Below are 57,671 nucleotides of genomic sequence, written 5' to 3' on the forward strand. Positions count from 1 at the left end.
AGAGCGACCAGGGACGACGAACACGCCGTGTCCACCGTCACCGCGGGACCTTCCAGCCCCAGCACGTACGACACCCGCCCCGACAGCACCGACGCGGTGATGCCGGTCGTCAGATGGCCGTCGGACTCCTCGGGCCGGTCGAGCATGAGCGCGAGGTAGTCCTGGCCGTTGGTACCGGTGAACACGCCGGTACGGCTGCCGCGCAGCGCGCCCGGGTCGATGCCCGCACGTTCCAGTGCCTCCCAGGAGGTCTCCAGCAGCAGCCGCTGCTGGGGGTCCATGGTCGTGGCCTCGCGGGGCGATATGTCGAAGAACGTGGAGTCGAACAGCGGTGCGTCGTAGAGGAACGCTCCCTGGCGGGCGTACGTGGTGCCGACGCCGCCCGCCGCGTCGAGGACACCGTCGAGGTCCCAGCCGCGGTCGGCGGGGAAGTCGGCGACGGTGTCGCGGCCCTCGGTGAGCAGCCGCCAGAACTCCTCGGGCGTGTCCGCACCGCCGGGAAAGCGGCAGCCGAGACCGACGATCGCGACGGGCTCCTGGCGGCTCGTCTCGACGTCATGAAGACGCTTGCGGGTCTGGCGGAGGTCCGCCGTCACCCTTTTCAGGTAGTCCCGCAGCTTCTCTTCATTGCTCGCCATCGTGCTCCACTTCCTCGCGAAAACGCCGTGAACGGTCCCGTCGCCCGAGCCGGGTGGTCAGATCCCGAATTCCTTGTCGATCAGGTCGAACATCTCGTCGTCCGTAGCCCCGTCCAGTTCCGCGATCGCGTCGTCCGTCTCGTCGGCGGCGTCGGCGCCGGTCCACATCGCCAGCAGTCCGCGCAGCTTCGCCGTGATCTCCGGGTGGGTCTCGCCGCCGGCTCCGGCCTCGGCCGCGAGGACCTCCGCAAGCCGGTCGATCTCGGCGACGACCCCGGACTTCGCGGTCAGGCCGTCGTCGGAGCCGACCAGTTCGGCGCCCAGATGGCGTGCGATGTCCACCGGTGCCGGATAGTCGAACACCAGGGTCGCCGGCAGCCGGAGCCCGGTGGCCGAGCCGAGCCGGTTGCGCAGTTCCACAGCCGTCAGCGAGTCGAACCCGGCCTCGCGGAACGCGCGGACCGGATCCACCGCGTCGGACCTGGCGTGGCCCAGGACCACGGCCGCCTGCTCCCGCACCAACTGGACCAGCGCCGCGGAACGTTCGTCGGCGCCCAGTCCGGCCAGCCGCTGCCGCAGCGCGTCGGCGTCCGCCCCGGACGCGGCGTCCCGCAGCGCGACCTCGGCCTGCGGGATCTCCCCCAGCAGGGCGGTGGTCCGCCCGGCGGTGAACGCCGGGGCGAACCGCGTCCAGTCGACCCGTGCCACGACGGCGACCGGATCGCCGGCGCCCACCAGCCGCTCCATCGCCAGCAGGGCCGGCTCGGCGTCGAGACCGGTCAGGCCACGGCGGCGCAGATACTCCTCGACACCGCCGTCGGCCGCCATGCCGTCCTGCGCCCACGGCCCCCAGGCCACGGACATGGCCGGAAGCCCGGCCGCCCTGCGCTGCTCGGCGAGGGTGTCCAGGAAGGCGTTGGCGGCGGCGTAGTTGCCCTGGCCCGGCGAGCCGACCGAACCCGCGAAGGAGGAGAACAGCACGAACGCCGACAGTTCCCGGTCCCTCGTCAGCACGTCGAGGTGGTGCGCGGCGACGGCCTTGGCACGCAGGACGGCCGCGAAGCGCTCCGGGGTGAGCGCCTCCACGAGCCCGTCGTCGAGGACGCCCGCCGTGTGCACCACCGCGTCCACGGGATGTTCGGCCAGCAGCGCCGCGAGAGCGTCCCGGTCCGCCGCGTCACAGGCGGCCACGGTCACCCGTACGCCCGAGGCGGCGAGTTCGTCGCGCAGATCCGGCGCACCGGGCGCGTCGAGGCCGCGCCGGCTGATCAGGACGAGGTGGTCGGCGCCCTGCGCGGCGGCCCAGCGGGCCACCCGGGCGCCCAGAGCGCCCGTCCCGCCGGTGATCAGCACGGTGCCCGAGGGACGCCATCCCGCGCCGAGGTCGCCGGGGGCCGTCCGGGCGAGCCGCCGCCCGAAGACACCGGTCGCCCGGATCGCCACCTGGTCCTCTCCCGAACGGCCCGTGAGGACGCCGACGAGACGGCCGGCCGTTCGCCGGTCCACGGCCCGGGGCAGGTCGACCAGACCGCCCCAGCCCTCGGGGTGCTCCAGCGCCGCGACCCGGCCCAGCCCCCATACCGCGCCCTGCGCCGGGTCGGGCGCCCCGTCGGACCGGTTCACCGAGACCGCTCCCCTGGTCAGCGCCCACAGCGGAGCCGCGAGGCGGGCATCACCCAACGCCTGCAGGAGTACGGCGGTGGCGGCGGGGCCGGCCGGAACACCGTCACCGGCGTCGGAGCGCCCGGCGTCCGCTCCCTCACCCGCGGTGCGCCCGCCGTGCGGCTCGGACAGGGCCAGGAAGGACAGGACACCGGCGACCGGCTCCTCCCCCGCCGCCGCGGCCAGCAGCGCGGCGAGCGCGGCCCGGTCGGCGCCGGGCTCGTGCTCCACCGGCACCGCCTCGGCCCCGTAGGCCGCGAGGCCTTCCAGGACGGCGCCGCTCCAGGCGTCTTCCCGCGACCCGGCGGGCAGCACGGCCAGCCAGCGGCCCGGCAGCGCGGCGCCGGACACCGCGCCGAGCGGCTTCCAGGTGATGCCGTAGAGCCAGTCGTCGACCCTGGACTGCTCCTGCTGTCCGCGCCACCACGACGACAGCGCGGGCAGCAGCCCGTCGAGGGCGTCCTGTGCCACGCCGAGCGAGTCGGCCAGCGTACGGCCGTCGCCCCGCTCGACCGCGGTCCAGAACCCGGCGTCCGCGCGGTCGGCGGAGCCCGCCGCGGACCGGCCGCCCGGACGCGCGCCCTCGGGCCAGAACCGCTCGCGCTCGAAGGCGTAGGTCGGCAGGTCCACCACGGTCGCCCCGGCCGGAGCGAAGACGGCGCGCCAGTCCACCTGGCCGCCATACAGCCGCAGGCCCGCGACCGCGGAGAGGATCGAGTGGGTCTCGGAGCGGTCCTTGCGCAGGGTCGGGGTCAGCAGACGGCCGTCCGCGTCACCTTCGAGACTTCCCTGCGCCAGCGCGGTCAGCGTGCCGTCCGCACCCACCTCCACGAACCGCGACACACCCTGCCCGTCCAGACACCGCACCGCATCGGCGAACCGCACCGGCCGACGCACATGCTCCACCCAGTACTCCGGCGAGGCCAACTCCTCAGCCGACGCGGCCGCCCCGGTGACGGTCGAGACGACCGGTATCCGCGGCTGCCCGTACGACAGAGTCCCGGCCACCGCCCGGAAGTCCTCCAGCACCGGATCCATCAACGGGGAATGGAACGCGTGACTGACCCGCAGGGCTGTGACCTTGCGGCCCTGAGCACGGATGCCGTCCGCGATCTCCTCGACCGCTTCCGCCGAACCCGAGATCACCACAGCTTGGGGTCCGTTGACCGCCGCGATACCCACCTCGTCACCGAGGAGGGGCAGCACCTCGTCCTCGGTGGCCTGGAGCGCCACCATCGCACCCCCGGCCGGCAGGGCCTGCATCAGCCTGCCCCGCACCACCACCAGACGACACGCGTCCGGCAGCGACCACACCCCGGCCACGTGCGCGGCCGCGATCTCACCGATCGAATGACCGACCACCACGTCCGGACGCACACCCCACGACTCCAGCAGCCGGAACAGCGCCACTTCCAGCGCGAACAGGGCCGGTTGGGCGAACTCCGTCCGGTTCAGCCGGTCGGCATCCTCACCGAACACCACCTCCCGCAGATCGAAGGGGAGTTCCGCGTCCACGGCGTCGAAGGCCTCGGCGAAGACGGGATAGATGTCGTACAACTCCCGGCCCATCCGCAGGCGTTGCGAGCCCTGCCCCGCGAACAGGAAGGCGAGCCGTCGGCCCGAGCGGCCGGGCGTGCCGGTGAGGACGGCGGTGTCCTGCTCGCCGATCGCCAGTGCGCGCAGTCCACGCAGCACTTCGGCGCGGTCGGCGCCCAGGACGACGGCACGGTGCTCCAGCCAGGGCCGCAGGGACGACGAGAGGCCCAGGTCGCTCAGGCGCAGTCCGGGGTCGGCGTCGAGGTGAGCCCACAGCCGTTCGGCCTGGCCGCGCAGGGCGCCCTCGGAAGCGGCGGACAGCGCGATCGGTGTGAGGGGCAACTCATCCGGGGCCGCGGCCGGTTCGGGGGTGTCCGGGTCGGGGGACGTGGCGGCGGTGTCGGGTGACTGCTCGATGATGACGTGGGCGTTGGTGCCACTGATGCCGAAGGACGACACGCCTGCGCGCCGGGGACGGTTCTGCGGCGCCGGCCACTGCCTGTTCTCCGTGAGCAGGGTGATGTCGCCGGCCGACCAGTCGACGAAGGGCGACGGCTCCTCGGCGTGCAGGGTGCGGGGCAGAACACCGTGCCGCATCGCCATCACCATCTTGATGACGCCGCCGACACCGGCCGCGGCCTGCGTGTGACCGATGTTGGACTTCAACGAGCCCATCCACAGGGTCTGTTCGCGGTCCTGGCCGTAGGTGGCCAGCAGTGCCTGGGCCTCGATCGGGTCGCCGAGCGGTGTGCCCGTACCGTGCGCCTCGACCGCGTCCACATCGGACGGCCGCAGACCGGCTCCCGCCAGCGCCTGCCGGATCACGCGCTCCTGCGAGGGACCGTTGGGTGCGGTCAGGCCGTTGGAGGCGCCGTCCTGGTTGACGGCCGAACCCGCCACCACCGCCAGCACGCGGTGACCGTTGCGCCGCGCGTCCGACAGGCGCTCCAGCGCCAGCATGCCGATGCCCTCGGACCAGGCCGTACCGTCGGCTCCGGCCCCGAAGGACTTGCAGCGGCCGTCGGAGGCCAGACCGCGCTGCTGGCTGAAGTCGACGAAGGTGTCCGGGGTGGACATCACCATGACACCGCCCGTGAGGGCGAGGTCGCATTCGCCGGCCCGCAGCGACTGTGCGGCCAGATGCAGGGTGACCAGGGAGGAGGAGCAGGCGGTGTCGACCGTCATCGCCGGGCCCTCCAGGCCGAAGGTGTAGGCGATACGGCCGGAGTGGACACTGCTGGTGTTGCCGGTGAGCAGGTAGCCGTCGGAGTCGTGCTCCCCCTCGCGCAGGCAGGAGTTGTAGTCCTGGCCCATGACGCCGGCGAACACCCCGGTGCGGCTGCCGCGCAGCGCGGTCGGGTCGATGCCGGCCCGCTCCAGGACCTCCCAGGACACCTCCAGCAGCAACCGCTGCTGCGGGTCCATCGCCAGCGCCTCGCGCGGCGAGATCCCGAAGAGTCCGGCGTCGAAGGACGCCGCGTCGTAGAGGAAACCGCCCCGGCGGACGTAGGTCCTGCCGAGCCGACCGGGCTCGGGGTCGTACAGCTCCTCCAGGTCCCAGCCGCGGTCGGCCGGGAAGTCACCGATCGCGTCCCCGCCCTCGCTGACCAGTCGCCAGAGGTCCTCGGGTGACTCGACGCCGCCGGGGAACCGGCAGGCCATGCCCACGATGACCACGGGGTCGTCGTCCGTGCCCTTCCAGGCGGGCAGCGCCGCGCCATGGGCCTCGGCGGTGTCGCCGGCGAGCGCGGTCAGCAGGTGCCGGGCGAGCGCGAGGGGCGACGGGTGGTCGAAGACCAGGGTGGCGGGCAGGCGCAGCCCGGTCGTCGCGTTGACGCGGTTGCGCAGCTCGACCGAGGTCAGTGAGTCGAAACCGAGTGTCTTGAACGCCTGGCCGGGTTCCACGTCGGCGGCGGAGGCGTGGCCGAGCACCTGGGCCACCAGGCCGGAGACCAGTTCCAGCAGGTACGGTTCGCGTTCGGCGGGGGCCAGGGCCAGCAGCCAGCCACGCAGCGGGTCGCCGCCGGTGGCGTGAGCACCGATGTCCGCGGCGCGCCGGGCCGGGCCGCGCACCAGCCCCCGCAACAGCGCGGGCGGGTCGGGGAGTTCGCGCAGCACCCGGAGGTCGAGGTTGACGGGGAGGAGGAAGGCGGGCTCGCGGTCCCGGAGCACGGCGTCGAGCACCGCGAGACCCTGCTCGACGGCGAGCGGTCGTACGCCGCCGCGCGCCATGCGCCTGAGGTCCGCTTCGGTCAGCCCGGCGGTCATGCCCGCGCCGGGTGCCCAGGGGCCCCAGGCGAGCGAGACCGCGGGCAGGCCGAGGTTGCGGCGGCACCGGGCGATGGCGTCCAAGTACGCGTTGGCCGCCGCGTAGTTGGCCTGTCCGGCGCCGCCGAAGGTGGCCGACACCGAGGAGAACAGCACGAACGCGGCCAGGTCCAGGTCGCGGGTGAGCGCGTCGAGGTGTGCGGCCGCGTCCGCCTTGGGCCGCAGCACCGTGAGCAGTCGTTCCTCGGTCAGCGACGCCAGTACGCCGTCGTCGACGACACCGGCGGTGTGGATCACTCCGCTCAGCGGGCGGTCGGCCGGGACGGACGCCAGCAGGCTCTCGAGGGCCTGCCGGTCGGCCACGTCGCAGGCCGCGACGGTGACGTGGGCGCCCAGGTCGGTGAGGGCGGCGGTGAGTTCGGCCGCGCCCGGCGCCCCGGGTCCGCGCCGGCCCGCCAGCAGCAGGTGACGTACACCGTGCTCGGTGACCAGGTGACGCGCGACCAGGGCGCCCAGCCCGCCGGTGCCGCCGGTGACGAGGACGGTGCCGTCCGCGAGACGCACCGTGTCGCTCTCGCTGCCGGCGCCGGTGGTGGCGGAGGGAGCGGGGGGCAAGGTCGCGGAGGCCAGCCGCGGAACGCGTACCTCGTCCCCTCGGACGACCAGTTCGGCCTCGGCGGCGGGGAGTTCCGGTCCGGTGAGAAGCGTGACCAGTGTGTTCCATGATTCCGGCGTGCCGTCCAGGTCGGCCAGTGCGAAACGGCCGGGGTTCTCCGTGCGGGCCGAGCGCATCAGACCCCACAGAGCGGCCAGCGCCGGATCCGACTCCTCGTCCGGCCGCACTGCCACCGCACCGCGGGTGACGACGACGAGCCGGGCCTGTGCGAGCTCGTCGGCCGCCAGCCAGTCCTGTACGAAGGTGAGCGCGGCGGCGGTGACGGCGTGGGCCGCGGCGGAGGAGCCGCACAGCGAGGCGTCGGCGGGGCTGCTCCAGGGCAGCAGCACGGCCTCGGGGACGGGGTCGCCGTCGTGCACGGCCCGGGTCAGCTCCGACCAGGTGCGGGCGGGGACGGCCGGGTCTACGGCCGTGGGGTGGTCGTCCGGGCCCGCGTGGTCCGTCAGCAGGACCGTACGGCCGTCGGCGGGCGGTGCCGTCGCCGCGGGGGCCGGCGCCGGGGACGGGGATGCCGACGGCAACGGCGTCCAGTCGATCACGTACGTCCCGGTGGCGGCGCCCGCGCCCGCAGAGGAAGCACCGGCCACCCCCTCGGCGGGCACCTCGCGCAGCACCAGCGACTCGACGGTGGCGACCGCGCCGCCCGACGGGTCGGCCACGTGCAGGGACACCGCGTCGGGGCCCGCCGGAACCACCCGCACCCGCAGGGCGCGGGCCCCGGACGCGTGCAGAGACAGCCCGCGCCAGCAGAACGGCAGACGTCCGGCGCCCGCGTCACCGAGGGGACCGAGGAGGACGGCGTGCAGGGCCGAGTCGAGCAGCGCGGGATGCACGCCGAAGCGGCCCGCGAGCGCCTCGTGCTCCTCCGGCAGGACGACCTCGGCGAACACCTCGTCGCCCCGCCGCCATACGGTGCGCAGCCCCTGGAACACCGGCCCGTACGCGAGCCCGGCAGCGGCGAACCGGTCGTACACGTCGGCCACGGGGCGGGGCTCGGCACCCTGCGGGGGCCATACGGTGAAGTCGCACCCGGCGTCGGAGCGTGCCGCCGTCTCCGGAGCCAGCAGACCTCCGGCGTGCAGCACCCACGGTGTGTCGTCCGAGGCGTCCTCGGGGCGTGAGTGCACCTCCACCGTGCGGCGTCCCGAGTCGTCGGACTCGCCGACGGTGACCCGCAGGCGGACCATGCCCTGCTCCGGCACCAGCAGCGGGACCGCGATCGTCAGCTCTTCGACCCGGGTGCAGCCCACCTGGTCGCCGGCGCGCAACGCCAGCTCGGCCCAGCCCGTCCCCGGGAAGACCACCGCGCCCAGGACGTCGTGGTCCCGCAGCCACGGATGGGAGTTCAGCGCCAGGCGCCCGGTCAACACCACTCCCCCGTCCGCGAGTTCGACGGCGGCGCCGAGCAGCGGGTGCCCCGCCGCGTCGAGCCCGGCGGCGGCCAGGTCGCCGGGACGGCTGTGCGACGCCTGCGGCCAGAACCGCTTCCGCTGGAAGGCGTACGTCGGCAGCTCCACGGCGCCTGCACCGCCGGCGGGCAGGGCGGCGCTCCAGTCCACGTCGGCGCCCGCGGTGAACAGGGTGGCGAGGGCGGCGAGGAGCGTGGTGGCCTCGGGCCTGTCCTTGCGCAGCACCGGTACGAGGACCGCGGCCCCGGTGTCGTCGAGGGACGCCTGGGCCAGGGCGGTGAGGGTGCCGTCCGGACCGAGTTCGACACAGCGGCCGACACCCTGCCCGGCGAGCGTCCGCACGGCGTCGGCGAAACGCACCGGCCGACGCACATGACTGACCCAGTAGTCCGCCGACATCAGCTCATCGGCCGTGGCCGCCTCGCCGGTCACCGTGGAGACGAGCGGCAGCCGCGGCCGCTCGTACGACAGACTCTCCGCGACCTTGCGGAAGTCGGCCAGCATCGGCTCCATCAGCGGGGAGTGGAAGGCGTGGCTGACCCGCAGCGGCGTGACCTTGCGGTCCCGGTCGCGGAAGTGGGCGGCGATCGCCTCGACGGCCTCCGCCGCACCCGAGATCACCACAGCTTGGGCTCCGTTGACCGCCGCGATACCCACCTCGTCACCGAGCAGGGGCAGGATCTCGTCCTCGGTGGCCTGGAGCGCCACCATCGCACCCCCGGCCGGCAGGGCCTGCATCAGCCGGCCCCGCGCCACCACCAGACGACACGCGTCCGCCAACGACCACACCCCGGCCACGTGCGCGGCCGCGATCTCACCGATCGAATGACCGACCACCACGTCCGGACGCACACCCCACGACTCCAGCAGCCGGAACAGCGCCACTTCCAGCGCGAACAGGGCGGGCTGCGTGCACTCCGTCCGGTTCAGGCGCTCGGCGTCCTCGCCGAACACCACCTTCCGCAGATCGAAGGGGAGTTCCGCGTCCACGGCGTCGAAGGCCTCGGCGAAGACCGGATACGTGTCGTACAACTCCCGCCCCATTGCGAGGCGCTGGGAACCCTGGCCCGCGAAGAGCAGAGCCGTCTTTCCTGCCCGCGTCTGCGCACCCCGGATCAGCCCTGGGGCATCGGCACCTTCTACCAGCGCACGCAGCCCCCTCAGCAAGTCGTCCCGGTCGGCGGCCAGTACGACTGCGCGGTGCTCCAAGGCGGTCCGTGTGGTGGCCAGCGCGAGGGCGGCGTGAGGGAGCGAGAGGTCGGGCTGTGCCTCGACGAAGGCCGCCAGCCTCTCGGCCTGGGCCGGCAGTCCACCGCCGGCCGCGGACAGCACCCACGGCAGGACACGCGGGATCGCGTGCGCCTCGTCCGTTGCGACGGCCTCCGTGGGAGGAGCCTGTTCGAGGATGACGTGGGCGTTGGTGCCGCTGATGCCGAAGGACGAGACACCGGCACGGCGGGGCCGGTCGGCCGGCTGGGGCCACTCGGTGTTGTCGGTCAGCAGGGTGATCTCCCCGGCCGTCCAGTCGACGTGGGAGGAGGGCTCGTCCACGTGCAGGGTGCGCGGGAGTACTCCGTGCCGCATCGCCATCACCATCTTGATGACCCCGCCGACACCGGCCGCCGCCTGCGTGTGACCGATGTTCGACTTCAACGAGCCCAGCAGGAGCGGCTGTTCGCGGTCCTGGCCGTAGGTGGCCAGGAGTGCCTGGGCCTCGATCGGGTCGCCGAGCGGTGTGCCCGTACCGTGCGCCTCCACCGCATCCACATCGGCGGGGCGCAGACCGGCACCGGCCAGGGCCTGCCGGATCACCCGTTGCTGCGAGGGACCGTTGGGCGCGGTCAGGCCGTTGGAGGCGCCGTCCTGGTTGACGGCCGACCCCGCCACCACCGCCAGCACGCGATGCCCGTTGCGCCGCGCGTCCGACAACCGCTCCACCAGCAGCAGCCCCACACCCTCCGACCACGCCGTACCGTCCGCGCCCTCCGAGAACGCCTTGCACCGGCCGTCCACCGCAAGCCCCCGCTGCCGCGAGAACTCCACGAACATCTCCGGCCCCGCCATCACCGTCACACCACCGGCCAGCGCCAGGTCACACTCGCCGGAGCGCAGCGCCTGCGCCGCCAGATGCAACGCCACCAGCGACGACGAACACGCCGTATCGACCGTCACCGCGGGACCCTCGAAACCGAAGGTGTACGCGATACGCCCCGAGGCGACACTCCCCGTCGAACCGGTCAGCAGATAGCCATCGGAGTCGTGCTCCCCGGCGCGCATGCAGGAGCCGTAGTCCTGGGTGATCGCGCCGGCGAAGACACCGGTACGGCTGCCACGCAGCGCCGCCGGGTCGATCCCCGCCCGCTCCAGCACCTCCCACGACGTCTCCAGCAGCAACCGCTGCTGCGGATCCATCGCCAACGCCTCACGCGGCGAGATACCGAAGAGCGTGGAATCGAACAGGGCGGCGTCGTAGAGGAATCCGCCTTCGCGGACGTAGGTACGACCGACCAGGCCCGGCTCGGGGTCGTAGAGGCCGTCGAGATCCCACCCGCGATCCGTCGGGAACCCTCCGATCGCGTCGCCGCCCTCGCTCACCAGTCGCCACAGGTCCTCGGGCGAGCCGACCCCGCCGGGGAACCTGCACGCCATGCCGACGATCACCACCGGATCGTCGGTCACACTCGTCGGCACGGGCAGGATGGACGCCGTGTCGGCGGTCTCGTCTCCGTCCGACAACTCGGACAGGAGGTAGCGGGCCAGGGCTGCCGGGGTCGGGTAGTCGAAGACCAGGGTGGCGGGGAGCCTCATGCCGGTGGCGGCGCTCACGCGGTTGCGGAGCTCCACCGAGGTCAACGAGTCGAAACCGAGGGCCTTGAACGCCTGATCAGCCTCCAGGTCGGCGGCGGACGCGTGGCCCAGGACGGAGGCGGCCTGTCCGCACACGAGGTCCAGCAGGAATTTTTCGCGCTCGGCCTCGGGAAGTCCTCTGACACGTCGGCCGAGGTCAGCCGCCCCTCCGACGGCCGCCCGTGCCTCCGCGGCGCGGCGCCCGGGCGCGCGCACGAGAGAGCGCAGCAGATCGGGGAGCCGGCCACGCCTGCTGAGCGCTGCGAGGTCGAGGCTGATCGGCAGCACCGCCGCTCGTTCGAGTGCCGGGCCGATCTCCAGGGCGGCATCGAACAGCCCGAGGCCCTGCTCGGGGTCGAGGGGCTGCATGCCCTCGCGGGCCATGCGGCCCAGGTCCGCCTCGGTCAGCTCGGCGGTCATGCCCGCGCCCGTTGCCCACGGGCCCCACGCCAGGGACACAACGGGCAGGCCGGCGGAGCGGCGGGTGGTGGCGAAGGCGTCCAGGAAGGCGTTGGCGGCGGCGTAGTTCGCCTGGCCCGCTCCGCCGAACGTACCGGCCACCGAGGAGAAGACCACGAACGCGGACAGGTCGGCGTCACGGGTCAGCTCGTCCAAGTGCGCCACCGCGTCCACCTTCGGCCGCAGCACCCTCGCGAGCCGCTCCCCGGTGAGGGACGACACCACCCCGTCGTCCAGGATGCCAGCCGTGTGGATCACCGCGGTCAGCGGATGCGCGGCGGGGACACCTGCGAGGGCGGCGGCGAGCTGGTCACGGTCGGCCACGTCCAGCGCTGCGACCTTGACCTCGGCACCCAAGTCTTGTAGCTCAGCCACGAGTTCGGGTGCGCCTGGCGCTTCGAGGCCACGCCGGCTGGCCAGCAGCAGATGCCGCACGCCGTGCCCGGTCACCAGACGGCGCGCCACCAAGGTGCCCAGGCCACCCGTACCGCCGGTCACCAGGACGGTCCCCTCCGGGTCCAGCGGCGCCGGGACCGTGAGGACCACCTTGCCCACATGCCGCGCCTGCGACAGGTACCGGAACGCCTCCGGAGCACGCCGCACATCCCAGCACGTGACCGGCAGCGGCTCGAGCACCCCCGCCTCGAACAGCACCACCAGCTCGGCCAGCATCCGGCCGATCCGCTCCGGCTCCACATCCATCAGATCGAACGCCTGATAGACCACCCCCGCGTGCTCGGCAGCCACCGCGTCCGGGTCCCGGACATCGGTCTTGCCCATCTCCAGGAACCGGCCCCCACGCGGCAGCAGACGCAGCGACGCGTCCACGAACTCACCGGCCAGCGAGTCCAGTACGACGTCCATGCCCCGGCCACCGGTCGCCGCGAGGAACGCCGCCTCGAAGTCCGTGTCCCGCGAGGAGGCGATGTGCACCTCGTCCAGGCCGAGAGTCCGCAGGGCGTCCCACTTGCCGGCACTCGCCGTGCCGAACACCTCCGCACCCAGGTGCCGCGCCAACTGCACCGCGGCCATACCCACACCACCGGCCGCGGCATGCACCAGCACCGACTCCCCCGGCTTCACAGCGCCCAGCTCGGTCAGCGCGTAGTACGCCGTCAGGAACACCACCGGCGCCGACGCCGCCTGCGCGAACGACCAGCCCTCCGGAATCCGGGCCACCTTCCGCGCGTCCGCCACCGCCACCGGCCCGAACGAGCCGGAGAACAGACCCATCACCCGGTCCCCCACGGCCAGCCCCGACACACCCGGGCCGACCTCGGTCACCACACCGGCGCCCTCCAGACCGAAATCCCCCGCATCCCCCGGATACATGCCGAGCGCGTTCAGCACGTCACGGAAATTGACGCCCGCCGCACGCACCGCGACACGAATGTGCTGTGCCGCAAGATCCTCCGAAGGAACGGCACGCAACGCCAGGCCCTCCAGCGTGCCCTTCTCCACGACGTCCAGCCGCCATTCCGGCTGCCCCTCGGGCACGGTCAGAGCCGAACCCGACACCGCACGCGCCAGACGCGGAACGAAGACACCCCCCGCGCGTACCGCGAACTCGGACTCACCGGAGGCCAGCGCACCACCCACCACGGCCCACGACTCGTCCGTTCCGTCCACGTCGACCAGCACGAACCGCCCCGGATTCTCCGCCCGGGCCGACCGCACCAGACCACACACCGCCGCCAGCACCGGATCCGCCGTCCCGCCGTCCCACGCCACCGCCCCCTCGGTGACGACCACCAGACGGCCACCCTCGAACCGCTCCTCCGCCAGCCACTCGGTGAGGAGGCCGAGTACCCGCCCGGTCGTCGCGTGGACGGACTCGGCGGTGTCGTCGGCCGGGCGCTCGACCCGGACGAGCACATCGGCGGGCACGGTCTCGTCGGGTCCCGGCAGAGCGGTACGGGCAGCCGCCGGAACGGGGGCCGGGCTCGCGGGGATCTTCACCCAGTCGGTCTGGAAGAGGTGGTCGACGTGGCCGCTGTCCGCCGTCAGCAGGTCGCCGGACGGCTCCCGCAACACCAGCGACTCCACCGAGGCCACCAACCCGCCCGCCGGATCCGCCAGCTCCAACGCCACCGCGTCCGACCCCAGCACCACCATCCGCACCCGCAACGCACGCGCACCCGACGCCCACCACGACACCCCGGACCACGAGAACGGCAACCGCGCCCGCCCGTCCCCGAACACCGACGTGAACATCACCGCATGCAACGCCGCATCCACCAACGCCGGATGCGCCCCGAACCGCTCCGCAACCGACTCCTGCTCCTCCGGCAGCGCGACCTCGGCGAAAACCTCCTCCCCGCGCCGCCACACCCCACGCAGCCCCCGGAACACCGGACCGTACGACAACCCCAGCCCGGCGAACCGCTCGTACACCCCCTCGACCGACTCCGCCACCGCACCCCGCGGCGGCCACACACCGAAATCGAAACCTTCGGCGGACGGGGAGTCTGACGCGTCGGTCAGCGCCCCGGTCACATGGAGGGTCCACGGATCGGAGTCGAGGGCGTCGTCGGCACGGGAGTGGATCTCCAGTGTGCGCCGGCCGGCATCGTCCGCCGCACCCACCCGCACCTGAACCCGGACCCCACCCCGCTCAGGCACCACCAACGGCGCCGCGATCGTCAGATCCTCCACCCCGTCACAACCAGCCTGCTCACCGGCCCGCAACGCCAACTCCAGGAAGCCCGTCCCCGGAAACACCACCACACCCGCCACCACATGATCACGCAACCACTCCTGCGCCACCAACGACAACCGGCCCGTCAACAACAGACCGTCCCCACCGGCCAACTCCACCGCGGCACCCAACAACGGATGCCCCGCCGCACCCAACCCCACCGCACCCAGATCCCCGTGCGTCGAGCCCGCGTCCCGGGACCAGAAGCGACGCCGCTGGAACGCGTAGGTCGGCAGGGGGACCTGCTCGTGCGCCGGGCCTGTCCGCTCGTCGTGGGGGTACGCCGTCTCCCAGCGGACCGGAAGACCGCTGACATGGAGCTGGGCGAGGGCGGCGAGGAAGCTCTCCGGCTCGGGCCGGTCCTTGCGCAGGGCGGTCGCGAAGACGGGGGAAACGCCGTCCAGGCAGTTCTGGGCGAGGGCGGTCAGCTGGCCGTCGGGGCCCAGTTCCAGCAGCCGGCCGACCTTGCGTTCCGCCAGGGCGCGTACACCGTCGGCGAAGCGGACCGGCCGGCGGACGTGCCGCACCCAGTAGTCGGGGGAGGTGAGTTCGTCCGGGGCGGCCGGGTGGCCGGTGACATTGGAGACGACGGCGATGCGCGGGGCGCTGTAGGTGAGGGACTCGGCCACGGCCCGGAAGTCGTCGAGCATCGGGTCCATCAGCGGGGAGTGGAAGGCGTGGCTGACCCGCAATGCCGTGACCTTGCGTTCCTGGGCGCGGAAACCGTCCGCGATCTCCTCGACCGCCTCCGCCGAACCCGAGATCACCACAGCTTGGGGTCCGTTGACCGCCGCGATACCCACCTCGTCACCGAGGAGGGGCAGGACCTCGTCCTCGGTGGCCTGGAGCGCCACCATCGCCCCGCCCGACGGCAGGGCCTGCATCAGCCGGCCCCGCGCCACCACCAGACGGCACGCATCCGACAACGACCACACCCCCGCCACGTAGGCCGCCGCGATCTCACCGATCGAATGCCCGACCACCACGTCCGGGCGTACGCCCCACGACTCCAGCAGCCGGAACAGGGCCACTTCCAGCGCGAACAAGGCCGGTTGGGCGAACTCCGTCCGGTTCAGCCGGTCGGCATCCTCACCGAACACCACCTCCCGCAGCCCGAAGGGCAGTTCCGCGTCCACGGCATCGAAGGCCTCGGCGAAGACCGGATACGTCTCGTACAACTCCCGCCCCATGCCGAGGCGTTGCGAACCCTGGCCGGTGAACAGGACGGCCAGTCGGCCGCCGGGCCGGGCGCTTCCCGTGACGGTGTGCGGGTGGGACTCGTCGGTGGCGAGGGCGGTGAGGCCGCCGCGCAGGTCGGCGAGGGTGCGGCCGGTGATCACGGCCCGGTGTTCGAAGGTGGAGCGGGTCGTGACGAGGGCGCGGCCGATGCCGGCCGGGTGCGGGTGGGGCTCGTCGTCGAGGTGCGCGAGCAGGCGTGCGGCCTGTGCGTGCAGTGCGGCGCGGCTGCGCGCGGACAGCACCCAGGGCAGGGGGTGTGCACCGGTCGGCCGGTCGGGGCCGGCCGTGGGAGCGGTGATGACGGGTGCCTGGTCCGTCTCGCTGTGCGGGTCGAGCGGTTCCGGCGTGGGCGCCTCCTCGACGATCAGGTGGGCGTTGGTGCCGCTGATGCCGAAGGAGGAGACGGCCGCCCGGCGGGGCCGGTCGCCGGGGCGGGGCCAGGGCTGCTCATGGGTGAGCAGGCGGAGGTCGGCGGCGGTCCAGTCGATGTGCAGGGACGGCTCGTCGGCGTGCAGGGTGCGGGGCAGCAGGCCGTGGCGCATGGCCAGGACGAGTTTGATGACGCCTGCGACGCCGGCGGCCGCCTGGGTGTGACCGATGTTGGACTTCACGGAGCCGAGCCACAGGGGGCGGTTCTCGGGGCGTGCGGCGCCGTAGGTGGACAGCAGCGCCTCCGCCTCGATGGGATCGCCGAGCGGGGTGCCGGTGCCGTGGGCCTCAATGGCGTCGATGTCCTCGGCGGACAGGCCGGCGTCGGCCAGGGCCGAGCGGATGACCCGTTCCTGGGCGGGGCCGTTGGGGGCGGTCAGGCCGTTGGACGCGCCGTCCTGGTTGACCGCACTGCCGCGGATCACGGCGAGGACGGGGTGGCCGTTGCGGCGGGCGTCGGAGAGGCGTTCCAGGAGCAGCATGCCGGCGCCCTCGGCGGGGCCGAAGCCGTTGGCGGCGGCGGAGAACGCCTTGCACCGGCCGTCGGAGGCGAGCGCGCGCTGCCGTCCGAAGTCGACGAACATCTCGGGTCCGGACATGACGGTCACGCCACCGCCGAGCGCCAGATCGCACTCGCCGGAGCGCAGGGACCGTACGGCGAGATGGAGCGCCACCAGCGAGGAGGAGCACGCCGTGTCGACCGTGACGGCGGGACCCTCCAGACCGAAGGAGTAGGCGATGCGGCCGGAGGCGACGCTGATGGTGCTGCCGGTGAGCAGATGGCCGCCGAGGTCGGCCTGGGAGTCGTGGGAGCGCGGCAGGTAGTCCTGGGCGATGGCGCCGACGAACACGCCGGTGGACGAGCCGCGCAGGGAGGCGGGCAGGATGCCCGCGCGCTCGACGGTCTCCCAGGAGGTCTCCAGCAGCAGCCGTTGCTGCGGGTCCATGGCCTGGGCCTCGCGGGGCGAGATCTCGAAGAACTCGGCGTCGAACAGCGGCGCCTCGTGCAGGAAGCCGCCTTCGCGGACGTACGAGGTTCCGGGCCGGTCGGGGTCGGGGTCGTACAGCGCGTCCAGGTCCCAGCCGCGGTCGGCCGGGAACGGGGTGACGGCGTCGGTTCCCGAGGCCAGGAGCCGCCACAGTGCCTCGGGGGTGTCGGCCCCGTCGGGGAAGCGGCAGCCCATCGCGACGATCGCGACGGGTTCCTGCCGCTGTTCCTCGAGGTCCTGCAGACGTTTGCGTGTCTGACGAAGGTCGGCCGTGACCAGCTTGAGGTAGTCCCGCAGCTTCTCTTCGTTGCTCGCCATTCGATGCCACTTCCTAGGAGGAGCCCCGAGGGGGTCCGGAGACGTCGGGTCCTGAGCGGTCCGGGGTCGGTCGGGGTCAGGAAATGCCCAGCTCTTTGTTGATGAGGTCGAACATCTCGTCGTCCGTCGCGGATTCGAGTCCGGTGGCGGCCGTCGTGGTGCCGTTCGTGCCGTCCGTGCCGCCCGTCCACCGGGTCAGCAGGTCCCGCAGCCGGGCGGTCACCTTGTCGTCGAGCGCGCCGTCGCTCTCCGCTCCGCCGGCCGCGCGGTGCGCCTCGGCCATGACGGACTCGAGCCTGTCGAGTTCCGCGAGGAGGACGTCGGCGGGTCGTTCGTCCTGTGGTGCGCACTGGTCCAGCAGGTGGCGGGCGAGGACCGCGGGCGTCGGGTAGCTGAAGATCAGCGTGGCCCGCAGGGTGAGTCCGGTGGCCGTACCGAGCCGGTTGCGCATCTCGACCGCGGTGAGCGAGTCGAAGCCCAGCGACTTGAACGGCCGGTCGGCGTCGACCGCTTCGGGGTCGGAGTGCCCGAGGACCGCCGCGGTGTGGGCGCGGACCAGGTCCAGAGCGGCCCGCTCCCGTTCCTCGGCGGGGAGCGGGCGCAGCTGCTCGGTGAACGACAGCCGCGTTTCGCTTCCGCCGTCCTGGGTGCCGCTCGCCGGGCCGGCGGTGTCCGCCGCGGCCCGCCGGACCGGGGTCCGGGCCAGCGCCTTGAGCAGGGCGGGGGGTTCGGCGCGGCGGCGTTCCAGCCCGGCCAGGTCGAGGCGGGTGGGCAGCAGCAGCGCCTGGTCGGCGGCGAGGGCCGCGTCGAACAGGGCGAGGCCCTCCTCCGCCGGGAGCGGGGCGAGGCCCATGCGGCCGATGCGCCGCAGGTCGGCGGCGCCGAGGGTGCCCGCCATGCCGGCGTCGGTCTCCCACAGGCCCCACGCCAGGGAGAGCGCGGGCAGCCCCTGGGCCCTGCGGTGCTGGGCCAGGGTGTCGAGGAAGGCGTTGGCGGCGGCGTAGTTGGCCTGTCCCTGGCTGCCGAAGGTGGCGGCCACGGAGGAGAAGAGGACGAACGCCGACAGGGGCAGGTCACGGGTCAGTTCGTGCAGGTTCCACGCGGCCTGTGCCTTCGGGCGCAGGACACGGTCGACGCGGTCGGGCGTCATGGCGTCGAGGATGCCGTCGTCGAGGATGCCGGCCGCGTGGACGACCGCGGTCAGCGGGCGCTCGGCGGGGATCGCCGCGAGCACGCCGGCCAGGGCGTTCCGGTCGGCGATGTCGCAGGCGGTGACGGTGACGGTGGCCCCCAGCCCGGTGAGTTCCGCGGTGAGCTCGGCGGCGCCCAGGGCGTCGGGGCCGCTGCGGCTGGTCAGCAGCAGATGGCGGACGCCGTGGCGGGTCACCAGGTGCCGGGCGAACAGACCGCCGAGTGTGCCGGTGCCGCCGGTGATCAGGACGGTGCCGTGGGGGCGGGGGTGCGCCGCGGGGCGACCGTGGTGGGCGGCCTCTCCGGTGTGTCCGGCGGTGACCGGGCCTTCGGCGTACTCGGTGTGTCCGGCGGTGAACAGGTGTCCGGCCGTGGCCGAGGCTCCGGTGCGTCCGGCGTCGGCCGGGGTGCGGGTGCGGGCGAGGTCGACGGGCAGCTCAGGGACGGTGAGGACGATCTTGCCGGTGTGCCGCGCCTGGCTGAGGTGGCGGAAGGCCTCGGGGGCCCGCCGTACGTCCCAGGTGGTGACCGGGAGCGGACGCAGTGCCCGCTGTTCGAACAGCGCGAGCACGGCCGTCAGCATCTCGGCGGTGTGGTCGGGGTCGACGTCCCTGAGGTCGAAGGCCTGGTAGGCCACGCCCTCGTGCTCGGCGGCGACGGTCTGCGCGTCGCGCAGGTCGGTCTTGCCCATCTCGATGAAGCGTCCGCCGCGGGGCAGCAGCCGGAACGACGCGTCGATGAGTTCCCGGGCCAGGGAGTTGAGGACGACGTCCATGCCCCGGCCGGAGGTCACCCGCAGGAACTTCGCCTCGAAGTCGGTGTCACGGGAGGACGCGATGTGGTCGTCGTCCAGCCCCATCGCCCGCAGCGTCCCCCACTTGGCGGGGGCCGCGGTGGCGAAGACCTCTGCGCCCAGGTGCCGGGCGAGCTGGACGGCGGCCATGCCGACGCCGCCGGTGCCCGCGTGGACCAGGACGGCCTCGCCGGGGCGCAGATCCGCGAGGTCCACCAGGCCGTGGTAGGCGCTGAGGAAGACGATGGGCGCCGCAGCGGCCTCGGTGAAGGACCAGTCGTCCGGCTGCCGTGTGAGCAGCCGGTGGTCGGTCACGGCGAGCGGGCCGTACGCCCCGGAGAAGAGTCCGAGCACCCGGTCGCCGGGGGTGAGGCCGGTGACGCCCGGGCCGGTCTCCAGGACCACGCCGGCCCCCTCGCGGCCGGGCACCTCGCGGTCGAGCATGCCCAGGCAGACGAGTACGTCGCGGAAGTTGACGCCGGTGGCCCGCATCGCCACCCGGACCTCGCCGGGGGCGAGCGGTCCGGTGACCTCGGGGCAGCCGACGAGGGCCAGGCTGTCGAGGGTGCCGGGCGTGGTGACGTCCAGCCGCCACACCGGCTCACCGGGCGGCGGGAGCAGTGCGCCGCCGGTGCCGGCCGGAGCCAGCCGGGGTACGAGAACGACATCGCCGCGCAGGGCGAGCTGCGGTTCACCGGAGGCGAGCGCGGGGGCCGGGTCGGTCCGGCCGTCGGCACCGCTGGTGCCTGCGGCGCCGGCAATGGCCTCGGTGGCGCCGGGGGCGTCGGGGGCGTCGGGGGCGTCGGGGGCCAGGTCGAGCAGGACCAGGCGTCCGGGGTGCTCCGACTGCGCGGAGCGGACGAGCCCCCAGACGGAGGCGGCCACCGGGTCGGTGAGCGCCCGGTCGCCGTCGGCGGGCACCGCGCCCCGGGTCACCAGCACCAGCCTGGCGGCACCGAAACGGTCGTCCGACAGCCAGTCCTGCACGAGGGAGAGGACGTGGTGCAGCAGCGTCCTGGTGGCGTCCACGGCCTCGGAGGCGAGGGTGCCGTCCGCGCCCAGCGGCGGGGCCGCTCCCCCGGTCCCGGAAGGGCCGCAGGCGACGAGCACCGCGCCCGGCAGTGGCGTTCCCGCGGCGACCGCCTCGGCCAGCGCCGTGACGTCCGGGTAGTGTCCGGCCGGCGCTTCGCCGAGCCCGGCGATCCCGGGTCCGACGACGGCCCACCGCGCGTCCCGGTCGGACAGGGGACCGGACGGTGCGGGCAGCGCGCTCCAGTCCACCCGGAACAGCGCGTCACGCGGCGCCGCCGCGCCGTCCGCGGCCGGAGCCGGCACGTCCCCGCTCAGCTCGCGCAGCGTCAGGGCGTCGACGCGGGCCACGTCACGGCCCTCGAAGTCGGCGACGGTGAGGGTGATCGTGTCCTCGTCCACGGGCGACAGCCGCACGCGTACGGCGGACGCGCCGACCGCGGTCAGCGAGGCGCCGCTCCAGGAGAACGGCAGCCGCACGCCGCCGCGGGCGCCTGCGTCGCCGGAGCCGTCCGCCGTGGCCCGGCCCGCGGCGAGCCAGGCGTGCAGCGCGGCGTCCAGCAGGGCCGGGTGCAGGCCGTGGCGCCCCGCCTCCTCCTGCTGGCCGGCGGGCAGCCCGACCTCGGCGTAGACGTCCTCGCCCTGGCGCCAGACGGCACGCAGGCCCTGGAACACGGGGCCGTAGGTGTATCCCTCGTCCGCGAGACGGTCGTAGAAGCCGTGCAGCGGGACGGAGTCGGCTTCCATGGGCGGCCAGGTCGCGAAGTGACCGGCGCCGTCGAGACCGTCCGCCTCGGCGGCGGGGTCCGGGTCTAGGATTCCGCCCGCGTGACGCACCCAGCCCCCGGCCCCGGTCCCGGCATGGACCTCGCCGTCGGTGGAGTCGGCCCGCGAGTGGACGGACACGGTCCGCCGTCCCGACTCGTCCGGGCCGCCGACGGCGACCTGGATCCGTACGGCGCCGTGTTCGGTGAGGACCAGCGGCGTCTCGAGGGTCAGGTCCGCCAGCCGGGTGCGGCCGGCGCGGAGGCCGGCCTGGAGCGCCAGTTCCAGGAAGCCGGTGCCCGGGAAGAGGACCGTGCCCGCCACGGCGTGGTCCCGCAGCCAGGGGTGGGTCCTGAGGGAGAGCCTGCCGGTGAGCAGGGCTCCGCCGCCTTCCGCCAGCGTGACCTCGGCGCCGAGCAGCGGGTGTCCGGCGGCGGTGAGCCCGAGCCCGGCCGCGTCACCGGCCGTGGCGCTCGGGGCACCCGGCCAGTAGCGCTGCCGCTGGAACGCGTACGTCGGCAGGTCGGCTCGGCATGCGCCGCTGCCCGCGAACACGGCCGGCCAGCGCGGTTCGGTGCCCCGGACGTACAGCTCGGCCACGGCGGTCAGGAGCGTCGCGAGTTCGTCGCGGTCCCTGCGCAGCGTGGGCACGAGGAGCGCCTGCTCGGCGGGGCCGGTGTGCGCCTCGGCCCGCGCCAGCGCGGTGAGCGTGCCGTCCGGCCCCAACTCCAGCCAGGTTGTGGCTCCTTCGGCCTCCACTCGGCGAACGGCGTCTGCGAACCGCACGGCGTGGCGGACGTGCCGAACCCAGTGGTCGGCCGTCATGAGGTCGTCGGCGTCGGCGAGGTCGCCGGTGAGCGCCGAGACGACGGTCAGCCGCGGACGACCGTAGGCGAGGCTCTCCGCGACCGTGCGGAACTCGGCGAGCATGGGCTCCATCAACGGGGAGTGGAAGGCGTGGCTGACCCGCAGCCGGGTGACCTTCCGGTCGAGGCCGCGGAAGTGCGCGGCGATCTCCTCGACGGCCGCCTCGGTGCCCGCGACCACGGTCGCCTCCGCACCGTTGACGGCGGCGATGCCGGCCTCGGTCTCGCGGCCCGCCAGCAGCGGCAGTACCTCGTCCTCGGACGCCTGGAGCGACACCATCGCCCCACCGGCCGGAAGCGCCTGCATCAGCCGGCCCCGCGCCGCCACCAGCCGGCACGCGTCCGCGAGGGACCACACGCCGGCGACATGGGCGGCGGCCAGCTCACCGACGGAGTGACCGAGCAGCACGTCCGGACGCACACCCCACGACTCCAGCAGCCGGAACAGGGCCACTTCCAGCGCGAACAGCGCGGGCTGGGCGTACTCCGTGCGGTCCAGCAGGCCGGCGTCGTCACCGAACACCACCTCCCGCAGCCCGAAGGGCAGTTCCGCGTCCACGGCGTCGAACGCCTCGGCGAAGACGGCATACGCCTCGTACAACTGCCTTCCCATGCCCAGCCGTTGTGAGCCCTGGCCCGCGAAGAGGAAGGCCGTACGGCTGCCACCGGCAACCGCCGTGCCGCTGATCACCTGTCCGACGCTCTGCTGCTCGGCCACGGCACGGAGCCCGGCCAGGGCCTGCTGCCGGTCGGCGGCCACCACTGCTGCCCGGTGCTCCAGCGCGGAACGCGTCGTCGCGAGGGACAGGGCGACGTCGTGGTGCGACAGCTCGGTGTCCGAGGCCAGGAGACTCCCCAGGCTTTCGGCCTGGGCCCGCAGGGCCGCGGGTTCGGCGGCGGAGAGGGGGATGAGGACGGCACGGCTGTTGGACTCGTCGATGTGGCTGTTGTCCTCGTCGGTCTCGTCGGCCGGGGCCTGTTCGAGGATGACGTGGGCGTTGGTGCCGCTGATGCCGAAGGACGAGACACCGGCACGGCGGGGCCGGTCGGCCGGCTGGGGCCACTCGGTGTTGTCGGTCAGCAGGGTGATCTCCCCCGCCGCCCAGTCGACGTGGGAGGAGGGCTCGTCCACGTGCAGGGTGCGCGGGAGTACTCCGTGCCGCATCGCCATCACCATCTTGATGACCCCGCCGACACCGGCCGCCGCCTGCGTGTGACCGATGTTCGACTTCAACGAGCCCAGCAGAAGCGGCTGTTCGCGGTCCTGGCCGTAGGTGGCCAGGAGTGCCTGGGCCTCGATCGGGTCGCCGAGCGGTGTGCCCGTACCGTGCGCCTCCACCGCATCCACATCGGCGGGCCGCAGACCGGCCCCCGCCAACGCCTGCCGGATCACCCGTTGCTGCGAGGGACCGTTGGGCGCGGTCAGACCGTTGGAGGCACCGTCCTGGTTGACGGCCGACCCCGCCACCACCGCCAGCACGCGATGCCCGTTGCGCCGCGCGTCCGACAACCGCTCCACCAGCAGCAGCCCCACACCCTCCGACCACGCCGTACCGTCCGCGCCCTTCGAGAACGCCTTGCACCGGCCGTCCACCGCAAGCCCCCGCTGCCGCGAGAACTCCACGAACGTGTCCGGCGTGGACATCACCGTCACACCACCGGCCAGCGCGAGATCGCACTCGCCGGAGCGCAGAGCCTGCGCCGCCAGATGCAACGCCACCAGCGACGACGAACACGCCGTATCGACCGTCACCGCAGGACCCTCGAAACCGAAGGTGTACGCGATACGCCCCGAAGCCACACTGCCGGTGTTCCCGGTCATGAGGTAACCGCCGGAGTCGAGCTCGCCCGAGCGGAGGACGGAGCCATAGTCCTGGGCCATGGCGCCGGCGAAGACACCGGTACGGCTGCCACGCAGCGCCGCCGGGTCGATCCCCGCCCGCTCCAGCACCTCCCACGACGTCTCCAGCAGCAGCCGCTGCTGCGGATCCATCGCCAACGCCTCACGCGGCGAGATACCGAAGAGCGTGGAATCGAACAGGGCGGCGTCGTAGAGGAATCCGCCCTCGCGGACGTAGGTGCGCCCAGGCGTGCCGGGCTCGGGGTCGTAGAGCCCGTCGAGGTCCCAGCCACGGTCGCCCGGGAACCCGCCGATCGCGTCGCCACCCTCGCTGACCAGTCGCCACAGGTCCTCGGGCGAGCCGACCCCGCCGGGGAACCTGCACGCCATGCCGACGATCACCACCGGATCGTCGGTCACACTCGTCGGCACGGGCAGTGTCGCGTCGACGGTGCCGGGGCCGCTGTCCTCCACCAGCTCCGTGAGCACGAAGCGGGCCACGTCGGCCGGGGTCGGGTAGTCGAAGACCAGGGTGGCGGGGAGCCTCATGCCGGTGGCCGCGTTCAGACGGTTGCGCAGCTCGACGGAGGTGAGCGAGTCGAAACCGAGGTCCTTGAACGTGTGTTCCGCCTCGACCTCCCGCGTCGAACCGTGCCCGAGCACGGAGGCGGCCTGCGCCGAGACGAAGCCCCGCAGGAAGCGCTCACGCTCGACCGCCGGAAGGCCGAGCAACTGCTGCCGCAGGCTCGTGGCCTCGCCGCCCGCACCGGTCCCGGCCCTGCGGCGGCCATGGCTGCGAACCAGGGCACGCAGCAGCGGGGACACGTCTTCCGGTGCCCGTCGGCGCAACGCCGTGATGTCCATGGCGACCGGCAGCACGGCGGCTCGTGCCAGGCCGGCGCCCAGCTCCAGCACCGTGTCCAGCAGTCCCAGGCCCCGCTCGGGAGAGAGCGGAAGCATCCCGCTCCGTGCCAAGCGCCGCAGGTCCGCCTCGGTCAGCTCGGCGGTCATGCCCGCGCCCGGTGCCCACGGGCCCCACGCCAGGGACACAACGGGCAGGCCGGCGGAGCGGCGGGTGGTGGCGAAGGCGTCCAGGAAGGCGTTGGCGGCGGCGTAGTTCGCCTGGCCCGCTCCGCCGAACGTACCGGCCACCGAGGAGAAGACCACGAACGCGGACAGGTCGGCGTCGCGCGTCAGCTCGTCCAAGTGTGCGACGGCATCGCTCTTGGGCCGCATGACGTGCGCGAGCCGGTCGGGGGTGAGGGAGGCGACCACACCGTCGTCGAGGACGCCAGCCGTGTGGATCACCGCGGTCAGCGGATGCGCGGCAGGGACACCTGCGAGGGCGGCGGCGAGCTGGTCACGGTCAGCCACGTCCAGCGCTGCGACCTCGACCTCGGCACCCAAGTCTTGTAGCCCAGCCACGAGTTCGGGTGCGCCTGGCGCTTCGAGGCCACGCCGGCTGGCCAGCAGCAGATGCCGCACGCCGTGCCCGGTCACCAGACGGCGCGCCACGAGCGCGCCCAGGCCACCCGTACCGCCGGTCACCAGGACGGTCCCCTCCGGGTCCAGCGGCGCCGGGACCGTCAGGACCACCTTGCCCACATGCCGCGCCTGCGACAGGTACCGGAACGCCTCCGGAGCACGCCGCACATCCCAGCACGTGACCGGCAGCGGCTCGAGCACCCCCGCCTCGAACAACACCACCAGCTCGGCCAGCATCCGGCCGATCCGCTCCGGCTCCACATCCATCAGATCGAACGCCTGATAAACCACCCCCGCGTGCTCGGCAGCCACCGCGTCCGGGTCCCGGATGTCGGTCTTGCCCATCTCCAGGAACCGGCCACCACGCGGCAGCAGACGCAGCGACGCATCCACGAACTCACCGGCCAACGAGTCCAGTACGACGTCCATGCCCCGGCCGGCCGTCGCCGCGAGGAACGCCGCCTCGAAGTCCGTGTCCCGCGAGGAGGCGATGTGCACCTCGTCCAGGCCGAGAGTCCGCAGGGTGTCCCACTTGCCGGCACTCGCCGTGCCGAACACCTCCGCACCCAGGTGCCGCGCCAACTGCACCGCGGCCATACCCACACCACCGGCCGCCGCATGCACCAGCACCGACTCCCCCGGCCGCACCCCACCCAGCTCCGTCAGCGCGTAATACGCCGTCAGGAACACCACCGGCGCCGACGCCGCCTGCGCGAACGACCAGCCCTCCGGAATCCGGGCCACCTTCCGCGCGTCCGCCACCGCCACCGGCCCGAACGAACCCGAGAACATGCCGAACACCCGGTCCCCCACGGCCAGCCCCGACACACCCGGGCCGACCTCGGTCACCACACCGGCTCCCTCGAGACCGAAGTCCCTCGCATCCCCCGGATACATGCCGAGCGCGTTCAGCACGTCACGGAAATTGACGCCCGCCGCCCGCACCGTGACACGAATGTGCTGTGCCGCAAGATCCTCCGAAGGAACGGCACGCAGCGCCAGGCCCTCCAGCGTGCCCTTCTCCACGACGTCCAGCCGCCATTCCGGCTGCCCCTCGGGCACGGTCAGAGCGGGAGCGGTCGCGGCGCGCACCAGCCGGGGCGCGTAGGCGGCACCGACACGCATTGCCAGCTCCGGCTCGCCCGCGGCGAGCGCCGCCGGCACCTGGGACCAGGACTCGTCCGTGCCGTCCAGGTCGAGCAGCGCGAACCGGTCCGCGGCCTCGGCACGTGCCGCGCGGACCAGGCCCCACACCGCCGCCAGGGCCGGATCGGGGGACGATTCGTCGACCGCCACGGCCCCTTCGGTCACGAACACGAGACGAGCGCCGTCGAACCGCTCCTCCTCCAGCCAGGCCTGGACGTGGGCCAGTACGGCGGCCGTGCTCTCGCGCGCGGCGTCGGCCGGGCCACCGGTCGGCCGCTGCACCCGCACCAGGACATCCGTCCCGGGCTCAACAGCCTTGTCGGGCAGTTCGGAGGGGAGGTCGGAGGGGTGCGCCGGGTCTTCCTTGGACGGCTCCAGCAGGACAGGAGTCCAGTCGGTCTGGAACAGGTGGTCGACGTGGCCGCTGTCCGCCGTCAGCAGGTCGCCGGACGGCGCCCGCAACACCAGCGACTCCACCGAGGCCACCAACCCGCCCGCCGGATCCGCCAGCTCCAACGCCACCGCGTCCGACCCCAGCACCTCCATCCGCACCCGCAACGCACGCGCACCCGACGCCCACCACGACACCCCGGACCACGAGAACGGCAACCGCGCCCGCCCGTCCCCGAACACCGACGTGAACATCACCGCGTGCAACGCCGCATCCACCAACGCCGGATGCGCCCCGAACCGCTCCGCAACCGACTCCTGCTCCTCCGGCAGCGCGACCTCGGCGAAAACCTCCTCCCCGCGCCGCCACACCCCACGCAGCCCCCGGAACACCGGACCGTACGACAACCCCAGCCCGGCGAACCGCTCGTACACACCCTCGACCGACTCCGCCACCGCACCCCGCGGCGGCCACACACCGAAATCGAAACCTTCGGCGGACGGGACGTCCGGAAGGACGGTCAGTGTCCCCGTCGCATGCAAGGTCCACGGGACGTCCTCGGGCAGGTCCTCCGGACGGGAGTGGATCTCCAGTGTGCGCCGGCCGGCATCGTCCGCCGCACCCACCCGCACCTGAACCCGGACCCCACCCCGCTCAGGCACCACCAACGGCGCCGCGATCGTCAGATCCTCCACCCCGTCACAACCAGCCTGCTCACCGGCCCGCAACGCCAACTCCAGGAAACCCGTCCCCGGAAACACCACCACACCCGCCACCACATGATCACGCAACCACTCCTGCGCCACCAACGACAACCGGCCCGTCAACAACAGACCGTCCCCACCGGCCAACTCCACCGCGGCACCCAACAACGGATGCCCGGCCGCGCCCAACCCCACCGCACCCAGATCCCTGGTGAAGAGCGCCGAGGCACCGGGCCAGAAGCGGCGTCGCTGGAAGGCGTAGGTCGGCAGGTCGACGAGCGTCGCGGCAGCGGTCGGACGGGCGAAGACAGCGGTCCAGTTGAGCGTGGCGCCTCGTACGAAGAGCTCCACTGCCGCGGAGAGGATCGAGTGGGTCTCGGAGCGGTCCTTGCGCAGGGTCGGGGTCAGCAGACGGCCGTCCGCGTCACCTTCGAGACTTCCCTGCGCCAGCGCGGTCAGCGTGCCGTCCGCACCCACCTCCACGAACCGCGACACACCCTGCCCGACCAGACACCGCACCGCATCGGCGAACCGCACCGGCCGACGCACATGCTCCACCCAGTACTCCGGCGAGGCCAACTCCTCAGCCGACGCGGCCGCCCCGGTGACGGTCGAGACGACCGGTATCCGCGGCTGCCCGTACGACAGACTCCCGGCCACCGCCCGGAAGTCCTCCAGCACCGGATCCATCAACGGGGAATGGAACGCGTGACTGACCCGCAGGGCTGTGACCTTGCGGCCCTGAGCACGGAAGCCGTCCGCGATCTCCTCGACGGCCTCCGCCGAACCCGAGATCACCACAGCTTGGGGTCCGTTGACCGCCGCGATACCCACCTCGTCACCGAGGAGGGGCAGCACCTCGTCCTCGGACGCCTGCACCGCCACCATCGCACCGCCCGACGGCAGGGCCTGCATCAGCCGGCCCCGCGCCACCACCAGACGACACGCGTCCGCCAGCGACCACACCCCGGCGACATGCGCGGCCGCGATCTCACCGATCGAATGACCGGCGAGCACGTCCGGGCGTACGCCCCACGACTCCAGCAGCCGGAACAGGGCCACTTCCAGCGCGAACAGGGCCGGTTGGGCGAACTCCGTCCGGTTCAGCCGGTCGGCGTCCTCACCGAACACCACCTCCCGCAGATCGAAGGGGAGTTCCGCATCCACGGCGTCGAAGGCCTCGGCGAAGACGGAATACGTGTCGTACAACTCCCGGCCCATCCGCAGGCGTTGCGAGCCCTGCCCCGCGAACAGGAACGCTGTGCGACCGCCGGTCTGCGCGGAGTTCCGGATGACATGGGGCTCGGTCCGGCCCTCCGCCACTGCGCGCAGAGCGTTGAGCAGCTCGTCCCGGTCGGCGGCCAGGACGACCGCGCGGTGCTCCAGGACAGTGCGTGTAGTGGCCAGCGCGACGGCGGCCTCGCTGAGGGAAAGGTCGGGTTGTGCCTCGACGAAGGCCGCCAGCCTCTCGGCCTGGGCCGGCAGTCCACCGCCGGCCGCGGACAGCACCCACGGCAGGACACGCGGGATCGCGTGCGCCTCGTCCGTTGCGACGGCCTCCGTGGGAGGAGCCTGTTCGAGGATGACGTGGGCGTTGGTGCCGCTGATGCCGAAGGACGAGACACCGGCTCGCCGCGAGCGACCCGTCTCGGGCCAGGCACGCTCCTCGGCGAGCAACTCGATCTCCCCGGCCGTCCAGTCGACGTGGGAGGAGGGCTCGTCCACGTGCAGGGTGCGCGGGAGTACTCCGTGCCGCATCGCCATCACCATCTTGATGACCCCGCCGACACCGGCCGCCGCCTGCGTGTGACCGATGTTCGACTTCAACGAGCCCAGCAGGAGCGGCTGTTCGCGGTCCTGGCCGTAGGTGGCCAGGAGTGCCTGGGCTTCGATCGGGTCGCCGAGCGGTGTGCCCGTACCGTGCGCCTCCACCGCATCCACATCGGCGGGGCGCAGACCGGCACCGGCCAGGGCCTGCCGGATCACCCGTTGCTGCGAGGGACCGTTGGGCGCGGTCAGGCCGTTGGAGGCGCCGTCCTGGTTGACGGCCGACCCCGCCACCACCGCCAGCACGCGATGCCCGTTGCGCCGCGCGTCCGACAACCGCTCCACCAGCAGCAGCCCCACACCCTCCGACCACGCCGTACCGTCCGCGCCGTCCGAGAACGCCTTGCACCGGCCGTCCACCGCAAGCCCCCGCTGCCGCGAGAACTCCACGAACGTGTCCGGCGTGGACATCACCGTCACACCACCGGCCAGCGCGAGATCGCACTCGCCGGAGCGCAGAGCCTGCGCCGCCAGATGCAACGCCACCAGCGACGACGAACACGCCGTATCGACCGTCACCGCAGGACCCTCGAAACCGAAGGTGTACGCGATACGCCCCGAAGCCACACTGCCGGTGTTCCCGGTCAGCAGGTAGCCGTCAGCGCCTTCGGAGGTGCCGCGCAGCGATGAGCCGTAGTCCTGGGCCATGGCGCCGGCGAAGACACCGGTACGGCTGCCACGCAAGGTCGCCGGGTCGATTCCCGCCCGCTCCAGCACCTCCCACGACGTCTCCAGCAGCAACCGCTGCTGCGGATCCATCGCCAACGCCTCACGCGGCGAGATACCGAACAACCCGGCATCGAACTCCGGCGCGCCGTAAAGGAAACCGCCCTCGCGGACGTAGGTACGACCGACCGTGCCGGGCTCGGGGTCGTAGAGCCCGTCGAGGTCCCAGCCACGGTCGCCCGGGAACGCGCCGATCGCGTCACCGCCCTCGCTCACCAGTCGCCACAGATCCTCGGGCGAGCCGACCCCGCCGGGGAACCTGCACGCCATGCCGACGATCACCACCGGATCGTCGGTCACACTCGCCGGCGCAGGCAGTACGTCGACGACCGCCTGCTCCTCTCCTCCCAGAAGCTCTGATCCGATGTGCCGGATCAGGGCGGTGGGCGTGGGGTAGTCGAAGATCAGGGTGGCGGGGAGCCTCATGCCGGTGGCGGCGTTCACACGGTTGCGGAGCTCCACCGAGGTCAACGAGTCGAAGCCCAGTTCCTTGAAAGTGTGGTCCACCTCGATGTCAGCGGCGGAGGCGTGGCCGAGCACGGCGGCCGCAGCGCCCTGGACCAGTTGGGACACGAGTCGCTCGCGGTCTGCCGGCGAAGCCGCCGTGAGCTGTGCCTTGAGATCCTGGCGCTGCGCTCCGTTGCCGATACCGGCCTCGGCCCTGCGACGGGCACGGATCCGCACCAGAGCACGCAGCACGGCGGGAACCTCCTCCGCCGCCCGGCGACGCAGCCCCGCGAGATCAAGGTCGACGGGCAGAACCGCTGCCCGCTCCAGCCCAGCGCCCTGCTGAAGGACCGCGTCCAGGAGGCCGAGGCCCCGGTCGGGGGCAAGCGGCACCATGCCACCGCGCGCCATGCGGCGCAGATCCCCCTCACCCAGGTCAGCGGTCATACCGGCTCCGGGAGCCCACGGACCCCAGCCGAGGGACATCGCGGGCAGTCCCGCAGTCCGACGGAACGACGCGAAAGCGTCCAGGAAGGCGTTGGCAGCCGAGTAGTTGGCCTGCCCCGCACCACCGAAGGTGCCCATGACCGAGGAGAAGACGACGAACGCGGAGAGGTCGGCGTCGCGGGTCAGCTCGTCCAAGTGCGCCACCGCGTCGACCTTCGGCCGCAGCACCTTCGCGAGCCGCTCCCCGGTGAGGGACGACACCACCCCGTCGTCGACGATGCCCGCCGTGTGCACCACGGCGGTCAGCGGATGCCCGTCGGGAACCGTGGCCAGCACGGCCGCCAACTGGTCACGCTCGGCGACATCAACCGCTGCCACCTCGACCTCGGCACCCAAGTCTTGTAGCTCAGCCACGAGTTCGGGTGCGCCTGGCGCTTCGAGGCCACGCCGGCTGGCCAGCAGCAGATGCCGCACGCCGTGCCCGGTCACCAGACGGCGCGCCACGAGCGCGCCCAGGCCACCCGTGCCACCGGTCACCAGGACGGTCCCCTCCGGGTCCAGCGGCGCCGGGACGGTCAGGACCACCTTGCCCACATGCCGCGCCTGCGACAGGTACCGGAACGCCTCCGGAGCCCTGCGTACGTCCCAGCAGGTGACCGGCAAGGGCTCGAGCACCCCCGCCTCGAACAACACCACCAGCTCGGCCAGCATCCGGCCGATCCGCTCCGGCTCCACATCCATCAGATCGAACGCCTGATAAACCACCCCCGCGTGCTCGGCAGCCACCGCGTCCGGGTCCCGGACATCGGTCTTGCCCATCTCCAGGAACCGGCCCCCACGCGGCAGCAGACGCAGCGACGCGTCCACGAACTCACCGGCCAGCGAGTCCAGTACGACGTCCATGCCCCGGCCACCGGTCGCCGCGAGGAACGCCGCCTCGAAGTCCGTGTCCCGCGAGGAGGCGATGTGCGCCTCGTCCAGGCCCAGAGTCCGCAGGGTGTCCCACTTGCCGGCACTCGCCGTGCCGAACACCTCCGCACCCAGATGCCGCGCCAACTGCACCGCGGCCATACCCACACCACCGGCCGCCGCATGCACCAGCACCGACTCCCCCGGCCGCACCCCACCCAGCTCCGTCAGCGCGTAATACGCCGTCAGGAACACCACCGGCGCCGACGCCGCCTGCGCGAACGACCAGCCCTCCGGAATCCGGGCCACCTTCCGCGCGTCCGCCACCGCCACCGGCCCGAACGAACCCGAGAACATGCCGAACACCCGGTCCCCCACGGCCAGCCCCGACACACCCGGGCCGACCTCGGTCACCACACCCGCACCCTCCAGACCGAAATCCCTCGCATCCCCCGGATACATGCCGAGCGCGTTCAACACATCACGGAAGTTCACACCCGCCGCACGCACCGCGATACGAACCTGCTGATCAGCCAGTTCGACCGAAGGAACGGCACGCAGCGCCAGCCCCTCCAGCGTCCCCTTCTCCACGACGTCCAGCCGCCACGCGGACTCGCCCGCCGGCGCCGCCAGCCCCGCACCGGACACCGCACGCACCAGACGCGGAACGAAGACCGTCCCTCCACGCACCGCCGCTTCCGGCTCACCGGAGGCCAGCGCACCACCCACCACGGCCCACGACTCGTCCGCACCGTCCACGTCGACCAGCACGAACCGCCCCGGATTCTCAGCCCGGGCCGACCTCAGCAGACCCCACACCGCCGACAGCACGGGATCGGCCGCCCCGCCGTCCCACGCCACCGCCCCCTCGGTGACAACCACCAGACGGCCACCCTCGAACCGTCGCTCCTCCGCCAGCCAGGCCCGTACCAGGTCGAGCGCGGCACGGGTGACGGCATGCGCGGCTGCCGGCTGACTGCCGTCGGGGCGCTCGATCCGCACCAGCACGTCACCGGCCGCGGCCCCGGTCGGTTCGGGGAGCCCGGTGTGGACCTCAGGGACCGATCCCGGGGCCGCCGGGATCCGCATCCAGTCGAGCTGGAACAGTCCGTCCCGGCCGGCGTCGGCCGGTGCGACCCCACTGGTCGCCTCGCGCAACACGAGTGAGTCCACCAAGGCCACCGCTGCGCCGGTCGGGTCCGCGAGTTCGAGCGTCACGGCGTCCGGTCCCGCCGGAGCCACGCGTACCCTCAGCGCACGCGCGCCCGAGGCCCGCAGCGACACACCGCGCCAGGAGAACGGCAGCCTGAGCGCGTTCTCGGCGCCGAACGTGCCCCGCAGGACGGCGTGCAGGACGGAGTCCAGCAGCGCGGGGTGCATCCCGAACCGGTCCGCAAGCTCCTCATGCGCCTCGGGGAGCGCGACCTCGGCGAAGATCTCCTCGCCGCGCCGCCACATGGCGCGCAGGCCTCGGAACACCGGGCCGTACGACAGACCCAGCCCGGCGAGACCCGCGTACGCGCCCTCGACCGGCTCCGCCACCGCGCCCCGGGGCGGCCACACACCCAGATCGGGATCGAACGCGCGATCCGGGCCTTCAGCCGCGGTCCCGCCGCTCACCACACCGGTGGCGTTGAGGGTCCACGGCTCGTCCTCCGTCGCCTCGCCCGGCCGGGAGAAGACACTGACGCCCCGGCGGCCCGACTCGTCCGGACCGTTGACCAGCAGCTGGACCCGCACACCACCGTGCTCGGGGAGCGCCAGCGGTACGGCGATCGTCAGTTCCTCCACCCGGTCGCACCCCACCTGGTCGGCCCCGCGAAGGACCATTTCCAGGAAGCCGGTGCCGGGGAACAGAACTGCGCCCGAGACCACATGGTCGCGCAGCCACGGGTGGCTCCGCAGCGACAGAAGCCCCGTGAAGACCACGCCTTCGGAGTCGGCCGGTGCCAGCGCCGCTCCGAGGAGGGGGTGGCCGGCGGCCGAGAGGCCGAGTCCTGAGAGGTCACCGTCGAACCTTTCCCCGGCCTTGGTGGGCCAGTAGCTCTTGCGCTGGAAGGCGTACGTCGGCAGGTCGACCGGGCGGGCCCCCGTACCGGCGAAGACCTCGGCCCACTCCGCATCACCGCCACGGGTGAACAGGCCGGCGACCGCGGCCAGCACCGCCTCGGCCTCCGGCCGGTCCTTGCGCAGGGAGGGAACGAGCAGCGGTCCGTCGGCGTCCACGTCCAGGCAGGCCTGTGCGAGCGCGGTCAGTGTGCCGTCCGGACCGAGTTCCACGAACCGCGAGACACCTTGGCCGGCGAGGGTGCGCACGGCGTCGCCGTAGCGGACCGCCTGGCGCACGTGGCGCACCCAGTAGTCGGGGGTCATGAGCCGCGCGGGCTCCGCGGTGGTCCCGGTGAGGGTGGAGACGAGGGCCAGGTGGGGTTCGCGGTAGGTCAGCGTCTCGGCCACGGCCCGGAAGTCGTCGAGCATCGGGTCCATCAGCGGGGAGTGGAAGGCGTGGCTGACCCGCAGCGGCGTGACCTTGCGGTCCCGGTCGCGGAAGTGGCCCGCGATCTCCTCGACGGCCTCCGCAGAACCCGAGATCACCACCGCCTGCGGTCCGTTGACCGCCGCGATACCCACCTCGTCACCGAGCAGAGGCAGCACCTCGTCCTCGGACGCCTGCACCGCCACCATCGCACCGCCCGACGGCAGGGCCTGCATCAGCCGACCCCGCGCCACCACCAGACGACACGCGTCCGCCAACGACCACACCCCGGCGACATGCGCGGCCGCGATCTCACCGATCGAATGACCGGCGAGCACGTCCGGACGCACGCCCCACGACTCCAGCAGCCGGAACAGGGCCACTTCCAGCGCGAACAGGGCCGGTTGGGCGAACTCCGTCCGGTTCAGCCGGTCGGCGTCCTCGCCGAACACCACCTCCCGCAGATCGAAGGGGAGTTCCGCGTCCACGGCATCGAAGGCCTCGGCGAAGACGGAATACGTGTCGTACAACTCCTGTCCCATTGCGAGGCGCTGGGAACCCTGGCCCGCGAAGAGCAGAGCCGTCTTCCCGGCCCGCGTCTGCCCACCCCGGATCAATCCCGGGACATCGGCACCTTCTGCCAGCGCACGCAGCCCCCTCAGCAAGTCGTCCCGGTCGGCGGCCAGTACGACCGCGCGGTGCTCCAGGACGGTGCGTGTGGTGGCCAGCGCGAGGGCGGCGTGAGGGAGCGAGAGGTCGGGCTGTGCCTCGACGAAGGCCGCCAGCCTCTCGGCCTGGGCCGGCAGTCCACCGCCGGCCGCCGACAGCACCCACGGCAGGACCCCCGGGACCGCCTGCGCCTCGTCCGTTGCGACGGCCTCCGTGGGAGGAGCCTGTTCGAGGATGACATGGGCGTTGGTGCCGCTGATGCCGAAGGACGAGACGCCCGCTCGCCGCGAGCGACCCGTCTCGGGCCACGCGCACTCCTCCGTCAGCAGTTCCACCGAACCCGCTGTCCAGTCGACGTGGGAGGAGGGCTCGTCCACGTGCAGGGTGCGCGGCAGTACTCCGTGCCGCATCGCCATCACCATCTTGATGACCCCGCCGACACCGGCCGCGGCCTGCGTGTGACCGATGTTCGACTTCAACGAGCCCAGCAGAAGCGGCTGTTCACGGTCCTGGCCGTAGGTGGCCAGGAGTGCCTGCGCCTCGATCGGGTCGCCGAGCGGTGTGCCCGTACCATGCGCCTCCACCGCATCCACATCGGCGGTCCGCAGACCTGCTCCCGCCAACGCCTGCCGGATCACCCGCTGCTGCGAGGGACCGTTGGGTGCGGTCAGACCGTTGGAGGCACCGTCCTGGTTGACCGCGCTGCCACGGACCACCGCCAGCACCCGGTGACCATTGCGCCGCGCGTCCGACAACCGCTCCACCAGCAGCAGCCCCACACCCTCCGACCACGCGGTGCCGTCCGCGCCGTCCGAGAACGCCTTGCACCGGCCGTCCACCGCAAGCCCCCGCTGCCGCGAGAACTCCACGAACATCTCCGGCCCCGCCATCACCGTCACACCACCGGCCAGCGCCAGATCGCACTCACCCGAACGCAGCGACTGCACCGCCAGGTGCAGGGCCACCAGCGACGACGAACATGCCGTATCGACCGTCACCGCGGGACCCTCGAAACCGAACGTGTACGCGATACGGCCCGAAGCCACGCTCAGGGTCGTGCCGGTGAGGACATAGCCGTCCGACTCCTCGGCGGCATCGCGCAGGCGTGCTCCGTAGCCCTGTTCCACAAGTCCGGCGAAGACACCGGTACGGCTGCCACGCAGCGCCGCCGGGTCGATCCCCGCCCGCTCCAGCACCTCCCACGACGTCTCCAGCAACAACCGCTGCTGCGGATCCATCGCCAACGCCTCACGCGGCGAGATACCGAACAACCCCGCGTCGAACTCGGAGGCATCATGGAGAAAGCCGCCCTCACGCACGTACACGCGGCCCGGAGTGCCGGGCTCCGCGTCGTAGAGGCCGTCGAGGTCCCAGCCGCGGTCGGACGGGAAGTCTCCGATCGCGTCCCCGCCCTCGCTCACCAGTCGCCACAGGTCGTCCGGCGAGCCCACCCCGCCAGGGAACCGGCAGGCCATACCGACGATCACCACCGGATCGTCGGTCACACGCGTGGGCGCGAGCGGAGCGGCTTCGGAAGCGACGGCGCCGGACAACTGCCCGTCCAGATAGCCGGCCACGGCTTCGGGGGTCGGGAAGTCGAACAGGAGGGAGGCGGGCAGGGGGAGGTCGGTCGCGGTCTTGAGGCGGTTGCGGAGGTCGACGGAGGTGAGGGAGTCGAAGCCCAGATCCTTGAAGGTGCGGCGGGGTTCGACCTGGTCCGCCGAGTCGTGGTCGAGGATGCTCGCGGCGTGCGTCCGGACCAGTTCCAGCAGGGCGCCCTGCCGGTCGCGTGGGGGCAGGCCGGCCAGGCCGTCGTGCAGCGGCGAGGTCGCTTCGGCGTCGTCCTCGGCTTCGGCGACGGTCCCGTCCTCGATGCCCGGAGCCGCCACGGACGCCACCGCGCCGTCCGAGGTCACCGGCTTGGCGGCGGCGTCCGGCAGCCAGTAGCGGCGACGCTGGAAGGCATAGGTCGGCAGTGGGGTACGGCGGGGGTGGTGTGCGGCGAAGAGGGGGGTCCAGTCGACGGGGAGGCCCCGGGTGTGCAGGGCCGCGAGGGCGGTGAAAAAGGCCGTCGCCTCGGAGCGGTCCTTGCGGACGGCGGGGACCGCGAACGCCTCTTCGTCGTCCAGGCTCTGCTCGGCCAGGGCCGTCAGGGTGCCGTCCGGGCCGAGTTCCAGGAAGCGTCGGGCGCCCTGTGCCTCCAGTGTCCGGATGCCGTCGGCGAACCGGACGGTACGGCGGACGTGCTGCGTCCAGTGGTCGGGGGACGCCAGTTCGTCGGCCGTCGCGAGACGGCCGGTGACGTCGGACACGAGGGGGAGGGTGGGCTGTCCGTACGAGACGCCGGCGAGTACGGCGCGGAACTCGTCGAGCATCGGCTCCATGAGCGGCGAGTGGAAGGCGTGACTGACGCGCAGGGCCGTCACCTTGCGGTCTCGGGCCCGGAAGTGGGCGCTCACCTCCTCCACGGCTTCGGCCGTGCCGGACACCACGACCGCGCGGGGGCCGTTGACCGCGGCGATGCCGACCTGGTCGTTCAGCAGCGGCAGCACCTCGTCCTCGGCCGCCTCCACGGCGGCCATCGCGCCGCCCGCGGGCAGGGCCTGCATCAGCCGTCCTCGGGCGACGACGACCCGGCACGCGTCGGCCAGGGACCAGACGCCGGCCACATGGGCCGCGGCGATCTCGCCCACGGAGTGGCCGAGGACGACGTCGGGGCGTACGCCGAAGGACTCGGCGAGACGGAAGAGGGCGACTTCGAGGGCGAAGAGCGCGGGCTGGGTGTACTCCGTCCGGTTCAGCCGCTCCGCGGTCGCGGTGTCGTCCTGCCCGCGGCCGAACACCACGTCCCGCAGACTGAACGGCAGTTCCCGGTCCACGGCGTCGAAGGCCTCGGCGAAGACGGGATACGTCTCGTACAACTCCCGACCCATGCCGAGGCGTTGGGAGCCCTGTCCCGCGAAGAGGAAGGCGGTGCGAGGGAGTTCAGCCACCCGGCCGGTGTCGGCGGCCCGGACCGTGTCGGCCGCCCTGCCGGTGACGACGTCGTTGGACGGGGTGCCGGCCGCGAGGGCGGTCAGGCCGCGCAGCAGTTCCTCGCGGTGCCTGCCGAGGACGACGGCGCGGTGTTCGAAGCGGGTCCTGGTCTCGGCCAGGGAGTAGGCCACGTCGGCCGGGTCCGCGGCGGGGTCGGTCTCCAGGCGGGTGAGCAGCCGGCGGGCCTGGCCGCGCAGCGCCTTGCGGGTCCGGGCGGAGATGATCCAGGGCAGCGGCAGGCGGGAGGCCTCGGGGGTGGCCGCGCCCGGCTCGGTGTGGGCCGTCGGTGTCCCGGCGTCGGGCGTCCCGGCGGACGCGGGGGTGGGCCATTCCTCCAGCACGACGTGGCAGTTGGTGCCGCCCATCCCGAAGGAGCTGACGCCCGCCCGCCGCGGGCCGTCCCGGCCGGGCCAGGGCTGGGGCGCGGTGACGACCCGCAGGTTGAGGGCGTCGAGCGGGATGGCGGGGTTCGGCTTCTCGAAGTTGAGGCTGGCGGGGATCCGCCCGTGGCTGAGGGAGAGGACGGTCTTGACGAGCCCGGCGACACCGGCCGCGCCCTCCAGGTGACCGATGTTGGTCTTGACGGAGCCGACGAGCAGGGGGGTGCCGTCGGTCCGGGCGCCGCCGACGACCGTGCCGAGCGCGGCGGCCTCGATCGGGTCGCCGAGCCGGGTGCCGGTGCCGTGCAGCTCGACGTACTGGACGTCGGCGGGGTGCACGGCGGCCTGGCGGTAGGCGAGGCGCAGCACTTCCTCCTGGGCCTCGCGCAGGGGTGCGGTCAGGCCGTCGCCGCCGCCGTCGTTGTTCGTGGCGCTGCCGCGGATGACGCAGTGGATGCGATCGCCGTCGGCGAGGGCCCGGGCGAGGGGCTTGAGGAGGACCAGGGCGCCGCCCTCACCGCGTACGTAGCCGTTGGCGCGTGCGTCGAAGGTGTAGCAGTGGCCGTCCGGGGAGAGGGCGCCGAAGCCGGCGGAGGCGAGGGCGCTGTCGGGGGCGAGGGTGAGGTTGACGCCGCCGGCCAGGGCGAGTTCGGACTCGCCGCGCCGCAGGCTCTCGCAGGCCAGGTGGACGGCGACGAGGGAGGAGGACTGGCCGGCGTCCACCGTCAGGCTGGGGCCGCGCAGGCCGAGGACGTAGGAGAGACGGTTGGCGATGATGCCTCGGTTGAGGCCGCTGAGGGTGTACCGGCCGACGGTCTCGGGGCCGAGGCGGCGGGCGAGGGAGGCGTAGTCGTCCCAGATGGCGCCGACGAAGACTCCGGTGCGGCTGCCGCGCAGCCGTGCGGGGACGACGGCTGCTTCTTCCAGGGCCTCCCAGCCGAGTTCGAGGACCAGGCGCTGCTGGGGGTCCATGGCCGTGGCCTCGCGCGGCGAGATGGCGAAGAAGCCGGGGTCGAAGCGGTCGACGCGGTCGAGGTAGGCGCCGCGCCGGACGGTCCCGGGGGCGGCCGGGTCGGGTGCGGCGAGCGCGTCCCGGCGGTCCTCGGGGGTCTCGGTGACGGCGCTTTCGCCCTCGGTCAGGAGGCGCCAGAAAGCGGCGGGGTCGGGTGCCTGGGGAAAGCGGCAGGACATTCCCACGACGGCTATGGCGTTCTCGAGTGCCTTCGCGTTCTCGGCTTCCGACGAGATACGGGCCGTTTCCCCCGGCAGGCGTTCAGGCCTCCGAATCGCGTCCCCTTCCCGGGTGTTCTCGGGTCCCTGAAGAAACTCCGACGCGTTTTCCCGTACGTGTGCGTCTTCTGGCAACACGGCCACTGCCTCCGCCCTACGGATCCGGCTCTGCTTCCGGCCGCGGATTCCGGCCGGATCCGACTCCCGCGCGACCTGCGAGACGATCGATGAGTGCGATGCGATCGATGGTTCCGGTGTTCGTCATACTGGCGGCTGCCGGGGGATCAGTCCCGTGGGCAGCTCTCGATCTAGGGAGACTTCTACTTCTTCGGCCCTGGTCAGCGGCCTTCAACGCCTGCGGTGGGCGATCATCTCGAGGCCGCCGCGGGGCTGCAGGGTGATGTCGCTCGCGACCCGGACGGGGCCCTTGTCGACCGGCTCGAACTCCCAGTGGCGGCTGAGGGTCGCCAGTGCCATGACGCCTTCCATCTGAGCGAAGACGTTGCCGATGCACTGCCGGGGTCCGGCGCCGAAGGGGAGGTACGCCAGCCGGGGGCGGCCCGCGGCCTTGGCGTGGCCCGCCAGCGGGTCCGACGGGTCGGCCTCGGCCAGGAACCGCTGGGGGGCGAACCGCTCCGGCTCGGGCCACCAGGCGGGATCGCGGTGCAGGACATAGGGGCTGCAGATGACCACGCTGTTGCGGGGGATGTGGAACCCGTTGGCCGTGTAGTCCTCCAGGGAACGCCGGACGAGGTTCCAGGCCGGCGGGTACAGGCGCAGTGCCTCGGAGTACACGGCGTCCGCGTACTTCAGGTCGGGGAGGTCCTCGACGGTGGGCAGGCGGTCGCCGAGGACCTCGTCGACTTCGGCGTGCAGTCGCTCGCGGGTCTCGGGGTTGGTGCCGAGCAGGTGGTACGCCCAGGTCAGGGCTCCCGAGGAGGTCTCGTGGCCGGCCATCAGCAGGGTGACGGCCTCGTCGCGCACCTCCAGGTCGGTGAGGTGCTCGCCGGTGTCGGCGTCGGTGACGGTCAGGAGCACGGACAGCAGGTCCGCGCCGTCCCCGGGCCCCTGGCGCCGTTCCTCGATCATGGCGTAGACGATGTCGTCGATGTTCTTCAGGCCGCGCTTCAGCTGGCGGTTCGCGGGCAGCGGGAGCCGCAGCAGGATCTTGCCGAAGGGGCTCAACTCCCAGCGCAGTGGGCCGCCTTCGCGGGGGAAGGCGGTGCGGATGCTCTCGGCGGCCTCGCTTTCGAGGGAGACGTCGAAGAGGGTGCGGGTGACCATGCCGAGCGCGAGTTCGTACATGGACTCGTGGAAGTTGGACTTCTCGCCGTCGGTGAACCCGGCGGAGGCCTCGTCCGCGATGGCGGCGAAGGCGGAGCCGTATCCGGCGATGCGCTTGCGGTGGAAGACGGGCTGGATGAGCCGTCGCTGCCTGCGGTGGTAGGTGCCGACGCTGGTCACCAGGCCCTTGCCCAGGACATTGCGGCCCAGGATGGTCTCCAGGTTGGCCCCCCAGTCGTCGGGACCGGGGCCGGTCTTCTTGGTGTCCTTGTCGAAGCGGCGGCTGGAGGCGACGATGACGTCCTGGACGACGTCGAAGTCACTGAGGAGGAAGACCTCGTCCTTTCCCATCGGAATGCGGACGACCGGGCCGTGTTTGTCGCGCAGTCGGGACATGTAGCCCGGGATGTTGCGGATGACCTCGCGCATCTCCTTCAGTCCCAAGGAGTCCGGGGTGGGTATGGACTCGGTCGGCGCAGCCGACTCGGGAGTCGTTCGAACGTCGGTCACGGATGTCTCCTGGTCTGCGGAGGCTGACAGGGCTCGGTGCGCCGGGGCGACGGTGCGCGGATCGGATTCCTGCGGCCGCGGCGAAAAGGGACATATGCCCGGGTGGACCTGGCGCCCGACGCTAGCACCGAGGAGGCGGGGGGCCGCGAAGTGCCGCCGAGTTCTAGGGAATTCCAAAGGGTTGACGCGATGCGGTCGTCGGCGGCGGGCCCCTGACCGGGGCCGCCCGTACGCTGTGCGTGTGCCGGACGGCCTCGGCATGAGGGCGGCCCGGTACGCGTTCCGTACCGCCCCCATCGGACGGAGAACTTATGACCAGCGGCGGAAGCACCCTTCCGGAACACTCCCCGAACGGCGCCGCCTCCGGGCCGGCCGGCGGCGGGGACGCCGCCCACGGCTCGTCCCGCACCGGTTCCGGGCCTCCCCTGCTGCTGACGGTCCTGGTGGACCTCGGTGTCCCGATCGGCCTGTACTACGGGCTGACGGCGGCGGGGGTGAGCGATGTGCTCGCGCTGACCGCCGGGGCCGTGGTGCCCGGGGCGGCGACGCTGGTGCGTTTCGCCAGGACGCGACGCGTGGATGTGCTCGGTGTGTTCGTGACGACGATGCTGGTGCTCGGCATCGTCGTGTCGCTGGCCGGGGGGAGCGCGCGGCTGCTGCTGGTGCGTGACGGCTGGCTGACGGCGGTGGCCGGGCTCGGCTTCCTGGTGTCCCTGCGCGGCAGGCGCCCGCTCGCGTTCGGTTTCTCCCGCAGACTGCTGGAGCGGCGTGCCTCGGGGGGCCGGGACTGGGACGAACTGTGGGACGAGGAGCCCGACTTCCGGCGGATCTGGCGGGTCACCACGGTGATCTGGGGCATCGGCCTGCTGGTGGACTCCATGATCCGGACGCTGATGGCGTACACGCTGCCGGTGCATGTGGTGCCCGCGCTCAACGGCGCCCAGTACGGCGTCTTCACACTGCTGATGCTGGTGATCGTCAACGTCTACCACGCACGCGCCGGTCTGTGGTCCATTCTGTCGCCGCAGTCCGGCACCCCCACGGCCGGCGGCCAGGACACCGGCTCCGGCCGTCGCTCCGGCCACGAGAGCCGTTGACCCGATTCCCCTGCCGGCGGCCCACCGCGGCGTGATGCCGTGTCGTGCGGCCTTCCACCCACTGTCACGAGGATGTCCACGTGTTGCACACTCAGCTGGGCCGGACCGGTCTGCGCGTCAGCAGACTGGCCCTCGGCACCGTGAACTTCGGTGGCCGGGTGGAGGAGCCCGAGGCGCACCGTCTGATGGATCACGCCCTTGCCGAGGGCATCAACTTCGTCGACACGGCCAACACCTACGGCTGGCGCGTGTACAAGGGCCACACGGAGGAGGTCATCGGCAGATGGCTGGCCAAGAGCCCCTCCCGGCGTGACGAGGTGGTCGTCGCCACCAAGGTCGGCGACCCGATGGGCGACGGTCTCAACGCCCATGGACTGTCCGCGCGCAACATCGTCTCCGCCTGCGAGGCGTCGCTGAGGCGGCTCGGCACGGACTGGATCGACCTCTACCAGATGCACCACATCGACCGGTCCGTGGGCTGGGACGAGGTGTGGCAGGCGATGGACCTCCTGGTCGCCCAGGGCAAGGTGCGCTACGTCGGCTCGTCCAACTTCGCGGGCTGGGACATCGCGTCCGCCCAGGAGGCGGCCGGGCGGCGGAACACCCTCGGCCTGGTGTCCGAGCAGTGCGTCTACAACCTCGTCACCCGGCACGCCGAGCTGGAGGTCATCCCCGCGGCGCGGGCGTACGGCCTGGGCGTGCTGGTGTGGTCCCCGCTGCACGGCGGTCTGCTCAGCGGTGTCCTGCGCAAGCTGCGGGCGAACGACGCCGTGAAGTCGGCGCAGGGCCGGGCCGCGGACGCCCTCGACCGGTACCGCGACACCATCGAGGCCTACGAGAAGCTCTGCGCCGAGCACGGTCTCGATCCCGCGGAGGCGGGACTCGCCTGGACGCTGTCGCGCCCCGGGGTGACGGCCGCGGTGATCGGTCCGCGGACGGAGCAACACGTCACGAGTGCCCTCGCCGCGCTGCGTTCCCCGCTGCCGGAGCCCTTCGTGGCGCGGCTGGAGGAGCTCTTCCCGCCCATCGGTCACGGCGGCCCCGCCCCCGACGCGTGGCTCTCCTGACCGGCCCGACCGGCTGCCGGCGGCGAACGGCCCGGCCCCTCAACGCTGTCGAGGGGCCGGGCCGTGGTGCGTCGCGGGCCCGAGGGCGGGTCCCACCCGGGGGCCGTCAGCCCGCCGGGGCCGTTGCGGGCAGGCCCGTCCACCGGGCTCGGCTCTCCACCAGGGGACGCAGCTGCTGGACGGAGCGCGGCAGGTTGACGGCGACCGCGCCGCGGACGTGGTCCCCGACGCAGTAGACGGCGGTGAACTTCCGTTCGGCGGGGCTGCCTTCGACGATGTGGCACCGGTCGGTCCCGGCCGTCTCCCCGAACACCTGGATCTTCAGGTCGTGCTGATCGGTCCAGAAGTACGGCAGCGGTGACGCGGGCCGGGCACCGCTGCCGGCGAGCAGGTTGCGGGCGACGGCGACCGCCTGTTCGGTGGCCTGTGTACGGTGCTCCCATCGCCTGCGCCGCCCCGTACGGGCGTCGGGCCGGCTGGCGATGTCGCCCGCGGCCCACACACCGGGTCCGGCCGCGCCCAGGCCGTCGCAGAGGACGCCGTCCCCGGTGGGGATCCCGCTGCCCGCCAGCCACTCGGTGTTGGTGAGCGAGCCCGCCGCGACCAGCACCACGTCCGCCGGCAGGCGTGTGCCGTCGGCCAGCAGGACTCCGGTGGCCGCTCCGGCCGTGCCCAGCACCTCGGTCACCCGCCCCCGTCGGAAGCGCAGCCCGAGATCGCGGTGGACGGCCGCGACCAGTCCGGCCGCCTGCGGCCCGAGCAGGTCGAGCAGGGGTACGGGTTCGGTGCCGACCAGGGTGACCTCGGCGCCCAGGCCGCGGGCGGCGACGGCCGCCTCCGTGCCGAGCAGTCCGGCCCCGGCCACCACGAGCCGCCGTCCTTGGCCGAGGGCCTCCCGCAGGGCGAGGGCGTCGTCGAGGGTGCGCAGGACGTGGACGCCGGTGAGGGCGTCGGCGCCGGGCAGGGTCCGGGGCCGTACGCCGGTCGCGACGACGACGGCGTCGGCGTGCAGGCGGCTGCCGTCGGCGAGTTCGACCGCGCGGCCGGCCCTGTCCAGCCGGGTGGCGGCGGTGCCCGGGCGCAGGTCGATGCCGGCGCGGTCGTAGGCCTCGGGCCCGCGCAGGCGGATGCGGTCCGGTTCCCACCGGCCGGAGAGGATCTGCTTGGACAGGGGCGGCCGGTCGTACGGCGGATGGGGTTCGGCGCCGACGACGGTGAGGCGGCCCTCGTAGCCCTGCCGTCTGAGGGTCTCGGCGGTGGTGGCGCCGGCGGCGCCCGCGCCGACGACGACGATCGCGTCCAGGCCGGTCAACGGGTGCCCCCCGCACTCTGCTTCAGCGGCTCCCACCAGGCCCGGTTCTCCCGGTACCAGGCGACGGTCTCGGCCAGGCCGGCGGCGAAGTCCTTGCGCGGCCGGTAGCCGAGTTCGTCGCGGATCTTGGACCAGTCGACGCAGTAGCGGCGGTCGTGGCCCTTGCGGTCCGTGACGTACTCGACGCGGTCGGGTCCGGCGCCGCACGCGTCGAGGAGGAGGTCGGTCAGGCGGCGGTTGGTCAGCTCGGTCCCGCCGCCGATGTTGTAGACCTCGCCGGGGCGGCCGCCGGTGCGGACCAGTTCGATGCCCTGCACATGGTCGTCGATGTGCAGCCAGTCGCGTACGTTGCCGCCGTCTCCGTACAGCGGCACCCTGTGGCCGTCGAGGAGGCGGGTGACGAACAGCGGGATCACCTTCTCCGGGTACTGGTGGTGGCCGTAGTTGTTGGAGCAGCGGGTCACCCGCACGTCCAGGCCGTGGGTGCGGTGGTGGGCCAGGGCCAGCAGGTCGGAGGATGCCTTGGAGGCGGAGTAGGGGGAGTTGGGCAGCAGCGGGCTGCGCTCCGTCCAGGCTCCGGTGTCGATGGAGCCGTACACCTCGTCGGTGGAGACGTGCACGAAGGTGGAGATGCCGTGGCGCAGGGCCGCGTCGAGCAGGGTCTGGGTGCCCAGGACGTTGGTGCGGACGAACTCGGCGGGGCTGAGGATCGAGCGGTCCACATGGGACTCGGCGGCGAAGTGCACCACCTGGTCGTGGCGGGCCATGAGGTCGTCGACGAGTTCCGGGTCGCAGATGTCGCCCTTGACGAACGAGAACGCGGGGTGGTCGTGCACCGGGTCCAGGTTGGCCGGGTTGCCGGCGTAGGTGAGCTTGTCCAGGACGGTGACGCTGACGCCGGCCGGACCGCCGGGCCCGAGCAGCGTCCGGACGTGGTGGGAGCCGATGAAGCCGGCGCCGCCGGTCACCAGGATGCGGGCGGCGGGCCGGGTGGGGTGCGCGGGGGTCATGAGGAGATCTGCACCCGCCCGTGGTCGCCTATCACCAGACGGTGGGTGGCGGGCACGCGCGGGCCCAGGGAGACCCGTACGTTGCGCCCGACCAGGGAACCCTCGACCCGGCGGATGCTGTCGAACCGGGACTCCCGCAGGATGATCGAGAACTCGATCTCGCTGTCGCGGATGACGCAGTCCTCCGCGATGGACGTCGACGGGCCGATGTAGGAGTTCTCGACCACCGTGCCGGGGCCGATGATCGCGGGTCCCACGATGCGGGAGCCGCGGACGACGGCTCCGGCGTCGATGCGCACCCGGCCGACGATCTCGCTGGTCTCGTCGACGTCACCGTCGACGCGGTACTCCAGCAGATCCAGCAGTCTGCGGTTGACGTCGAGGATGTCCGCGGCGTTTCCGGTGTCCTTCCAGTAGCCGGTGATCACGGTGGTGCGCACGTCGTGGTCGCGTTCCAGCAGCCACTGGATGGCGTCGGTGATCTCCAGCTCGCCGCGCGGGGAGGGCGGGATGGCGCGCACCGCCTCGTGGATGGCGGGGCCGAAGAGGTACACGCCGACCAGCGCGAGGTCGCTGCGGGGCTGCTCCGGTTTCTCCTCCAGGCGCACCAGGCGCCCGACGTCGTCGAGTTCGGCGACGCCGAAGGCGGACGGGTCGGGCACCCGGGTGAGCAGGAGCTGGGCGTCCGGGCGCTCCTTGCGGAACTCGTCCACGGAGTCGGTGATGCCGCCGAAGACGAAGTTGTCGCCGAGGAACATCACGAAGTCGTCGTCGCCGAGGAAGTCCCGGGCGATGAGCACGGCGTGGGACAGGCCCAGCGGGGCTTCCTGCCGCAGGTAGGTGACGTCGAGTCCGAAGTCGGAGCCGTCGCCGACGGCTTGCCGGATCTCGTTCTCGGTGTCGCCGACGACGATCGCGACCTCGGTGATCCCGGCGTCCGCGATCGCCTCCAGGCCGTAGAAGAGGATGGGCTTGTTGGCGACCGGCACCAACTGCTTGGCGGAGGTGTGGGTGATCGGCCGCAGCCGGGTGCCCGCACCGCCCGAGAGCACGAGAGCCTTCACGGTTCCATCCCGTCTGACTGGTGTCGTGGGTGAGGGGTGGCCGTCAGGACTGCAGCTCGATCGCGCCCGAGGGGCAGATCAGCTCCGCCTCGGTCACGGCGGCGTGCAGGTCCTCGGACGGTTCGGGCTGGAGCAGTTCCACCAGGCCGTCCTCACGGTTCTGCTCGAAGACGGCGGGGGCGGCCAGCACGCACTGACCGGCTCCGACGCAGCGCTCGCGGTCCACGTTGATCTTCACAGTGTTGTTCCTGTTCCTGTGGTCGGGATGGTTCTCGGTGCGGTGGCCGGGGCCGCCGGCCAGGTGCTCAGCGCACTTCCGCCAGGCGCTCCAGATCGGCCACGAGGTCGTGCGGGCTCGGCATCGCCTCGGACTCGGCGCGCAGGCGCCGGGCCGCCTCACGGGCCTCCGGCTCGCCGACGAGCCGCCGCACCCCGTCGCGGACCTTCTCCACGGTGGCGTCGCCGTGGCGCAGGTAGACGCCCGCTCCCACGCGCTCGAGCGCCCCGCCGCGCTGCTCGTGGTCGGCGATCAGGGTGGAGAGCATCATCTGGGGCACTCCGGCGACCATGGCGGTGGCGAAGGTGCCGTAGCCGCCGTGGTGGATGAGGGCCGAGCAGCTCGGCAGGAGCGTGCTCAGGGCGACCGAGTGGACGGCCCGGGCGTTGTCGGGAAGGGTGCCGAGCTCCTCCAGCTGGGCGGGCAGCAGGGCGGCCACCACCTCGACGTCCTCGTCGGCGAGGGCGTCGAGGATCCGCGGTATGGAGACGTAGTCGCCGCCGTAGTCCTCGGTGTTGGAGGTGCCGAGGCTGAGGCAGACCCGAGGCCGTTTGGGCGCCTCCCGCAGCCAGTCCCACACCACCGCGGGTCCGTTGTACGGGACGTACCGCATGGGCAGGTCGGGGGACGCGGACGGGATCGACAGGGACGGGGGCAGGGTGGTGATGGTGGCCTGGCCGTGCAGCAGTTCCTCGTCGCAGGAGAACCCGAAGGGCTCCGACCTCGCGGCCATCCAGTCGGCGAGCGGGTCGGCCCGTTCCGCCTCGGGCTGCTCCCGCATCAGCTCCAGGTACGTCTGCCGGGTACGGCCCCACACGTCGGAGCACCACATCAGGCGGGCGTGGGCGGCTCCGCTGATCCGGGCGGCGAGGGCACCGGCGTACGCCAGCGGGTCCCGGATCACCAGGTCCGGCCGCCAGCCCTGGGCGAACGCGGCCAGGTCGTCGATCATGGGGTCGTTGTAGGGGGCGAACGCGTACGGGACGCTGAGCGCGAAGCGCTCCTTCAGTTCCGCCCAGTCGACCTGGTCGCGTTCGCAGCGGCTCCAGTTCGCGGTCGCGTAGTCCTGCGACTCCCGGTAGGCGGACATGTCCCGGTGGACGCCGTGGTCGGTGCCGACGGGAACGGCGGTGAGCCCGGCGCGGGTGATGGTCTCGACCGCCAGGGGATAGCTGGCCACCCGGACGTCGTGGCCGGCGGCGCTGAGCGCCCACGCCAGCGGAACCATCAGATACACATGGGATTTCTCGGACAGGCTGACGAACAGGACCCGCATCATGCTCCCTCGGTCGGTCGGGCCGGTGCGCGGCCCGCGGTGTGCGATGGCAGTGCCGTGGCGATCCAGCCGGCGAGGGCGCCCGCCGTGGTGGCGGCGTGGGACTCCATCATCGTGAAGTGGTTGCCGGGCACCTCCACGACGCTGTCCGCGCCGTCCCAGGAGCTCTGCCACTCCCCCGGCGCGAGCGGCGCCTGTCCGGCCACGGTGACGGGCGGCTCGCCGGGCCGCACCAGCAGCACGGGCGCGGACAGGTCACCCGGGTCCCATTCGCCGATCATCCGGATGTACCAGCTCATGGCCGACAGCCGGTCGGTGTCCATGTGGGCGAACATCGACTCCCGGTCGAACATCCCGCCCAGCATCTCGGCCGAGAACCGGGTGAACGGCGAGTCGGCGCGCGGCATGTAGGTGTCGAGCAGGGCCACGCCCAGCGGCGGGTGCCCCGACCGTTCCAGACGGCGGGCGGCGGCGAGGGCCAGGATGCCCCCGGACGACGACCCGGTCAGCACGAACGGCCGGCCGTCCGCGCACCGCAGCACCCACTCGGCCTGTGTCGCGGCCACCACGTCGAGTGTGGCGGGCAGCGGCTCGCCGCGCCCGAAGCCGGGTGTGGGGAGCGCCCACACGTCCTGCCGGCCGCGGAACGCGGAGGCGAACCGCGCGTACTGGTGGACGCCGGCCAGCGCCACGTACGAGCTGAAGCAGATGAGCGCGGGGCCGTCGTCGCCGGCGGCCAGCCGCAGCCCTGCGGCCGGTCCGGTCAGGTCGGAGGGGGACGCGAACACCGGCCGCAGTTCGGCGACCGCCTGCAGCAACGCGAAGCCGTCGTCGATACGGCCCTGTTCGCAGGCGGTGCGGAACAGCGCGCCCACGGTGTCCTCCGGGCGGGCGGTGTGCCGGCCCGTCTCGTCGCCGGGCGGGGCCGCTGCCTGGTCGTCCGGCCCGGCGAAGGCCGCGCCCGCGAACCGTCCGGCCAGTTCGGCGGCGAGCGCGTGCGGGGTGTCGAGATCGAAGACGAGGGTCGCGGGCAGCCGGAAGCCGGTCAGGGACCCGAGCCGGTTGCGCAGTTCGACGGCGGTCAGCGAGTCGAAACCGAGTTCCGCGAAGTGGCGGTCGGGCAGCACCTCCTCCGTCGAGTCGTGCCCGAGGACGGCGGCGACCTGGTCGCGGACCGTGTCCAGCAGCACGGCGAGCCGCTCGGGGCCGGAGAGGCCCGCGAGCCGTGCGGACAGCGACCGTCCGCCGTCGGCCGGCGCTCCCGAGGCCGCCGTGCGGCGCACGGCGCCACGGGACGCGGTGGCCGGGGACTGCCCGGCGACCGCGACCACGGCCGCGTCGGGAGCGGTGACGGCGGCGTCGAAGAGGGCGAGGCCGGCTTCGGCGGTCAGCGGCAGCATGCCGGTCCTGGCCATCCGTTCCCGGTCGGCGGCGCCGAGCCCCGCGGTCATGCCGCTCTCGGCCGCCCACAGTCCCCAGGCGATCGAAGTGGCGGGCAGTCCGTGCGCCCGCCGGTGCAGGGCGAGTCCGTCGAGGAAGGCGTTGGCCGCGGCGTAGGCGCCCTGTCCCGCGGCGCCGAAGGTGCCCGCCGCCGAGGAGAACACCACGAACGCGGACAGGTCCCGGCCCTGCGTCAACCGGTGCAGATGCCAGGCCGCGTCGGCCTTGGGCCGCAGGACCGCGTCGGTCTGAGCGTCGGTCAGCGAGGTCAGGGTCGCGTCCTCGACGACACCGGCGACGTGCACGACGGCGGTCAGCGGGTGCTCGTCGGGTACACGGTCCAGCAACTCCTCAAGCCGGTCGGGGTCGGCGGCGTCGCAGGCGACGAGGGTGGCCTCGGCGCCGTGCGCGGCCAGTTCGGCGAGCAGGGCGTCGGCGCCCGGGGCGTCCGCGCCGCGCCGGGACGCCAGCAGCAGCCGGCGCGCTCCGTGCGCGGTGACCAGGTGCCGTGCCACCAGGGTGCCGAGGGCTCCGGTGGCACCGGTGACGAGGACCGTGCCCGCGGACGCGAAGGGGGCCACGGGCGCGGTGTCGTCGTCGGGGGCCGGAGCCGGTGCGGTGAGGTGGGGCACCAGCAGTGCGCCGTCCCGTACGGCCGACTCCGGGAGGGCGGCGGCGATCGCGGCCGCGACGGTGCCGGGTGAGCCGTCGCCGTCCGCCGCGGTGGGCCCTGCCAGGTCGAGCAGCCGCACCCGGTCGGGGTGCTCCAGCTGGGCGGACCGGACGAGCCCCCACAGCGCGGCGGCGGCGAGGTCGCCGACGTCCTCCGCCTCGGTGGTGGCGAGGGCCCCGCGGGTGACCAGGACCAGACGGGAGTCGGCGAACCGGTCGTCGCCGACCCACTGCCGGACGAGGCCGACGGCCGAGGCCAGCAGTGCGCGCGTGGCCTCGGGGGCGGGCCCGGCGGCGGTGCAGGCGGTGAGGACGACCTTGGGCGCGGCGGTGCCGGTGTCGACGGCGGCCGCGAGCGAGGCGAGGTCGGCGTAGCACTCCAGGTGCACGCCGGCCGCGTCCAGTGTCTCGGCGAGACCGCCGTCGCCCTGCCCGAGCAGCGCCCAGCGCACGGTCTCGGGGGCCGGGGCGGCGGGCTGCGGGTCGGCGTACCGCCAGCGCCGCACCTGGAGCGGTCCGGGGGGAGGTGGCGCGCCCTCGGCGGCGTCCTGGAGCTGACCGGCGGCGATCCTGCGCAGCAGCAGTCCGTCCGCCGTGGCCACCGGCCGGCCGTCGGGGTCGGCGACGGTGACCGTGTACTCGTCCGGGCGGCCGGTGGGCGCCAGCCGGACGCGCAGCGCGCTCGCGCCGGTCGCGTGGAGGGAGAAGCCGCTCCAGGTGAACGGCAGGGTCGCCCCGGCCTCTTCGTCGCCGGGGGCGTCCAGCGCCCTGACGAGCAGGGTCTGCACGGCTGCGTCGAGCAGGGCCGGGTGCAGCCCGTAGCGAGCCGCTTCGGCCCGGTGGGACTCCGGCAGCGCCACCTCGGCGAACAGCTCCTGGCCTCGCCGCCACACGCGGCCGAGCCCCTGGAACGCCGGCCCGTAGTCGAAGCCTGCGGCGGCGAACGGCTCGTACCAGTCGGTCTCCCCCGCCGGGTCCGGTAGGACCGGGACGGCGTCCGGCGGCGGCCAGGAACCGGCGTCCTGCGGCACCGGCCCGGGGTCCCCGGCGAGCAGGCCCTGAGCGTGACGGGTCCACGGCTGGTCGCCGGTCGCGTCGGCGGCCCTGGAGTGCACGCTGAACGGGCGTCGGCCGTCCGAGTCCTCCCCGCCGAGGGCGAGTTGGAGCTGTACGGCGCCGCGTTCGGGCAGCACCAGCGGGGTCTCCAGGGTCAGCTCGGCGACCTGGCCGAGACCGACCTGGTCACCGGCGTGCACGGCCAGTTCGAGGTAGGCGGTGGCGGGCAGGATGGTACGGCCCAGCACACCGTGGTCGGCGAGCCATGTGGGGGTGCGGGCCGACAGCCGCCCGCTGAGGACGAGCCCGCCGGTGTCGGCGACCCTGACGGCGGCCGACAGCAGCGGGTGCCCGGCGCGCTCCAGCCCGGCGGCGGTGACATCACCGGTGTGGCCGGCGGCGTCCAGCCAGTAGCGGCGCCGCTGAAAGGCGTAGGTCGGAAGCACCACCGGTGCTGTGAGCGGAAGTTGACTCGCCCAGTCGACGTGAGCTCCGTCGGTGGACACGGTGGCGAGGGCGGCGAGGAGCGAGGTGGCCTCGGGCCGGTCCTTGCGCAGCACCGGCACGAGCACCGTGGCCCCGGCGTCGTCGAGCGACGCCTGGGCGAGAGCGGTGAGGGTGCCGTCCGGGCCGAGCTCGACACAACGGCCCACGCCCTGCTCGGAGAGCGCGCGGACGGCGTCCGCGAAACGCACCGGCCGACGCACATGACTGACCCAGTGGTCCGCCGACATCAGCTCATCGGCCGTGGCCGCCTTGCCCGTCACCGTCGAGACCAGGAGCAGCCTCGGCCGCTCGTAGGTCAGGCTCTCCGCGACCTTGCGGAAGTCGGCCAGCATCGGCTCCATCAGCGGCGAGTGGAAGGCGTGGCTCACCCGCAGCGCCGTGACCTTGCGGTCCTGGGCGCGGAAACGGCCCGCGATCTCCTCGGCGGCCTCCGCCGCACCCGAGATCACCACCGACTGGGGGCCGTTGACCGCCGCGACGCCCACCTCTTCACCGAGGAACGGCAGGACCTCGTCCTCGGTGGCCTGGAGCGCCACCATCGCGCCACCGGCCGGAAGCGCCTGCATCAGCCGGCCCCGCGCCACCACCAGACGACACGCGTCCGCCAGCGACCACACCCCGGCCACATGCGCGGCCGCGATCTCACCGATGGAGTGACCGGCGAGCACGTCGGGGCGCAGGCCCCAGGACTCCAACAGGCGGAACAGGGCCACTTCGAGGGCGAAGAGGGCGGGCTGGGTGAACTCCGTCCGGTTCAGCAGGTCGGCGTCCTCGCCGAACACCACCTCCCCGAGACCGAAGGGGAGTTCCGCATCCACGGCGTCGAAGGCCTCGGCGAAGACGGAATAGGTGTCGTACAACTCCCTGCCCATGCCCAGGCGCTGGGAGCCCTGCCCGGCGAACAGGAACGCCGTGCGCGCGTCTCGTCGTGCCGTGCCCGTCGCCGCGTTCACCGCCTCCTCACCGGAAGCGACCGCCTCCAGTCCCCGCAGCAACTCGGCGCGCCCGGAGCCCCAGACGACAGCGCGGTGCTCGAACAGCGACCGCGACCGCGCCAGAGCACCGGCGACCTCGGCGGCACCCAGCCCCTCGTCACCCGCCACGAACTCCGCCAGCCGCCCGGCCTGGGCCCGCAACGCCGGGCCCGTACGGCCCGACACCACCCACGGCACCACACCACCACCGAGCGGCGCACTCACCGGCTCGGGCTCCGCCGTGACGGGCGGCTCCTCCAGCACCACGTGCGCGTTCGTGCCGCTGAGCCCGAACGACGACACACCGGCGCGGCGCGGCCTTCCCTCCACACCCGGCCACTCGGCAGGCTCCGTGAGCAGGTGCACCGCACCCGCCGACCAGTCCACGTGCGACGACGGCTCGTCCACGTGCAACGTCCGCGGCAGCACACCGTGCCGAAGAGCCAGCACCATCTTGATCACACCCGCCACACCCGCGGCGGCCTGCGTATGACCGATGTTCGACTTCACCGACCCCAGCCACAACGGCCGTTCACGATCCTGACCATACGTGGCCAGCAGTGCCTGCGCCTCGATCGGATCACCCAGCGCCGTACCCGTACCGTGCGCCTCCACCACGTCCACATCCGACGGCCGCAGACCGGCACCCGCCAGCGCCTGCCGGATCACCCGCTGCTGCGAAGGACCGTTCGGCGCCGTCAGACCATTGGACGCACCGTCCTGGTTCACCGCCGAACCGGCCACCACCGCCAGCACATCCCGCCCCGCCGCCCGCGCGCCCGACAACCGCTCCACCAGCACCAGACCCGCACCCTCGGAGAACCCGGCCCCGTCCGCGGCGTCCGAGAACGCCTTGCACCGGCCGTCCCCCGCCAGCCCCCGCTGCCGGCTGAAATCCAGGAACAGACCCGGCGTCGACATCACCGTCACCCCACCGGCCAGCGCCAGATCACACTCCCCCGCCCGCAACGCCTGCACCGCCAGATGCAACGCCACCAGCGCCGAGGAACACGCCGTGTCCACCGTCACCGCGGGGCCCTCCAGACCGAGGGTGTAGGACACCCGGCCGGACATCACGCTGGCGGTGTTGCCGGTGCCGAGGTGGCCCGCGACCTCCTCGGCCGTGGCGGGGTCGAGGGGGCGGGATGCGTAGTCCTGGTAGTTGGTGCCGGCGAAGACACCCGTGCGCGACCCGCGCAGCGTGGTCGGGTCGATGCCGGCCCGCTCGAGCGCCTCCCACGCCAGCTCCAGCAGCAACCGCTGCTGCGGATCCATCGCCAGCGCCTCACGCGGCGAGATCCCGAAGAAACCGGGGTCGAAGTCGGCGACGTGGTGGAGGAATCCGCCGCCGCGGGTGCTGGCGCGGCCGGGGACGCCGGGCTCGGGGTCGTAGAGGGCGTCGACGTCCCAGCCGCGGTCGTCGGGCCATGCGGTGATGGCGTCGGTGCCGTCGGCGAGCAGGCGCCAGTAGTCCTCGGGGGTGTCGGCCCCGCCGGGGAAGCGGCAGCTCATCGCGGTGATGACGATGGGGTCGTCGGCGGAGGCGCGCGGGGGCGCAAGCACGGCGTCCGGAGTGTGCCGGGCGGCCGGGGCGAGGGCGGTGCGGAGGTGTTCGGCGAGGGCGGTCGGGGTGGGGTGGTCGAAGACGAGGGTGGCGGGCAGGGGACGGCCGACGGCGGCGCTGAGGGCGTTGCGGAGTTCCACCGCCGTGAGCGAGTCGAAGCCGAGTTCGCGGAAGGAGCGGGTGGGCTCGACGTCCTGGGGGCCGGCGTGGTTGAGGACGACGGCCGCGTGGGCGCGGACGAGTTCCTCGAAGGCGGCCCGCTGTTCCGGTTCGGCGAGTGCGGCGAGTCGCCGGGTGAGGTCGCCGGTGCCGGCGGTGTCGCCGTCGGCTGCGTCCCGGGGGTCGTGGTCGGGGCCACGGCGGGCGGTGAGGGCGCGCCGGGCGTCGGGCAGGTCGTCGAGGAAGGGCCGGGGCCGGGCGGTGGTGTAGGCGTGGGCGAACAGGTCCCAGTCGATGTCGGTCACGGCGAGGGTGGTGTCGTCGTGGTCGAGGGCCTGTTGCAGGGCTCCGAGGGCGAGGTCGGGGTTCATGGGGCGTACGCCGTGCCGCTGGAGACGTTCGCCGACGGAGCCCTCGGCCATGCCGCCGTCGGCCCAGGGTCCCCAGGCGATGGCGGTGGCGGGCAGGCCGCGGGAGCGGCGCTGTTGGGCGAGGGCGTCGAGGAGGGCGTTGCCGGGGGCGTAGTTGGCGTGGCCGGGGGCGCCGATCGTCCCGGCCGTCGACGAGAAGAGGACGAACGCGGAGAGGTCGAGCCCGGTGGTGAGGGCGTCGAGGGTGCGGGCGCCGCCGACCTTGACCCGCAGGACCTCGGCGAGCTGTTCGGGGGTGAGGGTGGTGATGACGCCGTCGCGCAGGACGGCGGCGGTGTGGAAGACCGCGGTGAGGGGTCGTTCGGCGGGGACGGTGGCCAGCAGGGCGGCGAGCTGGTCGCGGTCGGCGATGTCGCAGGCGGCGATGTCGACGTGTCCGGCGCCGAGTCCGGTGAGTTCGGTGCGCAGTGCGGCGGCGCCGGGGGCGTCCGGGCCGGTGCGGCTGACCAGGAGGAGACCGGGGGCTCCCTGGCGGGCGAGTCTGCGGGCGACCTGGCGGCCGAGGGCGCCGGTGCCGCCGGTGACGAGGACGGTTCCGGTGGGGGTCCAGTCCCGGGTGCCGCCCAGGCCGCCTGTCGCCGCGCGGTGGAGGCGGCGGGCGAGGAGGCCGGTGTCGCGGACGGCGAGCTGGTCCTCCTGTCCGACGCCGGCGAGGGCGGCGGTGAGGCGGTCCGCGGCGACGGAGTCGAGGGTGGCGGGCAGGTCGAGGAGGCCGCCCCAGCGCTGTGGCTGTTCGAGGGCGACGACGCGGCCGAAGCCCCAGACGAGGGCCTGCTCCGGGGCGGTGACGGTCTCGGTCGGGCCGGTGGCGACGGCGCCTCGGGTGGCGAACCAGACGGGTGCGTCCTGGCCGAGGTCGTCGAGGGCCTGGACGAGGGAGACGGTGGCGGCGAAGCCGCGGGGCAGGCCGGGCAGGCCGTCGTACTCCTCCTCGTCGAGGGCGAGCAGGGACAGGACGGCCTGCGGCCGGTCGGGTCCGGTGGCGCGCAGGGCGTGCGCGACGCGGTCGCGGTCGTCGTGCGGGGCGACCGGGACGGTGACCGGTTCGGCGCCCGCGCGGGCGAGGGCGTCGAGGACGGCGGCGCCGAGGGCGTGGCGGGGGTGGTCCGGGTCCTGGTGGTCGGCGGGCAGGGCGACGAGCCAGCGTCCGCTCAGGACGGGGGCGGGGGCGGCGGGCAGGGGCTTCCAGGTGACGCGGTACCGCCAGGCGTCGACGGTGGCGTTCTCCCGGCTGCGTCTGCGGTAGTCGCTCAGGGCGGGCAGGACGGTGGAGAGGGTGTCCTGGTCGAGGTGGAGGGCGGCGGCCAGCGGGGCGGTCTCGCCGTTCTCGACGGACTCCCAGAAGCGGGCGTCGAGGTCCGTGCCGGTCGCTGTGGCGGGCGGGGTGAGCTGGGCGGGCGTGGGCCAGTAGGTGCGGCGCCGGAAGGCGTAGGTGGGCAGGTCGACGCGGGTGGCGGGGCCGGCGAGGGCCGTGCAGTCGGCGGGGGCGGCGCCGCGGACGCTCAGCTCGGCGAGGGAGGTGAGGAAGCGGCGTGGGCCGCCTTCGCCGCGGCGGAGTGTGCCGGTGACGACGGTGCCGGTGCGGCCCTCCTCGTCGAGGGTGTCGCGGACGGCGGCGGTGAGCACGGGGTGCGGGCTGGACTCGACGAAGGCGCGGAAGTCCTGTGCGGCGAGGGCCCGTACGGCGTCGGCGAAGCGGACGGTGTGCCGCAGGTTGTCGTACCAGTAGGGGGCGCCGAGGTGCTCGGTGTCGAGCCAGTCGCAGGTGACGGTGGAGAAGAACGGCACGTCGGCGGCGCGGGGGCGGACGGCGGCGAGGTCGGTGAGGAGCCGGTCGTGGATCTCCTCGACCTGGGCGGAGTGGGAGGCGTAGTCGACGGGGATCCGCCGTGCCTGGGCGCCGGCGGCGGTGAGTTCGGCGACCAGGTCGCGTACGGCGTCGGCGTCGCCCGAGACGACCACGGAGGCCGGTCCGTTGACGGCGGCGACCGACACCCGGCCGGCCCAGGGTGCCAGCCGTTCCCGGACGTCGGCGACCGGCAGCAGCACCGAGGCCATGCCGCCGTGTCCGGCGAGGGCGGTGATGGCCCTGCTGCGCAGGACGACCACGCGGGCGGCGTCGTCCAGGGTGAGGGCCCCGGCGACGCAGGCGGCGGCGATCTCGCCCTGGCTGTGTCCGACGACGGCGTCGGGGCGGACCCCGCGGGACTGCCAGAGGCGGGCCAGCGACACCATGGTCACGAACAGCAGGGGCTGGACGACGTCCACGCGGTCGAGGGTGGGGGCGTCGTCGGCGCCGCGCAGCACGGCTTCGACGGACCAGTCCACCCAGCGCTCGACGGCGGTCGCGCAGGCGGTGAAGTGGGCGCGGAACTCCGGTTCGGTGTCGAGGAGTTCGGTGGCCATGCCGGGCCACTGGGGGCCCTGACCGGGGAACACGAAGACG

General features: G+C 73.2%; 12 protein-coding genes (1 of these 12 running past the window's edge). 2 read left to right on the forward strand and 10 right to left on the reverse strand.

The window, feature by feature from the left end; translation table 11 throughout:
• The 4 genes from ACFY30_RS38615 to ACFY30_RS38630 all read right to left on the reverse strand — a co-directional run.
• Positions 1–638 (reverse strand): beta-ketoacyl synthase N-terminal-like domain-containing protein (locus ACFY30_RS38615; protein WP_390849817.1); only part of this gene is annotated, 638 nt, incomplete at its 3' end.
• Positions 639–695: 57 nt separating this feature from the next.
• The gene (locus ACFY30_RS38620) at positions 696–17,168 is read right to left on the reverse strand and encodes a type I polyketide synthase (protein WP_390849818.1); all 16,473 of its coding nucleotides are present in this window, start codon (positions 17,166–17,168) and stop codon (positions 696–698) included.
• A 76-nt stretch (positions 17,169–17,244) separates the two neighbouring features.
• On the reverse strand, positions 17,245–39,543 hold the full coding sequence (locus tag ACFY30_RS38625; RefSeq protein ID WP_390849830.1) for an SDR family NAD(P)-dependent oxidoreductase: 22,299 nt from the start codon (positions 39,541–39,543) through the stop codon (positions 17,245–17,247).
• A gap of 330 nt (positions 39,544–39,873) precedes the next feature.
• Complete coding sequence (locus ACFY30_RS38630) at positions 39,874–41,319, reverse strand: cytochrome P450 (protein ID WP_390849819.1); 1,446 nt, start codon at positions 41,317–41,319, stop codon at positions 39,874–39,876.
• Between the two features lie 311 nt (positions 41,320–41,630).
• On the opposite strand from ACFY30_RS38630, the gene ACFY30_RS38635 reads away from it, so the two are divergent.
• Positions 41,631–42,416 carry a VC0807 family protein gene (locus tag ACFY30_RS38635; RefSeq protein ID WP_390849820.1) on the forward strand — a complete coding sequence of 262 codons (786 nt, stop codon included), beginning with the start codon at positions 41,631–41,633 and terminating at the stop codon, positions 42,414–42,416.
• Positions 42,417–42,496: 80 nt separating this feature from the next.
• Positions 42,497–43,483: an aldo/keto reductase gene (locus tag ACFY30_RS38640; RefSeq protein WP_390849821.1), complete on the forward strand. Its 987-nt coding sequence runs from the start codon at positions 42,497–42,499 to the stop codon at positions 43,481–43,483.
• Between the two features lie 106 nt (positions 43,484–43,589).
• Here ACFY30_RS38640 and ACFY30_RS38645 read toward each other — a convergent pair whose 3' ends face one another.
• The 6 genes from ACFY30_RS38645 to ACFY30_RS38670 form a co-directional block, all read right to left on the reverse strand.
• Complete coding sequence (locus ACFY30_RS38645; protein ID WP_390849822.1) at positions 43,590–44,795, reverse strand: NAD(P)/FAD-dependent oxidoreductase; 1,206 nt, start codon at positions 44,793–44,795, stop codon at positions 43,590–43,592.
• Entirely contained in the window at positions 44,792–45,805 is a 1,014-nt protein-coding gene (rfbB, locus tag ACFY30_RS38650; RefSeq protein ID WP_390849823.1) for a dTDP-glucose 4,6-dehydratase, read from the reverse strand. Before rfbB ends, ACFY30_RS38645 begins: the two co-directional genes overlap by 4 nt.
• Positions 45,802–46,869, reverse strand: coding sequence for a glucose-1-phosphate thymidylyltransferase (locus ACFY30_RS38655; protein ID WP_390849824.1), 1,068 nt, complete (start codon positions 46,867–46,869; stop codon positions 45,802–45,804). Before ACFY30_RS38655 ends, rfbB begins: the two co-directional genes overlap by 4 nt.
• A 43-nt stretch (positions 46,870–46,912) precedes the next feature.
• Complete coding sequence (locus ACFY30_RS38660; protein ID WP_390849825.1) at positions 46,913–47,107, reverse strand: ferredoxin; 195 nt, start codon at positions 47,105–47,107, stop codon at positions 46,913–46,915.
• Positions 47,108–47,174: 67 nt separating this feature from the next.
• Positions 47,175–48,425, reverse strand: a complete 1,251-nt coding sequence (locus tag ACFY30_RS38665; protein ID WP_390849826.1) for an activator-dependent family glycosyltransferase — start codon at positions 48,423–48,425, stop codon at positions 47,175–47,177.
• A protein-coding gene (locus ACFY30_RS38670; protein ID WP_390849827.1) for a type I polyketide synthase crosses the window boundary here: on the reverse strand, positions 48,422–57,671 show its 3' portion. Its footprint extends 1,688 nt past the window's final position; only the last 9,250 of its 10,938 coding nucleotides appear in the window; the start codon falls outside the window, past its right edge — the gene reads right to left on this strand; the stop codon is at positions 48,422–48,424. Before ACFY30_RS38670 ends, ACFY30_RS38665 begins: the two co-directional genes overlap by 4 nt.

Origin of the sequence: Streptomyces sp. NPDC000345 (assembly GCF_042898825.1) — a bacterium.
In the GTDB taxonomy this organism is placed as follows: domain Bacteria; phylum Actinomycetota; class Actinomycetes; order Streptomycetales; family Streptomycetaceae; genus Streptomyces.

Coding starts and splice junctions, on each gene's coding strand:
- ACFY30_RS38620 (WP_390849818.1), bottom strand. CDS start 17,168: ATGGCGAGCAACGAAGAGAAGCTGCGGGACTACCTCAAGCTGGTCACG.
- ACFY30_RS38635 (WP_390849820.1), top strand. CDS start 41,631: ATGACCAGCGGCGGAAGCACCCTTCCGGAACACTCCCCGAACGGCGCC.
- rfbB (WP_390849823.1), bottom strand. CDS start 45,805: ATGACCCCCGCGCACCCCACCCGGCCCGCCGCCCGCATCCTGGTGACC.
- ACFY30_RS38665 (WP_390849826.1), bottom strand. CDS start 48,425: ATGATGCGGGTCCTGTTCGTCAGCCTGTCCGAGAAATCCCATGTGTAT.